At 42.4% G+C, this 57,671-nt stretch carries 54 protein-coding genes and 1 pseudogene (2 of these 55 running past the window's edge); 21 read left to right on the forward strand and 34 right to left on the reverse strand.

Features of this window, described 5'->3' with window-relative positions; translation table 11 throughout:
* On the reverse strand, nucleotides 1-343 hold the 5' portion of the coding sequence (pnuC, locus tag ACHKAR_RS17030; RefSeq protein WP_395418633.1) for a nicotinamide riboside transporter PnuC. It extends 257 nt beyond the left edge of the window; 343 of the gene's 600 nt are visible here — the first part of the coding sequence; its start codon is at nucleotides 341-343; its stop codon lies beyond the left edge, outside the window.
* 87 nt (nucleotides 344-430) lie between these two features.
* On the opposite strand from pnuC, the gene guaB reads away from it, so the two are divergent.
* From guaB to ACHKAR_RS17065, 7 genes are all read left to right on the forward strand, one after another.
* The gene (gene guaB, locus ACHKAR_RS17035) at nucleotides 431-1,900 is read left to right on the forward strand and encodes an IMP dehydrogenase (protein ID WP_159582791.1); all 1,470 of its coding nucleotides are present in this window, start codon (nucleotides 431-433) and stop codon (nucleotides 1,898-1,900) included.
* 96 nt (nucleotides 1,901-1,996) lie between these two features.
* Entirely contained in the window at nucleotides 1,997-4,042 is a 2,046-nt protein-coding gene (locus tag ACHKAR_RS17040) for a GAF domain-containing SpoIIE family protein phosphatase (protein WP_395418634.1), read from the forward strand.
* A gap of 5 nt (nucleotides 4,043-4,047) precedes the next feature.
* Nucleotides 4,048-4,389 carry an STAS domain-containing protein gene (locus ACHKAR_RS17045; RefSeq protein ID WP_395418636.1) on the forward strand — a complete coding sequence of 114 codons (342 nt, stop codon included), beginning with the start codon at nucleotides 4,048-4,050 and terminating at the stop codon, nucleotides 4,387-4,389.
* Nucleotides 4,379-4,795 (forward strand): ATP-binding protein, encoded by a 417-nt coding sequence (locus tag ACHKAR_RS17050; protein WP_159582785.1) that lies wholly within the window; start codon nucleotides 4,379-4,381, stop codon nucleotides 4,793-4,795. Before ACHKAR_RS17045 ends, ACHKAR_RS17050 begins: the two co-directional genes overlap by 11 nt.
* Nucleotides 4,792-5,646, forward strand: a complete 855-nt coding sequence (locus ACHKAR_RS17055; RefSeq protein WP_159582784.1) for a peptidyl-prolyl cis-trans isomerase — start codon at nucleotides 4,792-4,794, stop codon at nucleotides 5,644-5,646. Before ACHKAR_RS17050 ends, ACHKAR_RS17055 begins: the two co-directional genes overlap by 4 nt.
* On the forward strand, nucleotides 5,600-6,952 hold the full coding sequence (locus tag ACHKAR_RS17060; RefSeq protein WP_395418637.1) for a peptidylprolyl isomerase: 1,353 nt from the start codon (nucleotides 5,600-5,602) through the stop codon (nucleotides 6,950-6,952). Before ACHKAR_RS17055 ends, ACHKAR_RS17060 begins: the two co-directional genes overlap by 47 nt.
* Nucleotides 6,953-6,967: 15 nt before the next feature.
* Complete coding sequence (locus ACHKAR_RS17065) at nucleotides 6,968-7,933, forward strand: AAA family ATPase (protein WP_159582783.1); 966 nt, start codon at nucleotides 6,968-6,970, stop codon at nucleotides 7,931-7,933.
* Between the two features lie 12 nt (nucleotides 7,934-7,945).
* Here ACHKAR_RS17065 and pheS read toward each other — a convergent pair whose 3' ends face one another.
* From pheS to ACHKAR_RS17080, 3 genes are all read right to left on the reverse strand, one after another.
* Entirely contained in the window at nucleotides 7,946-8,959 is a 1,014-nt protein-coding gene (gene pheS / locus ACHKAR_RS17070; RefSeq protein WP_395418639.1) for a phenylalanine--tRNA ligase subunit alpha, read from the reverse strand.
* Between the two features lie 40 nt (nucleotides 8,960-8,999).
* Entirely contained in the window at nucleotides 9,000-10,103 is a 1,104-nt protein-coding gene (locus ACHKAR_RS17075; RefSeq protein WP_159582781.1) for an MraY family glycosyltransferase, read from the reverse strand.
* A 106-nt stretch (nucleotides 10,104-10,209) separates the two neighbouring features.
* Nucleotides 10,210-11,595 carry an undecaprenyl-phosphate glucose phosphotransferase gene (locus ACHKAR_RS17080; RefSeq protein ID WP_395418640.1) on the reverse strand — a complete coding sequence of 462 codons (1,386 nt, stop codon included), beginning with the start codon at nucleotides 11,593-11,595 and terminating at the stop codon, nucleotides 10,210-10,212.
* Nucleotides 11,596-11,946: 351 nt separating this feature from the next.
* Between ACHKAR_RS17080 and glmS the strand changes: the two genes are divergently transcribed.
* Nucleotides 11,947-13,791: a glutamine--fructose-6-phosphate transaminase (isomerizing) gene (glmS, locus tag ACHKAR_RS17085; RefSeq protein ID WP_395418642.1), complete on the forward strand. Its 1,845-nt coding sequence runs from the start codon at nucleotides 11,947-11,949 to the stop codon at nucleotides 13,789-13,791.
* Between the two features lie 41 nt (nucleotides 13,792-13,832).
* Here the strand turns inward: glmS and ACHKAR_RS17090 are convergent, their stop codons facing one another.
* The 30 genes and pseudogenes from ACHKAR_RS17090 to ACHKAR_RS17235 all read right to left on the reverse strand — a co-directional run bounded on the left by ACHKAR_RS17090 (nucleotide 13,833) and on the right by ACHKAR_RS17235 (nucleotide 45,423).
* Complete coding sequence (locus tag ACHKAR_RS17090) at nucleotides 13,833-14,762, reverse strand: GDP-L-fucose synthase family protein (protein ID WP_395418644.1); 930 nt, start codon at nucleotides 14,760-14,762, stop codon at nucleotides 13,833-13,835.
* 48 nt (nucleotides 14,763-14,810) lie between these two features.
* The gene (gene gmd, locus ACHKAR_RS17095) at nucleotides 14,811-15,923 is read right to left on the reverse strand and encodes a GDP-mannose 4,6-dehydratase (protein WP_395418645.1); all 1,113 of its coding nucleotides are present in this window, start codon (nucleotides 15,921-15,923) and stop codon (nucleotides 14,811-14,813) included.
* 109 nt (nucleotides 15,924-16,032) lie between these two features.
* On the reverse strand, nucleotides 16,033-17,007 hold the full coding sequence (locus ACHKAR_RS17100; protein WP_395418646.1) for an NAD-dependent epimerase/dehydratase family protein: 975 nt from the start codon (nucleotides 17,005-17,007) through the stop codon (nucleotides 16,033-16,035).
* Entirely contained in the window at nucleotides 17,004-17,789 is a 786-nt protein-coding gene (locus ACHKAR_RS17105) for a glycosyltransferase family 2 protein (RefSeq protein ID WP_395418647.1), read from the reverse strand. Before ACHKAR_RS17105 ends, ACHKAR_RS17100 begins: the two co-directional genes overlap by 4 nt.
* Nucleotides 17,790-17,989: 200 nt before the next feature.
* A pseudogene (locus tag ACHKAR_RS17110) lies at nucleotides 17,990-19,070 on the reverse strand (IS3 family transposase).
* A gap of 253 nt (nucleotides 19,071-19,323) precedes the next feature.
* Nucleotides 19,324-20,088, reverse strand: coding sequence for a phytanoyl-CoA dioxygenase family protein (locus tag ACHKAR_RS17115; protein WP_395418648.1), 765 nt, complete (start codon nucleotides 20,086-20,088; stop codon nucleotides 19,324-19,326).
* The gene (locus ACHKAR_RS17120) at nucleotides 20,078-21,328 is read right to left on the reverse strand and encodes a hypothetical protein (protein ID WP_395418649.1); all 1,251 of its coding nucleotides are present in this window, start codon (nucleotides 21,326-21,328) and stop codon (nucleotides 20,078-20,080) included. The genes ACHKAR_RS17115 and ACHKAR_RS17120 overlap by 11 nt, the downstream gene beginning before the upstream one ends.
* Nucleotides 21,329-21,337: 9 nt before the next feature.
* Nucleotides 21,338-22,576, reverse strand: a complete 1,239-nt coding sequence (locus ACHKAR_RS17125; RefSeq protein ID WP_395418651.1) for a hypothetical protein — start codon at nucleotides 22,574-22,576, stop codon at nucleotides 21,338-21,340.
* Nucleotides 22,577-22,588: 12 nt separating this feature from the next.
* Entirely contained in the window at nucleotides 22,589-23,734 is a 1,146-nt protein-coding gene (locus ACHKAR_RS17130; RefSeq protein WP_395418653.1) for a hypothetical protein, read from the reverse strand.
* 38 nt (nucleotides 23,735-23,772) lie between these two features.
* The gene (locus ACHKAR_RS17135; RefSeq protein WP_395418654.1) at nucleotides 23,773-25,188 is read right to left on the reverse strand and encodes a BNR-4 repeat-containing protein; all 1,416 of its coding nucleotides are present in this window, start codon (nucleotides 25,186-25,188) and stop codon (nucleotides 23,773-23,775) included.
* Complete coding sequence (gene pseI, locus ACHKAR_RS17140) at nucleotides 25,172-26,209, reverse strand: pseudaminic acid synthase (RefSeq protein ID WP_395418656.1); 1,038 nt, start codon at nucleotides 26,207-26,209, stop codon at nucleotides 25,172-25,174. The genes ACHKAR_RS17135 and pseI overlap by 17 nt, the downstream gene beginning before the upstream one ends.
* The gene (locus ACHKAR_RS17145) at nucleotides 26,206-27,147 is read right to left on the reverse strand and encodes a GNAT family N-acetyltransferase (protein ID WP_395418658.1); all 942 of its coding nucleotides are present in this window, start codon (nucleotides 27,145-27,147) and stop codon (nucleotides 26,206-26,208) included. The genes pseI and ACHKAR_RS17145 overlap by 4 nt, the downstream gene beginning before the upstream one ends.
* 156 nt (nucleotides 27,148-27,303) lie before the next feature.
* Complete coding sequence (locus ACHKAR_RS17150; RefSeq protein WP_395418659.1) at nucleotides 27,304-28,041, reverse strand: cytidylyltransferase domain-containing protein; 738 nt, start codon at nucleotides 28,039-28,041, stop codon at nucleotides 27,304-27,306.
* Nucleotides 28,016-28,807 (reverse strand): SDR family oxidoreductase, encoded by a 792-nt coding sequence (locus ACHKAR_RS17155; protein WP_395418660.1) that lies wholly within the window; start codon nucleotides 28,805-28,807, stop codon nucleotides 28,016-28,018. Before ACHKAR_RS17155 ends, ACHKAR_RS17150 begins: the two co-directional genes overlap by 26 nt.
* Entirely contained in the window at nucleotides 28,776-29,645 is an 870-nt protein-coding gene (locus tag ACHKAR_RS17160; RefSeq protein ID WP_395418661.1) for an aldo/keto reductase, read from the reverse strand. The genes ACHKAR_RS17155 and ACHKAR_RS17160 overlap by 32 nt, the downstream gene beginning before the upstream one ends.
* A gap of 6 nt (nucleotides 29,646-29,651) precedes the next feature.
* Nucleotides 29,652-30,860 carry a UDP-4-amino-4,6-dideoxy-N-acetyl-beta-L-altrosamine transaminase gene (gene pseC / locus ACHKAR_RS17165; RefSeq protein ID WP_395418662.1) on the reverse strand — a complete coding sequence of 403 codons (1,209 nt, stop codon included), beginning with the start codon at nucleotides 30,858-30,860 and terminating at the stop codon, nucleotides 29,652-29,654.
* On the reverse strand, nucleotides 30,857-31,867 hold the full coding sequence (gene pseB / locus ACHKAR_RS17170; RefSeq protein WP_395418663.1) for a UDP-N-acetylglucosamine 4,6-dehydratase (inverting): 1,011 nt from the start codon (nucleotides 31,865-31,867) through the stop codon (nucleotides 30,857-30,859). Before pseB ends, pseC begins: the two co-directional genes overlap by 4 nt.
* Nucleotides 31,861-32,919 carry a Wzz/FepE/Etk N-terminal domain-containing protein gene (locus ACHKAR_RS17175; RefSeq protein ID WP_395418664.1) on the reverse strand — a complete coding sequence of 353 codons (1,059 nt, stop codon included), beginning with the start codon at nucleotides 32,917-32,919 and terminating at the stop codon, nucleotides 31,861-31,863. Before ACHKAR_RS17175 ends, pseB begins: the two co-directional genes overlap by 7 nt.
* Before the next feature lie 122 nt (nucleotides 32,920-33,041).
* Nucleotides 33,042-35,525 (reverse strand): SLBB domain-containing protein, encoded by a 2,484-nt coding sequence (locus ACHKAR_RS17180; protein ID WP_395418665.1) that lies wholly within the window; start codon nucleotides 35,523-35,525, stop codon nucleotides 33,042-33,044.
* A gap of 75 nt (nucleotides 35,526-35,600) precedes the next feature.
* Nucleotides 35,601-36,362, reverse strand: coding sequence for a 3'(2'),5'-bisphosphate nucleotidase CysQ (gene cysQ / locus ACHKAR_RS17185; RefSeq protein ID WP_395418666.1), 762 nt, complete (start codon nucleotides 36,360-36,362; stop codon nucleotides 35,601-35,603).
* A 73-nt stretch (nucleotides 36,363-36,435) separates the two neighbouring features.
* The gene (gene cysN, locus ACHKAR_RS17190; RefSeq protein WP_159582761.1) at nucleotides 36,436-37,728 is read right to left on the reverse strand and encodes a sulfate adenylyltransferase subunit CysN; all 1,293 of its coding nucleotides are present in this window, start codon (nucleotides 37,726-37,728) and stop codon (nucleotides 36,436-36,438) included.
* 1 nt (nucleotide 37,729) lies between these two features.
* The gene (locus ACHKAR_RS17195; protein ID WP_159582760.1) at nucleotides 37,730-38,080 is read right to left on the reverse strand and encodes a four helix bundle protein; all 351 of its coding nucleotides are present in this window, start codon (nucleotides 38,078-38,080) and stop codon (nucleotides 37,730-37,732) included.
* 94 nt (nucleotides 38,081-38,174) lie between these two features.
* On the reverse strand, nucleotides 38,175-39,080 hold the full coding sequence (gene cysD, locus ACHKAR_RS17200; RefSeq protein ID WP_159582759.1) for a sulfate adenylyltransferase subunit CysD: 906 nt from the start codon (nucleotides 39,078-39,080) through the stop codon (nucleotides 38,175-38,177).
* A 3-nt stretch (nucleotides 39,081-39,083) separates the two neighbouring features.
* Nucleotides 39,084-39,680 (reverse strand): adenylyl-sulfate kinase, encoded by a 597-nt coding sequence (cysC, locus tag ACHKAR_RS17205; RefSeq protein ID WP_221413341.1) that lies wholly within the window; start codon nucleotides 39,678-39,680, stop codon nucleotides 39,084-39,086.
* Nucleotides 39,681-39,744: 64 nt separating this feature from the next.
* The gene (locus ACHKAR_RS17210) at nucleotides 39,745-40,998 is read right to left on the reverse strand and encodes a nucleotide sugar dehydrogenase (protein WP_395418668.1); all 1,254 of its coding nucleotides are present in this window, start codon (nucleotides 40,996-40,998) and stop codon (nucleotides 39,745-39,747) included.
* Nucleotides 40,999-41,006: 8 nt separating this feature from the next.
* Nucleotides 41,007-41,951 (reverse strand): UDP-glucuronic acid decarboxylase family protein, encoded by a 945-nt coding sequence (locus tag ACHKAR_RS17215; protein ID WP_159582757.1) that lies wholly within the window; start codon nucleotides 41,949-41,951, stop codon nucleotides 41,007-41,009.
* 1 nt (nucleotide 41,952) lies between these two features.
* The gene (gene rfbC, locus ACHKAR_RS17220; RefSeq protein ID WP_395418670.1) at nucleotides 41,953-42,495 is read right to left on the reverse strand and encodes a dTDP-4-dehydrorhamnose 3,5-epimerase; all 543 of its coding nucleotides are present in this window, start codon (nucleotides 42,493-42,495) and stop codon (nucleotides 41,953-41,955) included.
* Nucleotides 42,486-43,352: a glucose-1-phosphate thymidylyltransferase RfbA gene (gene rfbA / locus ACHKAR_RS17225; protein ID WP_395418672.1), complete on the reverse strand. Its 867-nt coding sequence runs from the start codon at nucleotides 43,350-43,352 to the stop codon at nucleotides 42,486-42,488. The genes rfbC and rfbA overlap by 10 nt, the downstream gene beginning before the upstream one ends.
* Nucleotides 43,349-44,395 carry a dTDP-glucose 4,6-dehydratase gene (gene rfbB / locus ACHKAR_RS17230; RefSeq protein ID WP_395418673.1) on the reverse strand — a complete coding sequence of 349 codons (1,047 nt, stop codon included), beginning with the start codon at nucleotides 44,393-44,395 and terminating at the stop codon, nucleotides 43,349-43,351. The genes rfbA and rfbB overlap by 4 nt, the downstream gene beginning before the upstream one ends.
* A gap of 8 nt (nucleotides 44,396-44,403) precedes the next feature.
* The gene (locus ACHKAR_RS17235; RefSeq protein ID WP_255465386.1) at nucleotides 44,404-45,423 is read right to left on the reverse strand and encodes an NAD-dependent epimerase; all 1,020 of its coding nucleotides are present in this window, start codon (nucleotides 45,421-45,423) and stop codon (nucleotides 44,404-44,406) included.
* A gap of 90 nt (nucleotides 45,424-45,513) precedes the next feature.
* On the opposite strand from ACHKAR_RS17235, the gene ACHKAR_RS17240 reads away from it, so the two are divergent.
* The 13 genes from ACHKAR_RS17240 to ACHKAR_RS17300 all read left to right on the forward strand — a co-directional run.
* Nucleotides 45,514-46,167 (forward strand): heme exporter protein CcmB, encoded by a 654-nt coding sequence (locus ACHKAR_RS17240; RefSeq protein ID WP_395418674.1) that lies wholly within the window; start codon nucleotides 45,514-45,516, stop codon nucleotides 46,165-46,167.
* Between the two features lie 14 nt (nucleotides 46,168-46,181).
* Nucleotides 46,182-46,841 (forward strand): cytochrome c biogenesis protein CcsA, encoded by a 660-nt coding sequence (gene ccsA / locus ACHKAR_RS17245; protein WP_395418818.1) that lies wholly within the window; start codon nucleotides 46,182-46,184, stop codon nucleotides 46,839-46,841.
* A gap of 4 nt (nucleotides 46,842-46,845) precedes the next feature.
* Nucleotides 46,846-47,055 (forward strand): CcmD family protein, encoded by a 210-nt coding sequence (locus ACHKAR_RS17250; RefSeq protein WP_221413340.1) that lies wholly within the window; start codon nucleotides 46,846-46,848, stop codon nucleotides 47,053-47,055.
* Between the two features lie 3 nt (nucleotides 47,056-47,058).
* Nucleotides 47,059-47,463, forward strand: a complete 405-nt coding sequence (locus tag ACHKAR_RS17255) for a cytochrome c maturation protein CcmE domain-containing protein (protein WP_159582750.1) — start codon at nucleotides 47,059-47,061, stop codon at nucleotides 47,461-47,463.
* A 3-nt stretch (nucleotides 47,464-47,466) separates the two neighbouring features.
* Nucleotides 47,467-49,986, forward strand: coding sequence for a cytochrome c biogenesis protein CcsA (ccsA, locus tag ACHKAR_RS17260; protein ID WP_395418675.1), 2,520 nt, complete (start codon nucleotides 47,467-47,469; stop codon nucleotides 49,984-49,986).
* 11 nt (nucleotides 49,987-49,997) lie between these two features.
* The gene (locus ACHKAR_RS17265; RefSeq protein WP_395418676.1) at nucleotides 49,998-50,777 is read left to right on the forward strand and encodes a Rossmann-like and DUF2520 domain-containing protein; all 780 of its coding nucleotides are present in this window, start codon (nucleotides 49,998-50,000) and stop codon (nucleotides 50,775-50,777) included.
* On the forward strand, nucleotides 50,774-51,649 hold the full coding sequence (locus ACHKAR_RS17270) for a geranylgeranylglycerol-phosphate geranylgeranyltransferase (RefSeq protein ID WP_395418677.1): 876 nt from the start codon (nucleotides 50,774-50,776) through the stop codon (nucleotides 51,647-51,649). Before ACHKAR_RS17265 ends, ACHKAR_RS17270 begins: the two co-directional genes overlap by 4 nt.
* On the forward strand, nucleotides 51,640-52,221 hold the full coding sequence (gene purN, locus ACHKAR_RS17275; protein WP_395418678.1) for a phosphoribosylglycinamide formyltransferase: 582 nt from the start codon (nucleotides 51,640-51,642) through the stop codon (nucleotides 52,219-52,221). The genes ACHKAR_RS17270 and purN overlap by 10 nt, the downstream gene beginning before the upstream one ends.
* Nucleotides 52,222-52,255: 34 nt before the next feature.
* Nucleotides 52,256-53,782: a bifunctional phosphoribosylaminoimidazolecarboxamide formyltransferase/IMP cyclohydrolase gene (gene purH, locus ACHKAR_RS17280; protein ID WP_395418680.1), complete on the forward strand. Its 1,527-nt coding sequence runs from the start codon at nucleotides 52,256-52,258 to the stop codon at nucleotides 53,780-53,782.
* Nucleotides 53,783-53,844: 62 nt separating this feature from the next.
* Complete coding sequence (locus ACHKAR_RS17285; protein ID WP_159582744.1) at nucleotides 53,845-54,873, forward strand: rod shape-determining protein; 1,029 nt, start codon at nucleotides 53,845-53,847, stop codon at nucleotides 54,871-54,873.
* A gap of 7 nt (nucleotides 54,874-54,880) precedes the next feature.
* Nucleotides 54,881-55,696, forward strand: a complete 816-nt coding sequence (mreC, locus tag ACHKAR_RS17290) for a rod shape-determining protein MreC (protein WP_395418682.1) — start codon at nucleotides 54,881-54,883, stop codon at nucleotides 55,694-55,696.
* Nucleotides 55,693-56,208: a hypothetical protein gene (locus ACHKAR_RS17295; protein ID WP_395418683.1), complete on the forward strand. Its 516-nt coding sequence runs from the start codon at nucleotides 55,693-55,695 to the stop codon at nucleotides 56,206-56,208. Before mreC ends, ACHKAR_RS17295 begins: the two co-directional genes overlap by 4 nt.
* Nucleotides 56,205-57,671 carry the 5' portion of a penicillin-binding transpeptidase domain-containing protein gene (locus tag ACHKAR_RS17300; protein ID WP_395418684.1) on the forward strand. The gene runs 375 nt beyond the window's last position, so 1,467 of the gene's 1,842 nt are visible here — the first part of the coding sequence; its start codon is at nucleotides 56,205-56,207; its stop codon lies off the right edge, out of view. The genes ACHKAR_RS17295 and ACHKAR_RS17300 overlap by 4 nt, the downstream gene beginning before the upstream one ends.

The following is a 57,671-nucleotide window of genomic DNA, read 5'->3' on the forward strand; positions in this document are numbered from 1 at the left end:
TGATCACAATGAAAGACACAATGAAGAACAAAATACTGATCACATTTTGCTTTTTGTTATTACTTGTAATAGGAATCTGCGGCTTATTCTCGCTATCGGTCCAATGATACCAGCCATACACACTCATCACAAAATAATATCCATTAATACCCATATCGGCATAGAGCTTATATTCAAGTGTGAGGTAGATATAAATCAGCACGGACACGATACCGGTGGGGTACACCAAAATATTTTCCTGCTTGGAATACCACACACTCAACAACCCAAAAAACACCGCTACAGCTTCCAGCCATGTAGTCTGATACATCTGTTCCAGTAGCTGCGAGAAGAATTCATTCATGCCTGTAAATTATAAATCACATTAAGTTTCGCAATCTCTATAAGACCAGTTAATTTTGCCCGGCAAATAATAACAAATATTGTTTGCATGAATCTCGACGATAAATTCCTCTTTGAAGCACTAACCTATGATGATGTGCTTCTCCTTCCAGGTTACTCTGAAATCCTCCCCAGAGATACCGACACTTCCACCAGAATTACCCGCAATATTAGGCTGAATATCCCACTTGTGTCCGCTGCTATGGATACAGTGACCGAAGCTGAGCTGGCTATTGCTATGGCGCTGGAAGGCGGTCTGGGTTTTATTCATAAGAACATGCCTGCCGACCAGCAAGCCGCGCAGGTGCGCAAAGTGAAGCGGTCTCAAAGTGGAATGATTCTCGATCCCATCACCCTCTCTCACGATAGTGTGGCCGGAGATGCAGAAAAGATCATGCGCGAAAATAAAATTGGAGGAATACCTGTCATCGACCAAAATAAGAAATTGATCGGGATCATTACCAACCGTGATTTGAGGTTTCAGAAAAACATGAAGCGCCCGATCCGGGAGATCATGACCACCGAAAATCTCGTCACAGCAGAAGTGGAAGTGGGTCTGAAGGAGGCCGAGCAGATTCTGCAAGAATATAAGATAGAAAAGTTGCCGATCATCGATAAAGACGGCAAACTCACAGGGCTTATCACCTACAAGGATATCCTGAAAAACAAAGACCGCCCTAATGCCTGCAAGGACGAATACGGCCGACTGAGAGTAGGCGCAGCTGTGGGTGTGACTCCAGACATGGTAGATCGGATCAAAGCACTGGTGAATGCGGGTGTGGACGTGGTGAGCATAGACACTGCTCACGGTCACTCCAAAGGCGTAATTGACGCAGCTAAAAACGTCAAGAAAGCTTTTCCGGATCTGGAACTCATCGTGGGCAACATCGCGACTTATGAAGCCGCAGAGGCGCTGGCCGCTGCCGGAGCTGATGCAGTGAAGGTAGGTGTAGGTCCTGGAAGTATCTGTACCACCCGTGTGGTAGCGGGCGTAGGCGTACCACAGTTATCAGCTGTGTATGAGGCTGCCAAAGCCCTGAAAGGAAAAGACCTGCCCATCATAGCCGATGGAGGTATACGTTTCTCCGGCGACCTGGTGAAGGCCCTTGCTGGCGGAGCCAGCAGTGTGATGATTGGCTCTCTTTTAGCAGGAACCGAAGAAGCTCCAGGGGAGATGATCATCTACGAGGGACGAAAATTCAAAACTTACCGTGGAATGGGCTCAGTGGAAGCCATGGAGGACGGCTCGAAAGACCGATATTTTCAGGATGCGGAGGACGACATCAAAAAACTGGTACCAGAAGGCATAGTAGGCCGGGTGCCTTACAAAGGTATGGTCTCCGAAGTGCTCTATCAGCTTACCGGAGGCCTGAAAGCAGGTATGGGCTACTGTGGGGCCGGGACTATTGAGCAGTTACACAATGCTAAGTTTGTGAAGATCTCTGCAGCCGGAGTGGCAGAAAGCCACCCGCATGACATCACCATTACCAGAGAAGCTCCTAACTATAGCAGGAGATAGAGCTTCGAGAATTCGTTAAAAAAAGTGAAAGCCGTCCATACATTATATGGATGGCTTTTTTATTAAGGGTCACCCCCGTATTTTTGCGGCACGCCGATGCTCTCCGAAAAACTCAAAATACGACTTAGCTTTTTAGCAGGCATCCTGTCATGGCTACTGTTTACATTTTTTGATCTCTACCTCCTTTTTGTAGACCAGTACCAGCTGAATGTAGACTTGTCGGCCATTTTGCCGCAGATTTTCCTGACGACCCTGGTGCTTTCCACCCTGTCTTACTATCGGTACACCATCACCAAAGCCGATAGCATCAACTTCATCGATCTGTTGTGGCGGGTGTTCATTACTGGCCTGGTCACCACCATCGGCTCGCTTTTCATCCGGCTGTTTTTCTATATTTTCGGTAACAGCACCATCAGTGAAAATCCATTCACGGTAAATTTCCTCTACAACATCCTGGTCGGGTTAGTGGTCGTCTATCTGGTGTCCACATTTGTGGTTTGGAAACGACTAATTCTTTACCAAAAATCCAAAAACCTCATTCAGCTCTGGGGATTCTTCGAGTATGCCTTGCTGGGAAGCCTGATCTTTGATCTCTTTGGCAACAAATTTCTCAGCGTCAACTTCAATACGGCACTGATCTTTTTAGGTGGCCTGGGCATTATCCTTGCTTTTAACCTCAAGTGGATTGCCTACCTCAATTTCAAACAGAAGTGGAAAAGCATTCTTTTCATTATTCTCTCAGGCATCTATCTGTACCATTTCCTGCTGAACCTGATGAATTTTTCGGAGACCGGCGCCCTCAATCTGGATCTGCTGGATCGGGCCTACTTCGTTTCGCTGTTTATCTTCATCATTTTGTATGCGGGCATTTCCATCCTGGTTACCCTCTTCAACCTACCCACTTCTTCTGTTTTTGAGCGGAAGCTCCAGGAGGCTATTGACTTTCAAAAGCTGAGCCAATCCATACCGGCAGGGCAAAGTGCCGAGCAGACCTACGACATCCTGTTGGAGAGCTCTATGAGTGCCGTATTTGCGGATGCGGCCTGGCTGGAGATCAGTGGAGAAGAGCCCATCCTGCTCACCCGTGGCGTCACTACCCTCACTGTGAAAGATATTAAGCAGAGTGTGCGACAGGACTTTATCAAAAAAATACTGAGTCAGCAGGTCTCCAATGAATTTGCCCCCAGCAAGGTCATTGGCACCCTCAATCATCCTGACTTCAAATCCATCATCGCCGTGCCGGTCATGGTACAAAACGAACAAATAGGTTCTCTGGCTTTACTGCAGGAGGTAGGTGACGCCTTCAACCGGGAGATGGTGGACATCATCACCACGTTTGTAAATCAGGCCAGCATTTCTATTGAAAACTTCCACCTCATCAGGGAGGCACTTGACAATGAGCGTTACAAGGAGCAATTGAAGATTGCTAAAAGTGTGCAAAAGAGCCTGTTGCCTTCGGTACTCGAACGCAACGACTGTTTTGAAATAGAAGCCTATAGCATGGCTGCCGATGAAGTGGGGGGAGACTATTATGATATTATTGAGCCTTCTAAGGACATCTTTAACCTGATCATCGGTGATGTGTCTGGCAAAGGCACGTCCGCTGCGTTCAATATGGCTCAGATGAGGGGTATTTTTCACAGCCTGGCCCAGGATGTAAGTACCCCAAAGGAATTTATCACCAAAGCCAACTCCGCCATAGGCCGTTGCCTGGAGAAAAACTCCTTCATTACCGCCATTTACTTCGTGATCAACACCCGGGAAAAAAAATTCTGCTATGCAAGAGCGGGGCACTGCCCGGCCATGTATTATTCAGCTTCAACCGGAAATATCACCCTTTTAGAGAAAGAAGGACTGGGACTGGGTATCCTGAGAAACTCGCAGTACAACGAATACGTTCAAGAAGAAACCATAAACTACCAGCCAGGTGACTTATTGCTCCTGTATACAGATGGTATTTCAGAAGCTAAAAATGAATACAAGAAGCAATATGGCGCGGATGGCCTGAAATCCTCACTGCAAAACCACATTAATGCGCCTTTGAGTAAACTGAAAGATATGCTCATTAACGATCTGCTGAAATTTTTGAATGGAAACAAATTGGACGATGATTATACACTGACCATCGTCAGGTTTAAATAATAACTATGGTAGAAATAAACATACAGGCTGAGTCGGATTACCAACTCATAGAGGTCAGGGGAGAAGTGGATGCCAGCTCATCGATAGAACTGGACAATGCCTTGAAATCGGCAGCTGAAAACTATACTAAAATACTGATCAACCTCAGCAAGCTAGAGTACATCTCTTCCGCCGGGTTGGGGGTGTTTATTTCCTATCTGGAGGAGCTCAAGACCAATGACATCAAATTGGTTATTTTCGGTCTTCAGGAAAAAGTCAGAGAGGTTTTTGACATTCTGGGGCTACAGCATTTGATGAATATTACCAATAACAAGGAAGAAGCCCAGGCGCTTTTGAATGGAAAATAAGCTGACCATATCGTGTAGCAAGCAGAATCTTGCCAAGATCAGACAGTTTGTTGCTGACATCCTACATCGTCAGGCCATCAAAGAAGTGGAAGCACACAAGCTCGTACTTGCTGTGGATGAAATCTGTGCCAACCTGATCATTCACTCCAATCATTGTAATCCTACACAAACCATTGAAGTCTACGTTGATTTTCAGCCAGCAGAGCAAGTCACTTTTGTCATCAGAGACCAGGGGATCAGCTTCAATCTGAGCACTTATGCCGAACCCTCGCTGGATGAGATCGTCTCTTCCAGAAGGAAAGGTGGCGTAGGGCTGATGCTGGTCAAGAGAATAATGGACAAAATAGAGTTCTCTACCGAGAAGAATTACAATATTTGCAAGCTGACTAAAAAGCTGAGTGAATGAAATATGGCTGGATCATAATTTTGGCATTTTCCTACGGATGCGAGTTTTTCAAACCGAAAGAAACAGCCACCGAAGCGCCCATTGCCAGGAGCATGGAGAGCTACCTCTACCCTTCCGATCTGGATGGACTTTTTCCCGCCAATATTTCCTCTGATGACAGCACCAAGCTGGCGGAGAAATACATAGAAGACTGGATCAAGAAGCAGCTGATGATTTCACGATCTTCCCAAGCGGTAGATTTCAACGAGGCAGAAATCGAGCGTAAAGTGTTGGATTATCGCTATGCCCTCATGGTTCATTCTTTCGAGAAAAAATACATCACACAAAACCTGGACCGGGAGGTAAGCACCGAGCAGGTCACCAACTACTACAACGGCAAAGCCGATAATTTTTTACTCAAGCAAAACATCGTGAAATGCATCTTTGCGCAAGTTCCCAAAAACGCACCCAACCTTGCACAGTTTCGGCGTAACTTCCGGGCACATCCCGAAGGAAATCTGGAAGACCTGAAATCATACGTTTCTCAATTTGCCACTAAATCATACCTGGAGGATACTACCTGGATTATTTTCGATGAACTCATCCTGGGAACTCCGCTGGAAACGCTGGAAAACAAAAACCAGTTTCTTTCGAAAAACAAGTACTCCGAAACGACAAATGAGGAATACATCTATTTTCTAAATATCTTCGATTTTAAAATTTCAGATGAGATTTCACCGTTAGAGTTTATCAGAGAAGACATTAAAAACATAATCATCAATAAGAGGAAAATTGCGCTGAAGAAGGAGCTAGAAGAAAAAATTTATGATGAATCAAAGGAACAACATCTGTTTGAAATATATCGCGATTAGCATCGCTCTCATCTTACCTCTTATTACCAATGCCCAAACAGAGGGCGTGGTGGTAGATAAGATTATTGCTAAAGTGGACAATTACATCATCCTCAAATCTGACCTGGAAAAGGCTTATTTGGATTACTTGTCTCGTGGAGAGTTCAGAGGAAGCACTGCCAAATGCAACATACTGGAACAGCTGGTGGTGAACAAAATGCTGGTAGCCAAAGCCGAAATAGACTCTGTGGAGGTAGCCGATGAAGAGGTACGAAGCAACCTCGGCAGGAGAATGGAGTACATGATCTCTCAGATAGGCTCCCGGGAGGAAATAGAGGCCTACTATAAGAAGTCAATGGATCAGATAGAAGCGGATCTTTTTGACGACATCAAGGAACAAATGGTCATCCAGCGGATGCAGCAAGAGATTACTGCTGATCTGAAGGTGTCGCCGGCAGAGGTGAAGCGATTCTTTGGCAAAATCCCTCAGGATAGCCTTCCATTCTTCTCCACCGAGGTGACAGTAGGGCAGATCGTAAAGCAACCCAAAGCTGGTACCAAGCAGAAGGAAGATGTAAAGAAGCTCATGTATGAAATCCGGGGAAGGGTTCTCCAGGGAGAGTCTTTTGCTGCTTTGGCGAGGCAATATTCTGAAGATCCGGGCTCAGCAGCCAGAGGTGGGGAGCTCCCCTTTTACAAGCGGGGAGATTTGGCTCCCGAGTTTGAGGCTACAGCCATGACTTTGAAGGAAGGCGAGCTTTCTATGCCCATAGAAACTCAGTTTGGTTATCACCTGATAGAACTCCAGCAAAAACGTGGTAATACGTTCAAAACACGGCACATACTCATCTCTCCCAAACCTTCGTCTGAGGATGTGATCAAGGCCCGGACTTATCTGGACAGTCTCAGAACCGCCATTGTGAATGACAGCATTACATTTCAGGCGGCAGCTAAGGAATACTCTGATGATCAGCTCACCTCATCCAATGGTGGCTTTCTTCTGGATGATAATGAGTCCAACAGGGTCTCAGTAGAGCAATTGGACCCTACCATATTTTTCACATTGGATACCATGAAGATCGGGAGCATCACCAAACCACTGGAATTTCAGCAACCAGATGGCTCCACCGCGTTCAGGATTCTTTATTATAAGAATAGATTGGCCCCTCATCAGGCCAACCTGAAAGATGACTATCAAAAAATAGCAGCAGCTACCCTCAATAATAAAAGAAATAAAATTTTATCCGAATGGTTTGATGATGCCAGGGATGAAGTTTACATTGATATCGATCCAGAATTTGATCACTGTAACCTACTGGAACAATAACCGAAAAGTCTGAATATGTCTGAAATGGAGAATGAAGTAGAAGTGGCGAATGAGTTACATGCCGCTTATCAGAAACTGGAACAAGAAATCGGTAAAGTAGTAATCGGTCAAAAAGAAGTGGTCAGATTGCTCATCACTTCCATTTTCTGTGGCGGACATGCACTGCTGGTGGGTGTTCCCGGCCTGGCGAAAACCCTCCTGGTTCATACCATGGCTCAGTCTCTTGGGCTTAATTTCAGCAGGATTCAATTTACTCCTGACCTTATGCCCTCTGATGTACTAGGCGCCGAAACTTTAGATCAGGAGCGTAATTTCCGCTTCATCAAGGGACCTATTTTCTCCAATGTCATCCTGGCAGATGAGATTAACAGAACACCTCCTAAGACCCAGTCTGCACTACTGGAAGCCATGCAGGAAGGCGCGGTAACTACCGGAGGTAATAACTACATACTTGACAAGCCGTTTTTCGTGCTGGCCACGCAAAACCCCATTGAGCAGGAAGGTACTTACCCGCTCCCTGAAGCCCAGCTGGACCGCTTCATGTTTATGATCAAGCTCAATTACCCATCACTTCAGGAGGAGTTGAGTATTATCAAGCAAACTACTTCGGGTGACGACTATGCTGCAGGTGAAATTCTCACTAAGGAGCAAATTATTAAGTTTCAGAAACTTGTGAGAAAAGTACCTGTAGCTGATAATGTCTTTGAATATGTGGTCAATCTGGTCCATAAGACCAGGCCATTTACTGAAAATGCAGACCCAATTAGCAATGAGTACCTGGAATGGGGAGCAGGGCCTCGGGCCAGTCAGTTTTTAATCCTGGCAGCCAAATGCAATGCGCTCCTCAAAGGAAAATACTCACCAGATATCGAAGACGTGCGGGAAGTCGCTAAGCCAGTCCTCGTTCACAGAATCGTAAAAAACTTCAAAGCCGAAGCTGAAGGCAAAACCGAGGAAACCATTATTGATCAGCTGTTATAAGCAAGTAATTCCCTAAAACTGCTTCAAAAACCTAAGGTCATTTTCTGAAAAGAGTCTGATATCATCAATCTGATACTTCAGCATGGTGATTCGCTCAATACCCATACCGAAAGCAAATCCGCTATACTCCTTCGGATCTATACCACAGCTTTCCAGTACATTGGGATCTACCATTCCGGAACCACCAATTTCCACCCAACCTGTGTGCTTACAGATTTTGCAGCCATCGCCCTTGCAGATGAAACAGCTAATGTCGATCTCCGCACTGGGTTCTGTAAAAGGGAAAAATGAAGGCCGAAAACGAATCTGAGTATCTTCTCCAAACAGCTCCTTGGCAAAATGATAAAGCGTCTGTTTCAAATCTTTAAAAGACACGTCCTTGTCTACATACAGGCCTTCCACCTGATTGAAAAAGCAATGGGCACGTGCTGAAATGGCTTCATTTCGAAACACCCTGCCCGGCATGATAGACCGGAATGGGGGCTTACCTTGCTCCATTAGCCTGATTTGCACATTGGACGTGTGGGTCCTTAGCAAAACATCCGGGTTCTTTGAGATAAAATAAGTGTCCTGCATTTCGCGCGCAGGATGGTTTTCGGGAAAGTTGAGTGCCGTGAAATTATGAAAGTCGTCCTCGATTTCAGGCCCTTCTTTGACACTGAACCCTTGCCGCTCAAAGATTTGGATGATCCTGTTTTTAACTTTGGAAAGGGGATGTACAGAGCCCTCTTCCACTATAGGGGGCAGCGTCACGTCCAGGTCTTGTGCACCGGCATCACTCATGGAGGCGCCATTTACGTGATCGATTAGCTCCTGAAATTTCTCCTGAGCCTTCTGCTTGAGTACATTCAGCTCCCCGCCGATCTCCCTTTTTTGCTCATTCGGGACTTTCTTAAACTCTTCAAAAAGCTCAGTCAATACACCTTTCCGGCTGATAAATCTCAACCTGAATTGTTCGAGCTCTTCCTTATTTTTGGCAATGGCTTTGTCTATGGCCTCTATATATGTCCCGATCTTCTCTTTCATCTTTTCTAGCTATCGGGCAAAAATAATAAACAGAAGCTTCTTAAGCAGACTTAGAAATATAAAGATCAGATGATTTAGTGGCCACCGGAGTAATCTTACCAAGATGCCCCTTTCGTTTGAGTTTGTAACCCAATGTCATAGTCACTCCCACACACATGGCGGTAATGATCAGCATAAGCGAGCCATTTCCCAAATAAGGGTCGAGCAGCAGAGCCATTGACAGAATTAGTAAATTGAACAACCCGAGAAAGATTGTAGCCTGAGCGTGATTCAAGCCTAGCTTTAGTAATCCATGATGTAGGTGATTCCGATCTGGATCCAAAGGATTCTTTCCGTTGCTAAAGCGAATGGTAAAAACACGCACTGTATCAAATATGGGAAGAATCAATGCTGCAATGCAAACCGATACGCTGGAAGTAATTTCAAAGTACCCAAGGGTCATCCCTGGAGCTACGTTGATAAACAAGATAGCCAGTGATGAAATAATAAAACCAAGAATCATGGAGCCTGTATCGCCCATAAACACGCGAGATGGATTCCAGTTGTAGAGCAGGAAAGCAAACAATGACCCTACCACAGAAAGGCAGAGTACAGAATATGCATAGTACCCTCCAGTAAGAAACACCCACCCGAAAAAGGATAATATCAGTATACCAATGGTACCCGCCAGACCGTCAATACCATCTATGAGATTAAAGCTATTGGTCAGCCCAACTAATACAAAAATTGTAAACGGAATGCTAAACCATTCTGGCATCTCCCCTATTCCAAACATGCCATAAAAGCCTGTGAGCCGTATGTCCGAAAAGTAGACAACCAAAAAGGCCGCAAATACCTGTGCCAAAAGCTTGTGCTTAGCCATGAGACTCGAGATATCATCCCGGATTCCCATAAAGAATATGATGATCAGTCCAAATAAGAAAAACTTGAGAGTTGCCAATTCAGCCAAAGGAACGGCCATGAAAACAGCGACCATAAAGCCCACGAATATCCCAATACCCCCAAGCGCGGGAGTGGATACCCTGTGAATCTTTCTTCTGTCAGGTGCATCTAACAAATCCACAGACCTGCTTACCTTAATAATGATGGGTAGCAGGATAAAGGTGACAATGAAGGCGGCGATAATAGAAATGATGATAGACATTTAACCAGCTTTAAACCTAGCATCTAAAGTATAAAAATAAATAGATTTAATATTCTTATTTCGATAAAGTAAGAAATAAACTAGTTGGGGCTGTTAATACTAACGTTTAGTAGGCGTTCTCACTGCCCTTCATAATGGAGATCACAGTGAGTAAAATAATTTTAAAGTCCAGCACAAGAGACCAGTTTTTCACATAAAACCGATCCAAACGGACCCGGCCACTCATATCACTAAATACGGAGGTCTCCCCTCTGAAGCCTTTGGCCTGAGCCAATCCGGTAATGCCAGGCTTCACCGCATGACGCTGGATAAAGCGATCGATCTTAGGTTGAAATTGCTCATTGAGCTTGATAGGGTGAGGCCTTGGTCCCACCACAGACATATCTCCCAAAAAGACATTGATAAACTGGGGAAGCTCGTCAATACTCGTCTTTCTCAAAATAGCCCCAATCTTGGTGATTCTGGGATCATTTTTGGTGGCTTGCTTAGAGTCAGCTTCATTGTTCACCACCATCGTTCTGAATTTCCAGCACAAGAATGGGTGATTGTCCCTTCCGTTTCTGTGTTGTTTGAAAAACACCGGACCCGGAGACTCCATTTTAATCAGCAAAGAGATGATAGGAATGAGCCATGAAAAGATAAATATCATCACCAATGAGCTGAAAATAATATCGAAGGCACGCTTTATAACCTGATTGGCCATACTGTCAAGTGGAATTGCCCCCACATTAATGACAGGAATATCGCCATACTTCTGGATACTCAGGCTCTTATTTCCCAATCGGCTAAACTGCGAGATGATTTTTATTTTGATCAGATTATTCTCCGCAAAATCAATCAGTTTCTTGATCTCTTTGTCATACAACCTAGGCAAACAGCAAAAAATAACGTCCACGGAATGCTTCCCAACATAACTCTTCACCTCATTGACCATCCCTAAATATCTTCCACGGGCCTCCTCTGGATTGTTATCAAAATAACCCAAAAACTTATAACCTATCCCGGGATTATAGCGAAAGTAACGTTCTAGATCAGTAGCGAGCTCTCCATAACCCACAATCACCACATTCCTTAGGTTATATCCCTTCCTTCTGTAATAGCGAATAAAATAATGCCAAACTGATCTCCAGAAAATCAGCAGTAGGGTGAAAACCAGGTAGGTAATGAACAGATGCTGTCGAGAATAATAAAAAGGTTTGGCTACAAACCACAGGGCAAAAACCACAGAAAGATTGATCACCAGCCCTGTCAAAACCTTATTGAGGTGATCTATCAGCCGAAATTCACGACTGATTTCATGAAGCTTGGTAGAGAAGAAAATCATCAACCAGGCAAGGTTCAATACCACCTGTAGGGTCAGATAGCTCTCATTGGTATAGAGTAATCCTCCAAACCGCTCGTAGTTAGCCGAAAATATACCCAGATTCAGACAAGCCAGATCCGCGAGTAAAAAAAGAACAGGGAAATATTTGGAAAAACGATGCTCTGACATATTTTAAAAATATGAACGGCAAATATAAATATTATTACAGAAGTGGTAGCAAAATTTTACCAAAGTGATTTATCCACATCAGCATATACTTATCGGATACCGTCAGAAAGTGATATTTTGGGCATCCAACCCAACGCCCTTAGCTTCGAACAATCATTTTGTTCCTTCTACCGCCTAAAGAAATACTGCTTAACATCACAACTAAAAAAGGAATTTCAAATTCTCATACAATAATCCTTTTGAGTCAAAGATGAGCATGGTAAGTATAGCTATGAAATGCACACTCCATGATGGACACATTAATTACTTTTGCCGAGCATTTGATAAAGGTTAATACAAAAATAGACTGATATGTGTGGCATTGTTGCTTATAAAGGATCCCAAGACTCTATTGAAGTAATTCTTAAAGGTCTAAAACGGTTAGAATATAGAGGCTATGATAGTGCTGGAATAGCTGGGTTTGAATATGGGAAATTGGTATGTTGTAAGAAGCAGGGTAAAGTTTCTGAGCTTGAAAACAAGATATTGGAGGATCAATTCTCTTTTGACCATGGCGTTGGGATTGGGCATACACGCTGGGCAACTCACGGTGAACCTAATGACAAAAATGCACATCCCCACTTATCTCAGGATGGAAGTTTAGCTATCATTCATAATGGAATCATAGAAAATTATGGTTCATTAAAAAAAGAATTGGAGATCCACGGGTATGAATTCGCAAGTCAAACTGATACAGAAGTACTTGTAAATTTCATTCATTTTATAAGAGAATCAGAAAACCTATCAACCGAGGAGGCCTTTAGGCTCGCCCTTAAAAGAGTAATTGGTGCTTACGCAGTTGTTATGCTTTCTAACACTGAGCCAGACTATCTGTTTGCGGCACGGAAAGGTAGTCCAATGGTAATAGGCATCAATCAAGGTGAATATTTCATAGCATCAGATGCAACCCCCATTGTTGAATACACCAATGAGGTTATTTACCTTAAAGAGTCTGAGATAGCAATCATTTCATCCGAGAGTTACACCATCAAGAATCTGGACAATGCCGTTCAAGACCCTCGTATTCAAACCATCGATATGGAACTAGAGGCCATAGAAAAAGGTGGATATGATCACTTCATGCAAAAAGAAGTTTTCGAACAGCCGGAATCGATTGCCAATTGTATGCGGGGGCGGCTTGTTTTGGAAAAAGGCGAATTAGTGCTTGGTGGAATAAATGAATATAGCCAGTCGCTTATTCATGCCAAAAAAATAACGTTGCTTGGTTGTGGAACCTCCTGGCATGCTGGTTTAGTAGCTGAGTATCTATTTGAAGATATATGTAGGATCCCAGTGGAGGTGGAGTACGCTTCTGAATTCAGGTACAGAAATCCAATCATAAACGAGGGAGACGTCTTTATAGCCATTTCTCAATCCGGGGAAACCGCTGACACCTTGGCTGCAATAGAGTTGGCTAAATCTAAAGGGGCCATCGTTTTCGGAGTGGTTAATGTTGTAGGTTCTTCAATAGCCAGAGAAACTCATGAAGGTGCTTACCTACATGCGGGTCCTGAAATTGGTGTTGCTTCAACAAAAGCCTTCACGGCTCAGGTAACTGTTTTATCTATGATTGCCATTAAAATGGGCCTCCTGAGAGGAACTATCTCCCAATCTCAATTTCAACTCTTAATTTCAGAATTAAATCAAATTCCCAAAAAAGTAGCTACCGCTCTCAAAAACAATGACCAAATAGAAGCCTTAGCAGAAATTTACAAAGACGCTCAAAATTTCCTTTACTTGGGCAGGGGCAACAATTTCCCTGTTGCACTGGAAGGTGCACTTAAGCTCAAAGAAATCTCCTATATCCACGCTGAAGGATACCCCGCTGCTGAAATGAAGCATGGGCCCATTGCATTGATTGATGAAGACATGCCGGTCGTTTTCATAGCAACCCAAGATGACTCCTATGAAAAGATTGTTTCCAATATTCAGGAAGTTAAATCCAGAAAAGGTAAAGTAATTGCTATAGTTACCGAAGGTGATATATTGGCTTCTTCGATGGCAGATTATAGCATTGAAATACCAAAATCACACTATGTAGTTACTCCATTGCTCTCAGTTATTCCACTTCAGTTACTTTCATATCATATTGCACTCAAGAGAGGATGTAATGTGGATCAGCCTAGGAATCTGGCTAAAAGTGTAACTGTAGAATGAAAGCACGAAATCGGTGATTCCTTCAACTCTTGATAATGATACTACCAATGTGACTTATCCACATCAGCATATACTTTTCGGATACCGTCAGAAAGTGATATTTTGGGCATCCAACCCAACGCCCTTAGCTTCGAACTATCCATTAGTTTTCTTGGAGTTCCATCTGGCTTGGATGAATCAAACACCAAGGCTCCGCTAAAGCCTACGACACCCTTCACCATAAGTGCCAAATCTTTTATAGACAAGTCTTCACCAAAGCCCACATTAATGGTCTTTTCACTGCTATAATTCTTCATCAGAAAAAGACACGCCTCCGCTAAATCATCTACATGAAGAAATTCACGAAGGGGTGATCCTGTACCCCAAATGGATATTTCCTGAGCATCGGTCGCCTTTGCGTTGTGGAATTTACGAATGAGTGCTGGCAGAACGTGAGAGTTAGCCAGATCATAGTTATCGTTGGGCCCATAAAGATTGGTGGGCATGGCGCTAATAAAGTCAACACCATACTGTGCCCGGTAAGTCTCACAAAGTTTGATCCCAGCTATCTTAGCAATGGCATAGGGTTCATTGGTCTCTTCTAACGGACCAGCCAACAGGCTATCCTCCTGTATGGGCTGGCTAGCCATTTTAGGATAAATACAGGAACTGCCTAAGAAAAGAAGCTTTTTGACTCCAGCCACATAGGACTGATGAATCACATTCGCCTCAATCATAAGGTTTTCGTATAGAAACTGGCCACGGTATATATTATTCGCATTGATACCACCCACTTTGGCTGCCGCCAGAAAAACGTAATCCGGCTTTTCCAGAGCGAAAAACTTCTCCACAGCTGATTGATTGGTCAGATCAAGTTCTGATGAAGTCTTACAAACCAGATTAGTGAATCCTAAGTGCTCCAGTTTCCTTACAATGGCAGATCCTACCATACCCCGATGCCCGGCGATGTATATTTTAGCGTCTTTTTCCATAATTAAGGGAATAATTATTCCTTTAGAAGAGAATAGTAATGAGGTCGGTTATTCTGCCTGCTTCAAAATATCGTGACCACCTTCCAGCAGGTACTTATCTTTCTCGAAAAGTTTCAGGTCGCTTTCCATCATTTCCTGTACGAGTGCCTTAAGGTCATATTCCGGCTTCCAACCTAACTTCTCATTGGCTTTTGTAGGATCGCCAACGAGTAAATCCACCTCTGTAGGGCGGAAATATTTTGGATCGATTCGGATCACCTCCTGACCTGCCTTGAAAGCATAGCCCGCATTGGACACGGTCTTGACATAACCTATTTCATTGACTCCTTCTCCTTTGAAGGCAATCTCCACCCCTACTTCGGAGAATGCCATGCGCAGAAAATCGCGGATGGTTGTGGTCACGCCTGTAGCCAGCACAAAGTCTTCAGGCTTGTCTTGCTGAAGCATCAGCCACATGCCTCGCACATAGTCTTTGGCATGGCCCCAGTCCCTTTTAGAATCAATATTACCCATAAACACCTGATCCTGAAGCCCCAAAGCCATTTTGGCAATAGCCCGGGAAATCTTCCGGGTCACAAAAGTCTCCCCTCTCAACGGTGATTCGTGATTGAAGAGAATCCCATTACACGCGTACATATTGTACGCCTCCCGGTAGTTTACCGTGATCCAGTAAGCATAAAGCTTAGCAACCCCATATGGAGATCTCGGATAAAAAGGAGTGGTTTCTTTTTGTGGAACTTCCTGAACCAGACCGTAAAGCTCGGAAGTGGAAGCTTGATAGATTTTTGTTTTTTGATTCAGCCCAAGTAACCTAACAGCTTCCAACAACCGAAGCGTTCCAATTCCATCAACATCAGCTACATATTCCGGCGTTTCAAAACTCACACGCACATGCGACATGGCCCCCAGATTGTAGATCTCATCCGGCTGGATCTCCTGGATCAATCGCGTCAGGTTCATCGAATCAGTCAAATCCCCGTAATGCAAAAACAACCTTGTCTCGGAGCTGTGGGGATCCTGATACAAATGATCAATCCGATCTGTATTAAAAGATGAGGCTCTCCGTTTAATCCCATGAACTTCGTATCCTTTTTCCAATAACAGCTCGGATAGGTAAGCTCCGTCTTGGCCTGTAATTCCAGTGATTAGGGCTTTTTTCATTGAAATATATTATGCGTTTCATAAAACTACTAAAGCTCGATAACATTATGGTTAGCGCGAGTGTAGATAGGGACAGACTAAAGGACTTGTTGCATGGCTCTGATCTCTCTCAATAAAGGCCCTGTGATCCACAATCTTCCTTCCAGTCCTCTAGAGCACTCTCAAGATCGTATTTGAACTTGTACCCCTCTTTCATAGCATTTTCAGGGTAAATATCTGTAGAATAGTAAAGCTTTTGAATACGACGATGGTGTACAGAATTCTTTAAACCTATTACGTTTAAAAACTCAAACCAATAGGCTACAAACAACATCAATTTGTAAGGCAACACAGGAGTAAGGGGCTTGAGCCCAAAAACCGATTTGAAATAACCTACAATTCGCCCGATGCTATATTTTATAGGAAAGGAAAAGTTGAAAATATCAGATTTTGTTTTGTGCTCCAATAGATATTCCATGAACATTACTAACTCTTTCACATAAATATTGGACTTGACCGTAGACCTCTTGCCAATATAAGGAAAGAGGCCACGGTTCAAAGTATGGTAAAGACGAGTAAAATTCCCGTTTTCATTCGCTCCAAAAACCACCGCTGGCCGAATGACCTTAAGGGATCTTCCAGGCTTCCGATCCCTCCAGGCTTCCAGTTCTTTCTCTGCCAAAAGCTTCGAAATTCCGTAAGCCGTATCCGGCGCGGTAATAGAATTTTCAGTTCGCTGCATCTCTCCAGCCTTATACACCATCATTGTACTAGTGAATATGATGCTTTCGATGCCCAATTCCTCACATAGTCGAATCGTGTTGACGGTACCTATGTGGTTTGTCTCAAAGTATTCTTCCCAGTTGTAGCCTGGCTCCTTGCAAAGTGCTGCCAAGTGTATGCAAGCATCAAAATTCTCTTTTAAAGAAATCGATTTAAGATCTTCACCCCTAATATCAAAAATGAAGGTCTTTAGCCTTCCATCCAAAATAAGAGATTCCTGAGAATCAATATTGAGAATTTCAACAGCTGCATTATTCATCAGCAAAAACTCAATCAAATGCGTGCCAATAAAGCCAGAACCACCTGTAATTAATAATTTCAATGGGGCATTCTTTTTTTGTTAAAAATCTTATTGTGAAAATAAAATGGTAAGAAAATAATGAAATGGAATATGGCTCTTGTCTTATTGCCTTTATAAAAATAAGACTTAAAAAAATCAAAATTCGGTTTAATAAGATTCCATTTATTCGAACTTAAAGAGGTTTTAGTTTTTCGATACTTAACCAGGATTTCAGGAAGGGCATAGGCATAGGGTGTTTTTTTTAATAAATCTAAAAAGAAAACCCAATCCTGTCTTCTTCTCATCAATGGAAACCTTAAACCCCCGATAAAAGACCTAGGGCAAATCACAGTAGATGTTAAGATATAGTTATTGTATTTCAATAAGTTGAAGGAAATTTTACCCGGTGTTGAAAAAAAACATATAACATGCTCATTTGAATCAATTACGGAGTACCAAGAACAATAAAATTCGACCGATGGATTGCTCTGAAAAAAAGACATTTGAACCTCCAATTTCTTTGGAACCCAAATATCATCACTATCAAGAAATGCAATATACTCTCCATTGGCATTATCTAATCCAATATTTCGGCTATATCCAGCTCCTCTGTTTTCAGGAAGGTAAAACCCCTTAATTCTTGAATCCTCCGTTTCATACTCTCTAATAATATCAGCAGAATGATCCGTGGATTTGTCATCAATCAATAACAACTCCCAGTTCCTATATGATTGAGCCAAAACCGAATCGATAGTCTCTTCCAATAACTCGGCAATATTATATACAGGAGTCACGATGGAAACAAGTCGCCCTTCTGATAGCATCTTTCAAAATTAAATAGAACACTTTGCTAATGTAATTTAAAATGGAATCATCAGAATCTATTACTGAAAGAATTTATCAAAAAGAGACACTTTCATTTCCAGGCCTTAGAATCTCATATATCATCGCTATCTATCTAAATATTTACAAAACTCTGTAAGCTTCCCCGAATTTTGGTCCATTCAAAACCAGAGCTTCAAACCTAATAAAATTCTTCATAAACCTGTTTGGGGGTCTTGTTTCCAAGCGCCTGGTGAGGTCGATTTTGATTGTAATCTTGCTTCCAATTTCTGTAAGTAATCGTACCTGTCTGATATTTTTGAAAACATATGCGTTAAGCAGTTCGGATCTTAGCGAACCGTTGAACCTTCCAACATATCCATTTTGCATGGGTCTTCCAGGCTGAATAAAAGCCAGTTCTACTTTGTTTTCCTTGCTCCATGTGTCAAGTTGCCTGGATATAAACTCAGGACCATTATCAATACGTATCATATCAGGTAAGCCACGAAAAGTCTTCAATCTGTCCAGAACCTTGACCACTCTGAGTGAAGGCAAACTGGTGTCGGCTTCAATATCGAGTACCTCACGATTAAAATCATCGATTACATTGAGTAGCCTAAACCGGGTACCATCCCAAAGGCTATCTGTAATGAAATCAAGTGACCATACCTGATTGGGTCTCTGTGGTTGAAACAACGCCTGCTTGATCCGTGCGGGCAACCGTCTTTTGGCCCTACGTCTAATGTTAAGCTTCAACTGGGTATAGACCCGGTAAACACGCTTATGATTCCATTTAAAGCCTTTTATCCTCAGCCTGTGAAAGCACTTCCAAAACCCAATCGATGGGTGCTTATCAATCAGCTCTTTCAATTCCTCGATCACCTTGTCATCATCCAATGGACGAGAAATGTAACTATAACTGCTCTTCGAAATATTCACAGCCTGACATGCCTTGCGTATGCTTATCTCGTAGTGGAGTAGCATATGATGAACCAAAACCCTCTTTATGTCAGCTGTTAAAGCTTTTTTTCTACTGCATCCTTAAATGCCTCATGGACTAAACTTAAATCAGCATACATCCTTTTGAGCCTGCCGTTTTCAGTCTCCAACTCCTTTAGCCTCTTCAATTGACTGGTGTCCATGCCTCCATATTTGGCCTTCCAGTTGTAGAATGTTGCCTCGCTAATGCCGTGCTTTCTGGCCACTTCCGAGGCTTTCATCCCTGCCTCATTTTGCTTGATTGCAGAGATGATCTGTTGTTCGGTGAATCTCGTCTTTTTCATTATTGTATCATTTAAAGTTAGCAATCGCTTCGCTTTTCAGCTCAGCCAACTCTAATTTTAAATGGACGAATTCTTGGGAAGCTTACATCAACATCTACCTCGTCTTGCTCCTGTGTTTTCCCTGATCCATCAAATGCTGAAGAGGCGTCTTCCAAAAAGTCCTTCTTCCATTTGTAATCTTAAACTCTTATCTAATGTTAGAATAGATCTCCCTATTTCAATTAACGGGCCTATTAATGAACTAGAAGCGATTTCATTTTATGAAAAACTTATTTTCATCAACTTTATGGTTATAATGATAGTGCGTAATGGCATATCTTTCTCCTTCAGTTAACGGTTTACCACGATGTAAGCCACGAGTATCTGCGAACAATAACGTTCCAGCAGGAGCAGTAAAGGTAGTAGGTTCTTCCAAAACACCAGAACTAGTCAGTTTTTCAACCTCTTCTTCAGAAAAACGATAGTCTGCAATACTCTTGTTAAGAAATTTATTGGCATTCAAAAACTCTTTATACCTGTTAGATTTCCTAATGTACTGAAAAGGGCCGTTCTCTTCTAAAACATCTGTTAAATACAATATGGTTTTAAACTGATGCATAAAGGGGGCATCCCTATGCCATCCTCCACCAGATCCAAGATTATCTTCAGAGGCAGTTATTTTTCCCAACAGTTTGAATCCATCATGGATATTATGAACCACAAATCTTCGGAAGATTTCCATTGAAAGATTATCTACTTTAGGTATATCAAAATCACTTACAATTCTCTCAACACCATATGCCCTAACATCGGAATCATTTGATTCTCTTTTTAATAAATTTGGATGGTTGATTATAAAATTATCCGCAGCTTCAACAAGAACCCGACACTGTTCTTCTGATAGAAACCTCTCGATTTTAAAACATCCTTCATTTTTTAGACCACTTAATACATCCGCATGAGCTTCCTTTGCATTTATACTAGCATAATTCAACTTATAAAGGGTCTCAGAGAGGTACAATTTCAAACTATTTTTCATAACTCATTCGATGTTTAATGAAGAAAATCCAACCTAAGCTGATAATAAAATATATGAACGATTTACCAATTAAATTAATTTGTTCAATGGGAGACTCAAAGAATACTCCTAGAAATAATACCAATAAGGGGTAGGATACTAAGCTTAAATTTGCACGACTATATTTTAAGAGATCCCCAAAATTTCTAAGAATAAAAATGATGTAAAGAGAAACAACTACTATCCCACTAGGGAAAAATGGAATGTAAAATATTGTAGCAAATAGACCAGGAGAAGAACCCGCATGAGATGTTATTACGGGATATACTATTGTATGATTCATTCTATTAATCCCCCATATTTCAGGTTTGTCAGCCGGTTGGCCCAATATAATTGAAAATCTCCTAAAAATGTCTTGAAGTAACCCAACATTGGCCTCCATAGAAATGCTCAAATCATTTAGAATAGATTCCCCTGCAATTTGAAGCGATACATACCACATGGAAATTCTTCTGATCACCAGAAAGAAAAACTCTCCAGAAAATAATAGCTGAGTTGATGTTTCAACTCCATATTTGTTAGCCACTCCCATAAATAATGCAAGAAATCCGAAAACACCTACAAATAGGTATTTAAAGTTGGTTTTAATAAAACCAACCACTCCATTCGACTTCTTTGTCATGAAAATGGGCTTTTCCAGCTTGATGCAAAACAGTAAGATTATCAATATGAACAATACGTCATATGAGGATGTAGCAGTCAAAACCATAGAGATTAATACGAGTACATTGATCAGTCTTTGAAATTTAGTTATGTAAAATCCGTTTAAGGTCATTAACAATAAACCAAACACCATGCTCGAAAAATAGGCTTTGATCCCAAATACTAGCATCACTAGTTTCCCTGCTTCTTGAAACCGGACATGATGCCTAAAACTGTAGGAATACTGAGAAGAGAAAATCAAAGCCAATACTAAAAAACCAAGGGCCAATACAAAATTTAAAGATTCATTAGATGCCAACCGGCCAACAGCAACCAACAGCGTTTTGTTAAAATTCACTCGTGGCAGTAGTATATCTAAGATGAGAACGAGTAAAAAAACCGCAGGTACCCACAGAACAAAAAACAAGTGATTAGGCATATTAAAATAATATTCAAACCGCCCCGGGAATACCATTTGGGTAAGGAAAGGTAACCCATAGTATATTACTATAAATATTGTAAATACGATGATCGCCGGTCTACTAATCTCTGCTCTCATAATCCTAATCTATTGATTACAGTAGTAACTTCGACTGAGCACTATGAGAATAACTAACCTTATTACATGTGTACATAACAAAGTTATGATTATTGCCTCAACAGCGGAAAATTTTACTTCTAGCAATAAGAATATGATAATTGTCATTACATAGTAGCACAAATCCACAAGTAAAGTTACTTTCCTCTTAACTCTCCAAAAAGAATAATTGGCAAAATGCTGAGATACGGCAAAAATACAGAAGTACACACCTATTAGACCGATCAAACTTAAACTGAGATCAATTTGAAGCAATCTGTCAACGTAATTTAATAAAAGGATAATCGAACCGAAAATCGCTAAACTCATTAAACCATATAGTACTAACTTCGTTGGTGAAACTACTTCGTTAATTTTCTTTTTACTTTCAAGATATTCCTTTCTTTTTGTTGATATTAAAAACATATCAATAAAAAGAACTGGTATTGTACCTATTTGAGCTAGAAAGGAATATTGAGCGAGCAACTCTGGTTTAAAAAACCTTATTAACATACGATCAGTTAAAGGAATATTCCTTGTCGAAACAGCTTGTATTTGATTGAATATTAGCTTTCTGCGATAATCATTAAAATATCGTTTAAGTGTTACAATGTTTAAGTTTAAAAAGAGCCGATAAATTCTTCTAAGTTGATTATGTGTTAGAGAAAGTAAGATCACAACAAGGTTGATCATTAAAGATGAACTCAAAAAAATCCAAAAAAGAGTTGTTTGGGGGGATTGCAATGAAAATATCGGAACAAACAATATTAAAAAAGGACCGACTGATTTGGAGAGCATTACCAAACTCCACTTTTCAAAATCCTTCTTAAATAGTAATATTCGCTGAATTTCATCTATAACTTTCTCCAATGAAATGGCTCCCAAAAATGCTAAACTGTAAAAGATGTCATCAACATAAAGATAAATAAGACCAAATAGGATCATTATGAACACAATAAATTGATATATAAGTCTCTGATAATAAACTATCTCCGATCTTGCCTTTGAGACCCATATGATTTTTTGATCACTAAAGATATTTTTGTAAAAATCAAAATGAGCCTCATTATTCAAGATTATCATGAGCGACGCATAAGCTAGGAAATAGATTGACAACAGATTGGCTAGTTCTGTTAAACCAAAATCCAGCAATATGTAAAGAGTAACTGGCTTAACCCCAACTGAGGCTCCTCTTGCAACATAAAATAAAAATTTTCTGTTTAGACGCAAGTTTCTTGGGGTTTATAGTCCTAATAGTACTCGCTTAAACTTGTTGACTATTTTGTTTCGATTTTGAATGGCACCAATAAAGTAGTCTAACTTTTGTCTATTGTAACATTTTTCCAGATTCATTAACGAATCAAGTAAAGATTCAGGATTCTCAAATTCCCTAATTACTAATCCTTTAGCTAAAAATCCATAATTATCTCGTACATCTTTACTCAAAAAAGCAGCCTTATAGGTTGGTTTATTTTGAAATATAGAGTCTAAAATAACGGCAGACTCATTTGTAATCATAGCAATACATGAAGCAATATCGTTTTGCGGATTCCTATCAATACTACACCTTAGTTTTGCATACTTAAAATTTAACTCACGGGTATCTCTCGGGTGTGGTCTGTATAAAACACTATACCCTGAATGAATTAGTAACACTATCAATTTTTTGATTTCTTCTAAGGAATCTAAAGGATTCGTACAGATTAGTACTTTATTTTCTTCAGGTCGTTTATGCCCTTCCATTTCTGTGAAATGGAAGTCGAAGAGTTCAAATATCTTTCGATTATTTGGGTTTCTGTACTTATCAATACTATCCTGACTAAAAAGCACATTTAAATCATGAAACAAAGGTGGGAAATGAATAGAAACTGGTGCGTGTTGTATATACACCACTTTCTTATTGTTTAGTTTCCCATAGTCATAGTATAAGATGTTTGCTGGTGAGTGATCATTAAAATTGAATAATAACTGGGCAAAGTCAACCTTTTGTAGAATCAAATCAATCCCTGATAATTTGACTAATCTCATAAAGTTATCACGGTATAAACCGTCTCGGAAAGATTTAAAAACGTGTCTTAACAACACAGTACTATTACACAGAGCAAGCAACATTAACTGACGGTGATTGATATGATTGTACGGTGATTTAAATTGACCAATTGAAATTACACTAAGTTCAATTCCTACAGTTTCACACCATTCCGCAACTCTTAGCTGATTTGGTGAAAAAACGATACAAGAATATTTGAGACATAGTTTGAACCGTTTGGAAAAGAGTCTCTCAAAAATAAATCCAAACCATTTATAGGTGATGGCAACAATAAATAATGTTATAATCCTTGTAAATATTGAAGCTCCATTATCAAACCGACTAAGTATAGACCGCATCTGTAGGTAATATCTGAAGGCATTATCAATCATAGCTATCAATCTGTAATTGCAATAAAATATACATTATTTGCAACCTTCTCATCATTGCCCGCAGCTCGCCCTCCACTTAAGAACATGAAGGCTGGGTCAACCGCATTGTAAGTATTTGAAGCTATTGGAAGCCATGCAGGAGATGTTTGTTCTTTCGAAGTATATTCATAAATGATCTCGCTTAATTCAGAATACCTTACCACCATAACAGTGTTTGTCTGATTGCCCCATGTATCAGTGCATAAGCAGTATGCGTCCTTATCAATCAACGTAAAAATCACATATGCATTCCCATTTGCATCAATGGACAGGCCAGAAGGAGAAATTGGAAGTTTGTCACCAATATTTAAACTTTCAGATAATGAGGTATAATTCCAATCACCTTCAACATTTCTTTCCGCTAAAATAAGCTCGGTATTACTCTCATAATTTCGCGAATAGATTACTACTGGCAGTCCATTTGTAGTTACAGACATGGATCCCATTTCCAGGTGACATTCTGAAAGCAGAGGATCTGAACTTCCATCGATCACTTCTACATCGGATGGTGATGCTGGTATCCTTACTTGCTGGCCTTGAGATAACCAAGTCTGACCATAGTCATCAGAATACATATAACCAATCACATAAAAAGCCATCTCATTTTCATACTGAGAAAGAGAACTCATAGATTCCGGCAAGTATTCTGCCACCTTAAAACTGAGATGCATTCTTTGCTTAGAATCCAATACGAATGATTTGCTGTACCTAGTATATCCATTGGTTCGCCCTGAAGAAAAGGCATATCCCTTATCCACCCAAGATTTGTAAAAACCATTCAATAACTCCTCACCTCCATGCCAATTGCCATCTGGGCTTTTTTGATAGAAAACCAATGGCCAATGATCGTTCCAGTTTGATTGCCGAGCAATTAGATATAAATTGTCATTACTGTCAATTACCATTGAGGGATAGGTTAACCGATCACCGAAGAATTCTACTTCTGACCAACTGGCAATGTCTCCAGGTTTTAGACTTTGCTTATATCTCATTTGAGAAGCATGAGGTCCGTATGCTATGTGAATCAAACCTTTACTGTCCAATAACATTGAGGCTCCACCATGATTATCGTCTACATCTTTATCAATGGCTATCGACTGAGTCACCTTTCTAGTTAGTTTATTATAGGAGCTAACGTAAACGATAAAATCGTCATCATCATTCCCTAACCATGTGAATAGAATTGTAGAATCAGTTTCTATAAACTTTCCAGAATCTGAATATCCAGTAGCTCTTGATGACCCATAATTTGACACATTAATCACTACCGAATCTGTTTGTTGGATCTTTGGGACATTCAAAAAGTCATCTTTCAGATCAAAACACCTCACTAATAGAAGTGCTAAGAAGCTATATGAAATAGCATTAATGGTATACGTCATCTTTCAATCTACTTCCTTTCTCCAAGTCAACAGTGAAAGTTCGACCAATTATTTCAGGTAAGAATCTAGGATGCATGCCATAACCAGGCCTAATGCTTCTTACATTATTCTCCGTAATTAACTCTCCTTTTTTGATATCTTCAACAACATAAAGGGAGCGAGAAAAATCTTTTCCTTTCTTTTGCTTCTCGGTAAGTGTGTAATCTACTTTACCAATTGCTTTTTCAGCTTCTCGCACTGCCTTCACCATTTCGGTAAACTCCTTTTCATCTAAAGAAAAAGAAGCATCAGGCCCTCCCACTGAATGATCCAATATAAAATGTTTTTCAATGATTTTTGCTCCAAAGCATGTAGCCACCACGGGCACTGTGCTTCCCATTGTGTGGTCGGACAGTCCGGAGATAACACCATAGCGTTCTGCCAAATCTTTTACCATTACCATATTAGCCTCTTCAATAGGTGCCGGGTAACTTGATGTACATTTTAGCAAGGCAATATTATCATTCCCCATTCTCCTGCAGGCATCCAAAGCTCGTTCTATGTCTTTGTGTTCGGCAATACCAGTAGATATAATAATAGGTTTCCCTTGTGAAGCTACATATTCTATTAGAGGAATATCAGTAATCTCAAAGGAGGCAATTTTATAGGCAGGGGTGTTCAGATTTTTCAAAAAATCTACTGCAGTTTTATCAAAGGGGGAAGAAAAACAAATGAGCCCTTCCTCTGCTGCTGCCATAAATAAAGCCTCATGCCATTCCCAAGGGGTATAGGCTTCTTTGTACAAATCGTACAGGTTCTTACCTTCCCAGATAGTTCCCTTTATCAGAAAATCGTCCTTGCGAGAATCAATGGTGATGGTATCTGCCGTATAGGTCTGCAATTTTATACAGTCTGCCCCTGCCCTTTTAGCTGCTTTAATGGTTTCCAAGGCAGTTTCTAAGCTCCCATTATGGTTCGCTGAAAGCTCTGCGATGATAAATACGGCCTGATTCTCTCCTATTTCTCTATTTTGAATTTTCACTTTAATCTCCTTTCAAATTTTAACTCAGTTTCACTCTCAAAAGTGATTTCGTATTTTGCCTTCTTAAATATTTTGATAGACGCCTTATTATCTTTCAATACAAAGCCATAAACTGTTGCTAGGTCTGGCTTATCATTCAGTAGCTTAGCTACGCCCCTCTCAAGTAAGTACGTGCCAAAACCTTTTCCGGTCGATTGCGAATCAATCAAATAACTAATCTTTGCAGTTCGCTGGTTTTCTTCTATATCGAAACGGATGGAGCCGGCCTTTTTGTTATTTGCTTCAAGTATATAATAGGCGCAAGCATTGGATCGCAATTTTTCCTTAAACCACTCCGTATGTGCTTCTTTCGCTATTTCTATTTGATTATAGGCAAAGGCTCTTACTGTTTTATCATTTGCCCATTGATAGGTGACATCCAAGTCCTCTGATGTTGCCTCTCTCAATATGAATTGATAATAAATTTTCGCATGAATCACTACGTCAATATACTTGCCATCAAAAAAACTATGTTCTCTAAGTACAGCTTCCTGTTTAAACCCGCTCTTTGCCATTGCGCTATACAACCTAGGCCTTAGATCGAAAGCATAAGTGAAGATTTTATGAAAGTTAAGTTCCTCAAAAGCTAGCTGTTCTATTAATCCCAAATAAGTAGTCCAGTGAAACTCAAAATGCTCTTTTTCCAATGCGGTATCCATTATAAAGGATATTTCTGCGTTCTTGTCTACCCAATTAATATGAACTAAGCCTCCGTAGCCAATGCATTTAGAATCCTTTAGATAAGTAAACAGGATTTGATTGGGCTGCTCTTGGTCAAATAGTTTCAAGACTACATTACTAAAATACTGATCCTGCGCTTCTTTCGTGAGTGGCTTATCTTGCCTGAGGTGATAAATCTGCTCATTGCGCCATTTCATGATATCATAACGATCTTCCATTCTGATGGGTATAATAGAATACTCATCCGATACAAATTTTTGCCGATTTAAAATCTTATAGGAGCTCATATTTAATTTCCGCCAATTTACAATCAGTCAATTCATCAATATCCTACACCGCTAAAGGGCTCAACCCCACAGTAGAACTTACCCAAATCAATCAATTTTTTTTTGTGTCATTCCCAGATTAATCTCCTTCATCCAATTATGCTGAGCCAATTCCAACGTAATTTGATCTAAATCAAAGGAACTTTTTGTCAAATGACAAAGTAAAGAAACCATCGCATAATCCTGAGGATAATCCACAGTAAATCGAACATCCATATTAGGCAAATTGAATTCAATGATGTTCTTTTTAATCAAATCTGTGTTTGCTATGAAATACGTTACATGTTCCTTTTCAGCATTTGTTCTGATCTTACCTATCCTGTCAAGCAAACACGCAGACTTTATTACTTCAAAATTTGAACCTAATGGTAGTCCTTGTGTTTTCGTATAATCACAATCTGAATCAATATGATATCTAATCGCCTCCGTCAGATACTTGGGATCTATCATTGGGTTATCTCCCGTTAGCCTTATTACATGATCAAAATTATATGTTTGGGTAAGATCAAAGAACCTACTTTGCACATCATTTTCATCTCCTCTGAATATTGAAATATTCCTTTTTTTGGCGAAGACCTCAATTGGATCATTCTCTTCATTCCTGGAAGTCGCGATAATAATTTGATCAATCAATTCCACCTTCCTAAGAGCCTCTGCTATTCGTCCCAGAATTGGTGGCCCGTCAGGAAAAGGCATGGGCATAAGTACTTTACCAGGTAGTCGAGTTGACTGAAATCTAGCTTGTATAATAGCACCAATTTTAAGATTTGATTGTCCACCCACCATCTACTATGAAATTTTGACCTGTGACAAAACTTGATGCATCAGATACAAGAAATGTAAAAATACCTCCTATTTCTTCAGGAAGCCCGATGCGATGTAAAGCTGTTTTCTTTTCTAACCTTTTAATAAATTCTTTATTCTGTTGTACGGTGTATGAGGGAAATGGGCCTGGAGAAATACAATTCACTCTAATTCCCTCCTTACCCAAATAACTCGCATAATACTTCGTTAGTTGGATCACTCCAGCTTTACCAGCTCCATAATGTGGAGGGCTTAAGAGTTGAGATAAACCATCATAAACATCAAAATCTGGCGCCACTAATCCATACATGGAGGATACATTAATAATGCTACCTCCTTTCATTTTTCTAAAAACAGGAACTATGGCCCTAATTGATCTAAATAGCGTATTTAGTGTACCATCAATACTAATATTCCATTGAGTGTTGTCCAACTCCTCTGGGTTATTACCTTCCACATAGAACGCATTATTAATAATGGCATCAATCCTCTTTTCTTTGTCTAAAACGCTTTCAATTGCCTTCAGCATTGAATCGCCATCCTTAATATCACAGAAAACAAAGTGGATCTGATCAAAGTTACTTTGCTGGAACTTCTCCATAAATTTTGCTTCCGATCTCCCCAAAACATACACCGTTGCTCCATGATAAGATAAATTATCCACTATGCCCTTACCCAGATGACCATAGCCCCCAGTAATCAAAACAACTTTATCTTTAGTGGTGATACTTAATGGTTTCGCGCTCAATCTTTGGCCAATTAAAGGGTAATAAAATTTGTTCAGAGACAGGTGTTTCAGGGCTTGCAAGCTGTTCATGAACAGCTCCAACTAAATTGACATTTTGCCTCAACTGTTGAAGGCTATCTATTCCAATTACAACTTTGTCTATGTAACTATTATAAAGAACATAATTTAATAAAACATTGACTTTACTATCAGCTGAAAGATACATTTCCTGAAACTGTTTCATCCAATGTTTGATAGGATCAAAAAAAGAAGGCAAATTTTCTGGTTTTAGAAAAAAAAGTCCCTGTAAAAAGCAAGAACGTGCATGAACTTCAATATTCTCTTTTCTTAATGTCGAAAAGTGGCCTTCAAATCTATTATCTAATATATTATATGGGATTTGGATAATATCCGGAACCATCCCCATGTCCAAAAGCCTTAAAAGTTCTTCCGGTCTATATAATGAAAACCCAATTTTCTTGATAATTCCCTCTTCCTTATACCCCATCAATCTCTGCCAGATTGATGGGTTTTTAATCAAACAATTGACATTATGAGCCATATATCCGTATAGTTTGTTAACAGCTAATCTTGACAAGCTCTGTCGTAAGTATTCGGATAGTTGAATTTCATCCGTATCAGGGAATTTGGTCACTAGCTTAAAATCCCCTATCCTCTGCTCCCCAAGCTTTTCTTCGCTATTGCCATAACCATAGGCTGTATCAATCGTATCAATTCCTACCTCCCTACAATAATCTAAAATAGCTCTTACTTCATTATTCGCTACTATTCCAGATTCATTGCTGATACCATAATCCAAGCCAAATTGAACGGAACCAATTGCTAATTTATTAATCAAAATATTTCAACTTTCTGTTTGATAGAACTTCAATATTGTTTCAATGACAAAGGTAAGATCCCCTTTGGTAAGAGAAGGATACAAAGGCAAACTAATGCAGTTTTGATAGTAGTTCTCGGCATTTGGCAAGTCACCTTCTTTCCAGCCAAATTGACGATAATATGGCATTAAGTGACATGGAATATAGTGGATCTGAGCATAGATATTGCTGTCTCGTAAACGATTGTAAAGCCCAAAGCGATTCTCTACTTCCAATATATACAGGTGATAAGCATGACCCTCTACAAACCCTGATTGACTCTTGACAAATGGCTTACCAATAAATGCTTCATTGTAGTCTGATGCTATTTCTCTTCTCCTTTTGATCCCGCCATCAGCTCTTCCTAACTGACTTAATCCAAGAGCACACTGAAGGTCAGTCAAGCGATAGTTATATCCCAACTCCTGCATCTCCATATACCAACCTGGCCATCCACTATTGGAGATTTGTTGTTCACTGGAAGCAAACTCATGAGAATTTTGAAATTCTCCTGAGTCTTTGGTTATTCCGTGTGTACGAAGCTTCAGTAGTTTTTTATATAATGCTTCATCATTTGTTGTGATCATTCCCCCTTCACCTGCGGCAATATGCTTTACCGGATGAAAAGAAAAAATGGCAAGACCTGCAAACTGTCCATTACCACACTTTTGCTCCTGACCCTGGCTGTCGACAAAATAACCACCCGGAGCATGACAGGCATCTTCAATGATCCATAAACCGAATTCATTTGCGAGTTCTCTGAATCTTTCCAGATCCACAGCTCTGCCAGCAAAATCAACTGGAATTATTCCTTTGTAGGTTCCCTTTGGCGATGCTTCCAACAGTTCTCGCACCCTATTGATATCCAGAAGGTAGGTTTTCGGGTCTATATCAGCAAACACCACTTCTCCTCCACAGTACCTTACACAATTTGCCGAAGCTGCGAAGGTGATCGGTGTAGTAATTACCTTATCTCCCTCCTTAACTCCCAAAGCTAAGGCGCAAAGATGTAGAGCTGCCGTACCATTAGCAACCGCTACCGCATATTTTGAGCCAACATAATTAGCAAAAGCCACTTCAAATTCTTCGATTCGAGGACCTTGAGTCAGGTAGTCAGACCTTAAAGCATCAACTACAGCCTGAACATCCTCATCCGTTATATTTTGCTTTCCATATGGGATAATCCGCTGCCTCATACCTTAAAGTTAGGGTCAACATGCTCAATTATCAGACTTCTTAGCGAATCTATACTTTCCCATTCCGTATTCTCTCCGGAATTGTATCGAAAGCCTTGTATTACTTTGGTGGCATTAAATTCTTTGATGTAATCCTGCAAACTCCACTGATGTGTTGCTGGAAGTATGGCATAGTACTTACCCAGATCATACGTATAAAATGAATCTGAAGCAGTAATCATTTCTTCATGTACCTTTTCCCCGGGACGAATCCCAACTACTGGCTTATCACATTCTGGGCCAATCGCTTCGGCTACATCCATTATCTTATAGGAAGGTATTTTTGGGACAAATAGCTCCCCACCCCATGCGTGTTCCAAAGCATGCATCACCATATTCACACCACCCTGAAGGGAAATATTAAAGCGTGTCATTTCAGGATCTGTAATGGGTAAGACCCCATCCTTTTTCTTATTAATAAAAAAAGGGATTACGGAACCATTAGAGCCCATTACATTACCGTACCTTACTACCGAAAACTTAATGGGGTTATTCCCACGAATGTTGTTGGCCGCTATAAATAGTTTATCGGAAGTCAGTTTGGTTGCTCCGTATAGATTGATTGGAGCACATGCTTTGTCTGTAGATAAAGCCACTACCCGCTCTACCTTTGTCTTCAGACTGGCATCCACCACATTTTGTGCTCCTCCAATATTCGTTTTGATACACTCTTCCGGATTGTATTCAGCAATGGGTACATGCTTCATGGCAGCAGCATGAATTACATAGTCAATGCCCTGAAAAGCCCTTACCAACCGACTCTTATCACGCACATCCCCAATAAAAAACCTGACCTGGGGGAATTTATCATACGGATACTCCTGAGCCATCTGAAACTGCTTTTGTTCATCCCTTGAGAAGATGACTAATCTCTTTACATTGGGATATTTGGTTAAAACATGTTGGGTAAGTGCTTTACCCAGAGAACCAGTACCTCCAGTAATAAGAATTGATTTATTGTTTAACATCTCGAAATACTATAATTAATAATTACATATAAACAAACTCCAATTAACCCACTGAATAAAAAGCTCGCTAAAATCAATACTCGCTTGGGTTTACTTTTTTCCACAGGAACCTTCACCGGCTCCAGCACCGTAAAAACAGGTGTCTCCTCTTTGACTTTAATCTTTGCCTGTTCCATCTGAGAAGCTAAACCTTTATAAACTTCAAAGGCAATGTTCATCTCATTTTGCAGGCGCTGATACTCTGTCTGTACCATCGAGCTAGTGATGTTCTTGTTTTGATCCGCAAAACGTGCGACTTGCCTTTGCTTTACCTCATACTCCTTTTCAGCCTCAGCATACCGTTCACGGATAAATTCGAGGTTTACTTTGGCTTTTCCTATTTTGTATTCTGTCACTTCCACAGTGAGTTTTTTTACCAAGAGGTCTGTCAACCGGGCAGCGGCATAAGGGTCAGGCATCTCGGTGGTTACAATAATTACTCCCGTCTTGGTGTCTACGGATACATTTACCCTTTCCCGGTACTTTTCCAGTAGCTTCCAGTCGCCTTTGGTCAGGTGGATCAGGTCATCCGGAGGGTTGGTGGGGGCCACTTCCTCAGCCCTAAAGAGTCCTTTGGCCTTCCCCGGCAGGCCGATGGTATATTCAGCTAAGAAGCCAAAGAGCGATGGCCTATCGATCTCGGTAAAGTAGGTGTAACTACTCAACAGTGAGTCGAGTTTTTCGAAGCGGATGGGGGTGTGAATGAGTTCTAACTGGAAAGGGATGCTTTTCACGATCTCCGGGTAGAGTTCGGGTGTGAGTGATCCGGTGGCTCCCATACCTCCCAAGTCAATCCCAGCCAGACCAGCCAAACCACCCAACCCACCGAAATTTCCTTTCATCCCCTCTTGATTTTCCGGCATCAGTTTACATGAAGCTTCGTATTCTACTTTGGAGGTGAAAGCGATGAGCAGGCCAACCGCCATGAAGGTGCCCGTTACTTTCAGGATAAAGCGACGTTTGGACCAGATGACCCGAGCAAGCTCAAGGAGATCAATTACATCTTCTTGCATGACTTTGTTTGGTTCTTTCATACTAATCCGATCGCAAAGATAAGTTTAAAAAATGAGGATTTCGGTAAAGGTTCATACTGTCATGAAGTGGTAATCTGAAATAAACCAAGGGTAACCCAGCATCATCTTGTCAAATTATTAATAATAAGTGCCAAAGTGCCTATACCCGTGGTTATGCTAATAATCTCTCCGGGACTCAGTTTCCTTTTTGCAGGTCTCCTGGGAATAATCACTTCAGCCCCGGGTTCCACTTTAGGATAATCCCTAAACCACAGAAAACTTCTGGTGCGTTCGGCGCTACCATTGGCATAAACCACGTAAGACTTGTTTCTCTTGGCGTTGTCTGCAAACCCCCCCGCCTTCGAAATAAATTGATTGAAGGAATTCGACTTATCAAACCGCACGGTACTTGGGTAGAGTACCTCGCCACGTATTCTTACAGTTTGCAACTCCCTCGGCACACTAATCACATCCCCCTCCTTGAGGATTAGATCAAAACCAGAGCCGGGGTTTTCAAGAATTTCAACTAAACGAATTCCTATGGATTCTTGTGCTTTAAATGCTTGTTGACTTTTGTCTATGAGCGTATCTCTTTCCAGTAGGCTTGTTAGTTCCTCTCTCCTAATCTTTGCCGCTTCATCGCCCTCATCTTCCGACACATAATACTCCGTTCGGCGGATTAAAGAGGCTCCCTTGGCATAGGCGAAAGCAGTCAATCCCCCAGCCCGCTTCAACACATCAGAGATACGTTCGTTTTTGGTTTGAAGAGCATATTTCCCCGGATATTGTACTTCCCCTTCAATCTCTATAATACTTTGTTTTTCATAGAAAGGTGACTTACGGATCACCACCAGATCAAAGGGTTTCAACTCAAATTGCGAACCAGTTGCATTCAACGACAAATTCTGATCAATTGGAAAATTGAAAATCTCAGATGCATTGCTCCCGTCTCCCATGTCCTCTGTAACCCTACGAGCCACCTCCACAAAAGACTTAGCTGCAGTTTCCTTAAAACCATTCGCCAGATAAATGAGATTCTCCACGGTCATCCCTTTTGCAAACGGATAATTGCCAGGGATCAACACCTCACCCTGAATAGACACCGTATAGTTCTCTTTCATGTCGAAAAGCGATTGAACCCTAATCAGATCTTCTGATTTCAATGCCAAATCAAAGGTTCCATTCAGTACTTCTTGAGGAGAAAAAGCCAAATTTGAAAGGGTTAAATCATCATTCTGCCTGATCACTATCGCTCTTGGCAAGAAGACATCTGCTCGGAATCCATCTGAAACAGCTATTAGATCAGACAACATCATGCCTTCTTTGAGTTCAAACTCACCGGGATGATTCACTGCTCCCTCTATCCGAACCCTTCCGATAAACTGATCCTGAATGGCCCCGATCTCAATGTAATCCCCCCCCTGTAACTTAAATCCTGCAAAGTCGTCAGGTGATATGGTCTGGACGGTTTTTCGGTTTCCCAAATTTCTTCTTAGTGAAATGCTTGCCTGGTATGCCCTGTCAGTGAATCCCCCTGAGAACTCCAGAAGCTTTGATAAAGATTCCTCAGCCTTTATTTCATATATGGCCGGACGCTTCACCTCTCCATCAATGGAAATCCGATTGAGATAAGGCTTTACCAACAGTACATCCTGATCCTGAAGCATGATATTCTGACCCTCGCCGTAAATCAAAAAACTATAAGCATCCAGAGTAGCCACTTTTTGCCCGCCCCTGAATACCTGAATATCCCTAAGCGAACCCTTGTTATTCGGACCCCCTGCAAAATACAAGGCATTGAAAGCAGTCCCAAACGAGGACATCTGATAGGTTCCTGGTCGGTCTACTTCACCAATCACATTAACATTAATGGTTCTTGTTTGACCAAGGCTCACCTGAGCATGAGTATTGTCCCCCAGGGTGCTATAAATGGCCTTCAACTTGGACAAAATTCTTGATTCAGCCCGCTCCATAGAAAGTCCATTCAGATAAATAGGCCCCAAACTTGGAATAATGATAGACCCCTCCGGTGATACTTCTAATTGATAGGTCTGTTCTGAAGCGCCCCACACATCAATAATGATTTGGTCTCCAGCACCAATCTGATACCCTTTTGGAGTGGCAATACTTAAACTCGGCTCGAAGGTGAGGTTCTGATTCTTAAAAAAAGAAAGTCCAAAAATTTTTAATTCTGAATCATCCTTTAAGGTATCTAGTGGGAAAATGGATGCAAAGGGATCAAATGTTGACGACCGGTTTTCATCATTGGCCTGTCTATTGTAATCGATCGTTGAGGTTCTACCTCTCGATATTTCCTTACTTCCTCCTCCACTGCTTCCTGATTGAAGCTTTGCGATTCTTTGTCTAAGCTTGGACATCTGAGCAGAGGACATGCCACGGGCTCTGGCAAGGACTTCAAGCTGTTGTTCGGAATACCCACTGGCCTCCATTTGATCGATGAACTTCTGAACCTGCTGATCGCTCAGTTCATCTACATTGACATTCTGCAGGTTCTGTATGCTGGAAGCGTCCTGCGCTTGGGCAATCGCAACATGTGCAACCGTAATGATACAAACCAGAAAAATTCTGATAATGACTTTACTCATTCTATTTTCAAATTTCGGATGCAAAGGTAGTAAAACGATTGATGAATCTGATTGGTATGAAAAAAACCTGATGAGCTAGCTTTTCAAGCCGCCAGCCACCAAAAAATGTGGATTCAACAGGTCCTTCTTATTGTAAGCCACCGGTCTCTTGGTTCCCTTCACTGTAACTGTGCCGCCAGCTTCCTCAACGATAATTTGGGCCGCAGCGGTATCCCATTCCATGGTGGGTGCATATCGTGGATAGAGATCTGCCACCCCCTCCGCAATCATTAGTAATTTCAAGGAACTTCCCTTGGATAGCGTCTGAGGCTCATTCAACCCGTCCAGATAGGCCTGCGTTTCGTCATTCAAATGAGACCTGGAAGCCACCACATTGAGGCCTTTGTCGCTCAGGCTGAAGTGGTTTGAACTTATGCGGTCACCATTTTTAAAGGAACCTTCTCCTTTGACCGCCCAAAAAAGATCATTCAACACTGGTGTAAAAACCACCCCAAGTATGGCTCGATTCTCATGAATCAACGCAATGTTTACCGTGAACTCTCCATTTTTTTTGATAAACTCCTTGGTTCCGTCCAATGGATCAATCATCCAGAAGTAGTCCCACTGGCTTCTCGTTTCATAGGGAATCGAATTTCCTTCTTCACTCAGAATGGGAATTCCCGTCGGCTCCAACTCCTTAACAATGGCCTGGTGTGATGCCTTATCTGCCAGGGTCAGAGGTGAGTGGTCAGATTTTGCCTCAATAGAAAAATCACCCGAGTCGTAAATACGAAGAATTTCCACACTCGCCTTCTGAGCGGCGATTTTGGCTATCTCTAAAAGGTTCTTGAAGTCCATATGCGTAAAGAAAAGTCACCTGCACTCTATAATAGAATGCAGGTGACTGTTAGGTTATTGTTTTTGAATAAAATCAGATAATCATACCTGCTGCCACAGTCTCGTTGGTAGCATCGTCAACCAATATGATACTCCCTGTCTGTCTGTTTTTTCTGTAAGAATCTGCCAGAACTGGCTTGGTAGTCCTCAGCTGTACCCTACAAATATCATTCATCCCTACATTCTTGTCCTCCTCATTCCGGTGAAGGGTATTGATATCCAGCTTATACCTCACCTCTTTGATCATGGCTTTCATGTCAGCAGTGGTATGACGCAGCGTATACTTAGTCCTTGGCATGGGGCCTTTCTGATTCAACCAACAAAGCATCACTTCCAAATCCTGTTTTGCTTCAGGCTGATTATTAGTTCTTACGAGCATGTCTCCTCTGCTCACGTCCACATCATCCTCTAGTGTGATCGTCACCGACATGGGCGCATACGCCTCCTCGATAGGGCCATCAAAGGTTTCAATTGATTTGATTTTAGAACTAAATCCTGATGGCAGCACGGTCACTTCATCTCCAGGCTTGAAAATTCCTCCGGCTATGCGGCCGGCATACCCTCTATAGTCATGATACTTATCAGATTTAGGCCTGATAACCGTCTGTACAGGAAACCTGCAATCGATGTGGTTGTGATCGCTACCGATGTGCATATGTTCTAGGGTATAGAGCAAAGTAGAGCCTTCAAACCAGGACATATTCTCACTTCTGTTCACCACATTGTCCCCCTTCAGTGCGCTGATGGGTATAAACCTCACATCCTTTACTTCCAATTTCGAAGCAAAATTCTCAAAGCTCTCTACGATATTGTCATAAACTTCCTGGCTATAATCCACCAGATCCATCTTATTGACACAAACCACGAGGTGTGGAATCTGAAGCAATGAAGCAATGATGGAGTGACGACAAGTCTGATCTACAACGCCATTTCTGGCATCTATAAGGATCAAAGCAACATTGGCCGTAGACGCCCCTGTGACCATGTTTCTGGTATACTGTATATGGCCCGGTGTATCCGCAATAATAAACTTCCGCTTGGGTGTAGCAAAGTATCGGTAGGCCACGTCAATGGTAATTCCTTGCTCACGCTCATCCTTTAGCCCGTCTGTCAGCAAAGCCAAATCTGCCCCTTCGAGTCCCTTTCGCTCACTTGACTGACGCACCTGCTCCATCTGATCCTCAAAAATCGATTTGGAATCAAATAACAGTCTTCCAATGAGGGTGCTCTTTCCATCATCCACACTGCCTGCGGTGGTGAATCGAAGTAGCTCCATGTCCAGGTAGCTATTCGCTTTGGCTGTTGGCTGTTCGCCTGTTTTGCTCATTTTAATTCAATTTATTCCTAAAAGAATTTAGTTGTTTTGCAATAATATCAAGATCATCAATTACAGATGAAAAATCTCTCTCTGATAAATGTCCCAACTTATTGGAAATAACCAGCTGGGTTTTAAGCTCAAAAGCCGACCCAATCGCAATTTCAATGAATCTCTTGAAATCCTTTTCTGATGATCGACTACATCCTTCGGCAAAATTAGAAGGCACTGAAACCGAAGCCCTTCTCAACTGGCTAACGAGTCCATATTTTTCTTCACCCGGATAGTTGGCTGTGAGGGAATAAATCTTCACTGATAAGCTGATTGCGTTATTCCAAACATCATACTTCGTAAAGTCCCTCATCTAGTTAGTTCAAAAGTCAAATAGCTTACAGCTATAGGCCAATACCTATACCTAGCCGCCAAAGCCTAATACCCAACAGCTAATGGCTAATCCACTAAAAATACCCCTGCCGCTTTCTGTCTTCCATAGCCGTCTCAGAGCGCTTGTCATCTTCCCTGTCTCCTCGTTCCGTGTTCCTTGCCGCGGCTACCTCTTCCACGATTTTTTCAAGGGTATCAGCATCTGACTCCACCCCGCCTGTAATGGTAATATCTCCCAGCGTTCGGAATCTTATGATCTTTTCCACCACTTCTTCTTTTGGATCAATCTGTATGAAATCCGAAACAGGAAGCCAGGTATTGCTTCGTCTGATCACCTTCCGCTTATGCGCGAAATACAATGAAGGGATGTCGATGTTCTCAGCCAAAATGTATTGCCAAACATCCATTTCCGTCCAATTGCTCAATGGAAACACCCTAAAGTGTTCACCATGGTGCTGCTTCCCATTGAAGATATTCCAAAGCTCAGGCCTTTGATTTTTAGGATCCCACTGACCAAATTCATCTCTGTGAGAAAAAAACCGTTCTTTGGCTCGTGCCTTCTCCTCATCCCGTCTTGCTCCACCTATGGCCGCATCGAATTGATTTTCCTCGATTGTATCCAGTAGTGTCACTGTCTGAATGGCATTTCTGGTGGCATTTTTACCTCGCTCCTCGGCCGCTCTGCCATCATTAATGGACTTTTGAACAGACCCTACTACCAGTTTTGCTCCGAGGGTCTCCACTAACTTATCCCGGAAATCGATGGTTTCAGGAAAATTGTGACCAGTATCGATATGCACCAATGGAAATGGAATCTTTGCAGGATGAAAGGCCTTTCTGGCAAGGTGGGTAACTACAATAGAATCTTTACCCCCAGAAAATAAAATGGCGGGATTTTCAAATTGCGCAAAAACCTCTCTCAAGACGTATATCGACTCTGCTTCTAACTCCTTAAGGTGCGTCAAATTATAGCTCTTCATTTGCTATTTTAATTTTGGTACTATTTGTTCGATCAATTCTTTAAGGGACTCCTCCACTGATTGGCCGGCAGTCCGTATGTGTACATCAGGATGTTCCGGGGTCTCAAAAGGAGAATCTATCCCTGTAAAATTCGGAATTTTTCCCGCTCTCGCCTTGGCATATAGGCCCTTCACATCTCTTTGTTCACACACCTCAATAGGTGTATCCACAAACACCTCAATGAAATTTTCTCCTCCCACTAAATCCCTGGCTTGCGCCCTATCTGCCCTAAACGGTGAGATAAAAGCCGTTAACACCACTACTCCGGCATCCACGAAAAGTTTAGACACTTCAGCAATCCGACGAATGTTCTCCACTCGGCTGGAATCAGAAAAATCCAGATCCTTATTCAAACCCGAACGCACATTATCTCCATCCAGAATATACGTACCATATCCCTGATTGAACAGGTAGACTTCAAAAGCACTTGCCAATGTTGATTTTCCAGATCCTGAAAGACCTGTAAACCAGATCAGTTTAGGTGCATAGCCGTTCTTCCGGACTCTGTCTTCCAGTTTAATGGCATGATCGTGCGGTATGATGTTTTCCTGGATACTCAATGTTTTGTTATTGAAACTGATTATTTATTCAGTTTTTTGTCGAATTGTTGAAAAAAACAAACCATTAAAGGCGCGAATCTACGAATTCTTTAGGTAAAAGCCCCTTTACATCAAAAATTACTGATATATTATTTCGTATTGATGACCAATCCAATTCCAGAAACTGACCGTGAGCGACTGCCAGTATAATCGCCTCGTAACTGCTGTAAACTGGCTCATTAAGCATATTTATACCATATTCTACTGACACTTCTACCTGATCCGCATTGGGGTCAAACACATCCGTATCCACCCCAAAGTCAACCAGTTCTCTGTAAATATCAATGACGCGTGAGTTTCGGATATCCGGACAGTTCTCTTTGAAGGTGATTCCCAGAATCAGAACTTTTGTTTGCTGACTTAGCTTCTTCTTCTGTGAAAGCAACTTGATCGTACGCTGTGCCACATAAGCTCCCATGTTGTCATTGATCTTCCTTCCCGAAAGAATCACCTGCGGATGATAGCCCAACTCTTCCGCTTTATAGGTAAGGTAAAAGGGATCAACCCCGATACAATGCCCCCCTACAAGCCCGGGTGTGAATTTCAGAAAATTCCACTTGGTACCAGCAGCTTCCAAAACCTCCTGGGTATCAATTCCCACCCTATCAAAGATCAAACTCAGCTCATTGACGAAGGCAATGTTAATGTCGCGCTGGGAATTTTCAATCACTTTCGCTGCCTCAGCCACTTTAATAGAAGAGGCTTTGTAGGTACCCGCAGTGACGATAGACTTATAAAAATGATCCACTGTTTCTGCAGTTTCGGGATTGCTGCCACTCGTAACCTTTAAGATAGTCGTCAGCCGGTGAACTTTATCTCCAGGATTGATCCTTTCCGGTGAATAGCCGCAGAAAAAGTCTTCATTGAATACCAGTCCACTCTTCTCGAGCTCTGGCACACACATCTCCTCTGTACAACCAGGATAAACTGTGGATTCATAAACCACAATATCACCTTTTTTCAAAAAGGAAGAGATCATCCTAGATGCACTAATTATCGGGCTCAGATCTGGCTTTTTGTGCTGGTCCACAGGAGTGGGCACTGTAACAATGTAAAAATTGCAACCTGAAAGATCTGACGGCTCTGAAGAAAACGTGAGATGCTTTGCGCCCAACAAATCCTCTTTATCCACCTCCTGAGTTCTATCGGTGCCTTCCCTCAGCTCCGATATTCTTGTGGTATTAATATCAAACCCGATTGTTTTGTATGTCCTCCCTGATTCCACTGCAAGTGGTAGTCCTACATATCCCAGACCTATGACAGCAACTTTGAATTCCATTTCTATTCTTAGCCCAATACTTTCTTTTTGAAATACTCAAGAGTTGGCTTTAAACCTTCGGACCGCGTGTACTTCGGCTCCCACCCCAGTAGTTCTTTCGCCAGGGTAATATCCGGCTTGCGCTGCTTCGGATCATCTTTGGGCAGCGGGTTATAGCTGATCTTGGACTTGCTTCCTGTCAACCGGATGATCTCCTCGCCGAACTCGTTAATGGTGATCTCTTCCGGATTACCAATATTCACGGGGCTGGCATAATCGCTTTTCAATAATCGATAAATCCCTTCCACCAAATCATCTACATAGGTAAATGACCTGGTCTGAGAACCATCCCCAAAAGCCGTCAGATCTTCACCTTTAAGGGCTTGAGAAATAAATGCAGGTAGCACCCTGCCATCGTCCAACCTCATTCTGGGGCCAAACGTGTTGAAGATTCGCACAATTCTCGTCTCCAAGCCATGAAAAGTATGATAAGCCATAGTCAGAGCCTCTTGAAATCGCTTGGCTTCATCATAAACTCCTCGGGGGCCCACTGGATTGACATTACCCCAATAATCCTCTGTCTGAGGATGCACCAACGGATCCCCATATACCTCAGAGGTAGAAGCGATAAGCATCCGAGCTCCTTTATCCTTAGCCAGGCCCAGGCAATTTAATGTACCAAGGGAGCCTACCTTCATGGTCTGAATGGGCATCTTCAGGTAATCAATTGGACTAGCCGGAGAAGCAAAGTGGAGAATGTACTCAAGGTCTCCTGCCACGTGTACAAACTTAGACACATCATGGTGTTGGAACTCAAAATCCTTGTGTCCCATCAAATGCTCTATATTGGAAATGTCGCCGGTAAGTAAATTATCCATGGCTACTACAGCGTAACCTTCAGCAATAAAGCGATCACATAAATGCGAACCCAAAAAACCTGCTCCTCCTGTTATTAATACTTTCTTCTTTGTCATTCTAATCAAATAATTCAGCTTTTGACATCAGGGACTGATGTTGATCTTTTGTGGAAATCTTTGGCGTTCCATTTATGCCCCAATCAATATTTAAATCGGGATCAGTATATATGATTCCCCGTTCACTTTCGGGTGAATAAGAATTGTCCACCGCATAATAGAAAATGGTTTCATCCGCTAAGGTATAATAGCCATGGGCAAATCCTTTTGGGATCAGTAAAAAAGTGTCCTGTGTACTGATCTCGATTTTGAGAGACTGACCAAATGTAGGCGAGGATTTTCTGATATCGACCACCACATCAACTACTGCTCCCGAAATCACCCCCACCAGCTTGGTTTGTCCAAAAGGTGCTATCTGATAATGGAGGCCACGCAAAACATTTTTCTCAGATTTGGCAAAGTTAATCTGCTTTACGTCAAAATGAATGCCTTGCTCGGCCAGTCCTTTCTGGTTGAATGATTCCAGAAAAAATCCTCGTTCATCACCAAAAACCTTCGTTTTTATGATAAAGCAATCCTTCAATGCTGTCTCAATCACTTCCATCTTGGCACCTGCAATAAGTATTCCCCATATCCGCTTTTCAATAGTGGTTCGGCTAGTGCTTCCAGCTGTTTCCGGGTGATAAACCCCATTTTGAATGCAACTTCTTCAATACAGCCTATTTTCAACCCTTGACGCTCCTCGATCGCTCTAACAAATTCCCCTGCCTGCATGAGTGATTTGAAAGTGCCGGTATCAAGCCAGGCCGTTCCCCTGTCCAACTTCTCCACCCTTAACTTTCCTGCCTTTAGGTATTGATTGTTGACCTCCGTGATTTCAAGCTCGCCCCTTGCGCTGGGCTTGATACTCTTGGCTATGCCCACCACTTCATTGTCATAGAAATACAACCCGGGCACGGCGTAGTTTGATTTTGGGTTGGCGGGCTTTTCCTCTATTGAGAGCACCCGGCCATGCTCGTCAAAGTCAACCACTCCGTAGCGTTGTGGGTCTGTCACATGATAGGCAAAAACGATTCCCCCCGTGGGATCAGCACATGCCTGTAACTTTTTGGAGAATCCTGAAGCATAAAATATGTTATCCCCAAGCACAAGGGCAACAGTGTCAGTACCAATGAACTGCTCACCAATGATAAATGCCTGTGCCAGACCTTCAGGTTTTTCCTGAACCGCGTAGGAAAACTTACAGCCCAGATTTTCTCCATTGCCTAAGAGTTCCTCAAATACGGGTAAATCTCTTGGGGTAGAAATGATCAATATCTCCCGGATACCAGCCAGCATGAGCACTGAAAGAGGATAATAGATCATCGGCTTGTCATAAACAGGCAGAATCTGCTTACTAATGGCATGTGTCAAAGGGTGCAGTCTCGTACCTGAGCCGCCGGCTAGTATGATTCCTTTCATTGCTGGTAGTGTGCGTTGTAATAATTTTGATACTCCCCCGAAGTGACATCTGACAACCAATCCTGATTTTCCAGATACCAGTCGACCGTTTTCTCCAGCCCTTCTTCAAACTGTAGGGATGGCTCCCAACCGAGTTCATTTTTAAGTTTGGATGCATCAATGGCATACCTCAAATCATGACCAGCCCTGTCGGTGACGAATGTGATCAGTCGATCAGAAGTGCCAGGCACATGTCCAAGTTTCCGGTCCATAATCTTGCAGAGCAGTCTCACTAAATCAATATTGGTCCATTCGTTGAAACCACCAATATTATAGGTCTCGCCAGTTTTCCCTTTGTGGTAGATCACGTCAATGGCGATCGCATGATCCTCCACAAACAACCAATCCCGGATGTTCTCGCCTTTTCCATATACGGGGATTGACTTCCCTTGCTGAATATTATGTATGGTAAGTGGGATCAACTTTTCCGGAAAATGAAAAGACCCATAGTTGTTAGAGCAATTGGAGATAATGACAGGTAGTTGGTAGGTATTGTGATACGCCCGCACAAAATGATCCGATGCAGCCTTGGAAGCCGAATAGGGCGATTTTGGATCGTATGGTGTAGCCTCGGTAAAGTAACCTTCCGCTCCTAGAGAACCATATACCTCATCCGTTGAGACATGATAAAAACGCTTGCCTGGTTTTCCTTTCCAATTAGCCTTCGCTGCGTTGAGAAGGGTTACCGTTCCCAAGACATTAGTTTCCACAAAGGCCATCGGATTACTGATGGATCGGTCCACATGTGATTCTGCAGCCAGGTGAATGACCCCATCAAAATCATTTTTTTTGAAAAGCTCCTCCAACAGAGAAGCATCGCAAATATCTCCCTTAATAAAGGTATAATTAGGAGCAGCCTCGACATCACGAAGGTTCTCAAGATTCCCTGCGTAGGTCAATTTGTCCAGATTGAAAACATGGTACTCAGGGTATTTTTTTACGAACAATCGGACCACATGAGATCCTATGAAGCCTGCTCCCCCTGTGATAAGCACTTTTTTCATTCCTCAATTTATAGATTATAGTACTCCCTGTACCAGTCCATGAAGTTATTAATTCCTGTCTCAATACTTGTCGAAGGCTTATAGCCCACGGCTTCCTCAAGCGCTGAAACATCCGACACGCTTGATGGTACATCCCCGGTCTGGAGAGGTAAGAAATTGATTTTAGCCTTTTTCCCAATCTTCTTCTCAATCGCCTCAATAAAATCCATCAATTTGACAGGCGAATTGTTTCCAATATTGAATATCCGGTAGGGTCCAAAACTTGTACTGGGATTAGGATCATTGGAGTCCCATGCCGGATCAGGAAGGCTTGGCTGGGGCAATAACCTGCAAATGCCCTCAAGTATATCATCTACATAAGTGAAATCCCGGAGCATCTGCCCATTGTTATAAACATCTATGGGTTCATCTTTGAGCATTTTGGTAGCGAATATGAACATGGCCATATCGGGCCTGCCCCAGGTACCGTAGGCCGAGAAAAACCTCAATCCAGTAGTAGGAATGTTATAATTCACCGAATAAGCATGAGCCATGAGCTCATTGGCCTTCTTTGTCACGGCATATAGAGAGACCGGGTGGTCAATATTGTGTTTTTCGGAAAAAGGCAAATTGGTATTTGCGCCGTACACCGAACTGGAGGACGCATATACAAGGTGCTTAATTCCGAACTTTTTACAAGCTTCAAGAATATTCAGGAAAGCAGTGAGATTGTAATCAATATAATCCTGCGGGTGTGTCAGTGAATGCCTCACGCCAGCCTGCGCCGCTAGATTCACGGCATATTGAAAGCCATGCTTCTCAAAACATTCGAACACCTTAGGTTTGTCCATCAGGTTGAAGCGGTAAAAGGTAAATCCCTCGAACGCTTCGAGTATTTTAAGCCGATCTTCCTTGAGCTGAAGATCATAGTAGTCATTGACCATATCTATGCCTACAACCTGATAACCTTCGTTCAATAATCGGCGGGCTAAATGAAATCCTATAAAACCGGCTGTACCGGTGACCAAAATGGGTGTCTGCTTCTCCAAGGGATTTTTTTTATGCAATGCTAAAATCATTGTGCCCTTTTTACAAGTAATCATGAGCATTGTAAGGTTTTTAACTCTTAATTTTGCCACATGCTCAAGCAACTGAGATGGTTGATTTACAAAGATTTACAAATAGACTGGCGCTCGAAATACCCGCTGGCGGGCATTCTGCTGTATATCACCTCACTGATCATCACCAGTTACCTGTCCTTCACGGGCTTTATTGAGCCCAAAACCTGGAACGCTCTTTTTTGGCTCATTTTACTCTTTATCTCCATCAATGCCGTGGCAAAGAGCTTCTCGCAGGAGGAAGACCGAACGCTTTACTATTTTCATCTGATCAGACCGGAGCGCATCATTCTGGCCAAGCTCATCTATTATAGCCTCTACCAATGGCTTCTCATCGGAGGAGCATTGTTGGTGTATACTATTTTTCTGGGCTTTCCGGTAAAAGAAATGGCGCCTTTTGTGGTCAACCTACTGGTGGGTTCATTTGGTTTATCCTCTGCATTTACTATGGTTTCATCCATTGCCAGCAAAACCAACAACAACGCTGTGATGATGGCCATTTTAGGATTCCCAGTCATCATACCTATTCTGATACTAGCCATTTCCAATTCCAAGACGATTGTTTTGGGTGGATCTTGGAGTGACATAAACGACAACCTGATTACACTCCTGAGCGTGAATGTTATTATCATTGCGCTCTCTTATATACTGTTTCCTTTTACCTGGAAATCCTAGCTATGAATTATCTTTTGAAGACGGACTGGTGGAAGTGGCTGGCAATGATTTTACTAGCCTATATAGTAGTGGGTGGCCTTCTTTTTACGGTCCCACGTCTTCCTATTCTGAATGAAACCATCCGCGTGCTTCACTTCCATGTACCGATGTGGTTTGGCATGCTTTTTTTGTTTTTGGCTTCCGTGATCCACTCCATTCGGTATTTATCAAATGGTGAACACAAGCACGACATTATCAGTAGCCAACTGGCCACTGTCGGCATTCTATTTGGAGTATTGGGGATGGTCACCGGCATGTTCTGGGCCACTTTCACCTGGGGCGAACCGTGGAGTAGTGATCCCAAGCAGAACGCTTCAGCCATTGGGCTACTCATCTACTTTGCATACTTCATTTTGCGAGGATCTCTTCAGGATGAACAGCAAAAAGCCCGGATTTCAGCAGTATATAACATTTTCGCATTTGCAGCCTTGATCCCATTGCTCTTTATCCTACCCAGGATGACAGACAGCCTGCATCCTGGCAACGGTGGAAACCCGGGATTTAATGCCTATGACCTGGACAGCAACCTCAGAATGGTTTTTTACCCAGCCGTGATTGGCTGGACACTCCTCGGCTTTTGGGTGGCTACCATTAAAATCCGATATGCGCTTTTAATTCAAAAAACAGATGATTAACCTCATGTACTTACTACCGAACTTATTGAACAGCCTGGGGGTTGTTTTGAGCACCATCCTCTTGCAGATTCCTATGGCGGACACTTTCCGAAGTGAAGGGAAAATATATGTGGTCCTGGCGGTGGTCCTGATCATATTGGGCGGTTTATTTTATTACCTGCTGAGGATCGACAGGAAACTGAAGAAATTGGAAGAAGACATCAATAAAAAATAACCCATGAAAAAGAGTCACATTTTTGGAATCATCATCATCGCTATTGCCATAGTGGTCATCATGACCACCGCAGGTGACGCCAGTGCCTATGTCACTTTCGAGGACGCCAAAGCACTGGCCGAAAAGGGTAACAACAACAAAATCCACGTGGTAGGCAAGCTCAAAAAAACTTCAGAAGGAGAAGTAGTTGGGATCGAAAGCAGCCCGGATATGCTTTCCTTCAAATTTGAAATGCTGGATGAGAACAATGTTTCTCAAGTCGTGTATTACCCTAACCCCATGCCCACGGACTTTCTTCGATCTGAGCAGGTAGTGGTGGTGGGAGCCTACCAAAATGGAAATTTTGTAGCAGACAAAATATTACTCAAATGCCCTTCTAAATACCAGGAAGAAGGCGTCAATGTATAATCTATGATTCACTACTTCCCGGGCAACTTGGGCCACCTCCTGGTTATATTGGCGTTCGTATCAGCCATAGTTGCCACTTACGCTTTTGCCAAAAATATCAATGACCATGAGCAGAAATGGACCCGGTTTGCCAAAGGGGCCTTTTATGTACATGCCATAGCTATATTCAGCATAGTGATCACCCTCTTCGTGATGATCTCCGGTCACATGTTTGAGTACCATTATGTTTACAACTACACCTCCAAATTCCTGCCACCATACTATCAGGTGTCCAGCTTTTGGAATGGTCAGGAAGGATCCTTCCTACTCTGGATGTTTTGGAATGCGGTGCTAGGCCTCATCCTAATTCACACCAACAAATCCTGGAGGCCCTCCCTCATGGCGGTATTTACCTTTACTCAGGTATTTCTGGTTTCCATGATTATGGGGGTAGTGATTTTCGATGTGAAGATCGGGAGCTCCCCTTTCATCCTGCTAAGAGATGTTGTGAGCGATGCCATATTCCGGATTCAACCAGACTTTATCCCGGAGGATGGACGAGGATTGAACCCTCTGCTTCAAAATTATTGGATGGTCATTCACCCTCCTACCCTATTCCTTGGTTTTGCCACCACGGTCATCCCCTTTGCTTATGCCATAGCAGGATTGATCACGGGCAAATACAAAGAATGGATCAGGCCAGCCCTTCCGTGGGCTCAGTTCTCAGCAGCAGTGCTTGGTGTGGGCATTTTGATGGGAGCCTACTGGGCCTACGAGACCTTGAACTTTGGAGGCTACTGGAACTGGGATCCTGTGGAAAATGCCATTTACGTACCATGGCTTGTCATGGTGGCAGGCATTCATACCATGATAGCTTTCAAGAAAAGTGATGCCGCGCTTAAGGCTTCCATTATCTTGATTCTGTCTACCTATGTACTCATCGTCTATTCCACCTTCCTCACGAGAAGTGGAGTATTGGGCAACGCCTCTGTACACTCTTTTACTGACCTGGGGCTCTCAGGGCAGTTGCTCATCTACTTGTTTGTGTTCACTGGCCTGTCCATATTTCTGGCTGTCAGGGCCTGGAAAAATATTCCAGAAAGTAAAGAGGAAACCTCCGCCTATTCACGTGAATTTTGGATTTTCATGGGAGCCACAGTGCTATCCCTGATGGCATTTCAGGTCATCATCCCCACCTCCATTCCAGTCTGGAATGAAATCGTGGAAGCCTTCGGAGGTACCTCTAATATGGCACCTCCTGCAGACCAAGTGGGCTTTTATACGCAGTTTCAACTTTACTTTGCCATACTATTGGCCGTACTTTCTGGTACCGGCCAGTTTTTTTGGTGGAAAAAGATCGATAGCAAAAAACTCAAACAAGAGCTCACTGTACCAGTGATGCTTTCATTAATGGTAACCGCCCTGATTTTCATCTTGGCCAAAGTTCAGAATATCTGGTATCTTTTATTACTGACCGCTTCCGTATATTCTATTTTTGCCAATGGGAAAATCCTCATCTCCGTAGCCAGATCCAACATAAAGCTCTCCGGCGGGTCCATTGCCCACATCGGGGTGGCCATGATGCTGATTGGTATTCTGTTCAGCTCGGGGTATTCCAAAATACTTTCGAAAAACAATACGGGTCTGCTCTGGAGTAAAGAATTTCCGGATGAGGTCAACCAAAACAATCTCCTCTTATTTCTGAATGAGCCAAGGCAGATGGCAGGCTATTCCCTCAACTACAAGGGACTGAGAAAGCTGACCAAAAACTCGGGTTATGTAGACATCAACGACATTGCAGGAGCCATCAGCCCACTACAGCTGGTAATGGGTAATGACAGCCGATCGAGCACCGATGTAGCCATCAAAAAAGGAGATACCATAGCCATCATCAACCCTGAAAACAGCTACTTCGAAATAGAATATAGCAAGTTGGATGGGAGCAAATTCACACTTTTCCCAAGGGTGCAAATCAATGAAACAATGGACATGATTGTGTACTCACCTGATATCAGCCGTACCCTCAAAGCTGATCTCTATACGCATGTGAGAACCTTTCCCGACCCGGAACAAACTGTGGAGTGGAGTGAAATTCAAGAAATCACCGTGACTCCCGGAGATCAGTTTTTCATCAATGACTATGTGGCAAGGTTTATCGACATGGTGCCCGTATCGCGCATAGAAGGAGTGGAAATGGGGCCCTCTGACGTAGCAGTGAAAGCGATCATTGAAATAGAAGGTGAACAAAAAACGTATACTGCCGAGCCTATTTATATCATCAAGGACAAAATGGCCGGCCGTATTCCCGATGTGGTCAGTGATCTTGCCTCCAGAATCACAATTCAGTCCATCAGACCAGAAGAGAATAGCTTTGTTTTTGGTTTGAGTACCACGCAAAAAGACTGGATCATCATAGAGGCAGTGGAAAAGCCATGGATCAATATCCTCTGGTCGGGCACGTTACTACTCGTTATCGGTTTTGGTATCGCTATCAACAGACGCTACACTGAGTTTAAAAAGATGCGTGACAAAGGAATGGAGTAATTTGCATGGTCATGCCGTTTAAAATTGCAATTCTTGGAACCGGAAATGTGGGTTATCATTTGGCCAGAAGGCTGAAAGAAGTGAACCATGAGGCCAGCATGGTCATAGGACGGGATGCTGAGAAGGCTCGTTCGATGGTCGAGACTTTAAGCCTCAATTCAGCGTATACTTCAGAAACAAACTTCTCTGAAACGCCATTTGACTTTGTGCTCCTGGCAGTACCGGATAAGGCCATTGAAGAGGTCATCCACCATTACCGATTTCATAAAAACACCGTGATCATCCACACATCTGGCGCTCAGCCTTTGGATTTATTGAAAGGAGTGGCTCACTGTGGTGTGCTCTATCCGTTTCAGACTTTTACCAAAAACAAGCCCGTAGATTTTGAGCAAATCCCCTTGTTAATCGAGGGAAATAGTGAGCAGAGCGTATCCAAAATCCTTGAACTGGCTACCCTGTTCGGACACGACATCCACCAGGTAAATTCAGCAAAAAGACTTAAAATCCATCTGGCAGCAGTTTTTGCCAGTAACTTCACCAATTACCTTTACACCATAGCCGATGATATTTTGAAAGACACCGGCCTTCAGCTCAGTGACCTCAACCATCTCATGCAGGAAACCGTAGAAAAAGCTATTGAATTAAATCCGAGAATGGCACAAACCGGACCGGCTATACGCCACGACGAAGAAGTAATTCAAAAACACCTGAATTTGCTGGAGCGTCACCCGGACTATAAAACCATCTACACAATAATCAGTGAGCAGATTGGTTTACTAAACAAAAAATGAAAAGACTGATCCGATACGATTTTGTAGGGTTTCTAATTGCGAGTCGCATTCCTAACCTGATCGTGATTGGAGCTACTCAGTACCTCACTGCCTTTTTTCTGGTAAGCAACTACCCCTATAAAAATGAGCAAATTGCCGGTCTAGGTTTTTTTGCAATGGTGGTCAGCACCATGATGATAGCAGCCGGCGGTTATATCATCAACGACTACTACGATCAGAAAATAGACATGATCAACCGGCCACAAAAAGTGGTGGTGGGCACCATATTTAGAAGGCGACTGGCTATGCTAGCTCATTTTCTCCTGACACTAGGTGGGATAGGTCTGGGATTTTATCTGGACATCAAAATAGGCGTACTTCATATTGTTTCTTCCTTTTTCCTTTGGTACTACTCCAACTACCTCCGCAGAATCACGCTGATTGGCAATGTAGTCATCGCCATGCTGACAGGACTTACACTTCTTGTGGTGATCGTATACCTACAGCGCAGTGAAGTACTGGTTTACATCTATTCGCTTTTCGCCATGGCGATTATCCTGATAAGGGAAGTGCTCAAAGACATAGAAGATGTGAAAGGAGACGCCACCTTTGGCTGTCAAAGCATTCCCGTGATCTTCGGTATTCGGGGAGCCAAACTCTTCATCTATCTGGTCTGCCTGGGGAGTGCTGGTCTTCTGGTCTCCTTTCTGATCACCGTAGACATTTGGTTGGTCCGATATTACTTTTTGGGACTCGTTCCCGTTTTTCTCTGGTTTATCTATCGGCTGGTGATGGCAGATCGACAGAAAGAATACAATTCACTGGTTAAATTTACCAACCTCATTATCCTATCGGGGTTAGTGAGTATGATACTCATAAAAACATGGATTTGAACATTGCCATTTTTGCATCGGGAAGCGGCACCAATGCCGAACAGCTAGTCAAACATTTTAGTCAGGTAGACGGAATCAATATCACTGTCATACTGTCCAATAAGCCCGAGGCATACGTACTCGAACGAGCCAAAAAATTAGGAATTCCGGCCATCACCTTTTCCAAAACAGAATTTATCACACCTGATTTTCTGAAAGTACTGGAGCGCCATGAGGTTGATTACATTGTATTGGCGGGCTTCCTCTGGAAGATCCCAGACTACCTGATCCAGGCTTTTGAAAATAAAATCATCAACATTCATCCGTCGCTTTTACCCAAATATGGAGGAAAGGGGATGTACGGAAGTCACGTACATGAAGCCGTCATTGCTCAAAAAGAGAAAACCTCAGGGATCACCATCCACCTGGTCAACGAGAAATATGATGATGGCCGCATACTTTTTCAGGCGAGTTGTGACATTTCTCCTGAAGACACACCAGATGCCCTTGCTTCGAGAATCCACGCTTTGGAACATCAGTATTTTCCGCAAATAGTGGAGGATTACATCAGGGATAGCACCTTAAAAACATGATAAATCTTTAGCTTTGCAGCTTATTTTCAGATAGATGAGCGAAGTAAAGATCAAATCAGCACTAATTTCAGTTTTTTACAAGGATGGATTGGCTCCAATCGTTGAAAAACTCGACGAATTGGGGGTAAAACTCTACTCCACAGGAGGGACTCAAAAATTCATTGAGGACATGAATGTGGCCGTCACACCGGTGGAAGATATCACCGAGTATCCTTCTATTTTTGGCGGCAGGGTGAAAACCTTACATCCGAAAATCTTCGGAGGGATTCTGCACCGTAGAGACCACGAGGGGGATCAAAAAGAAAAAGAGCAATTTGAAATACCGGCCATCGATCTGGTAATCGTGGACCTCTATCCTTTTGAGGAAACCGTAGCCAGCGGTGCCAGCGAAGAGGATATCATCGAAAAAATAGATATTGGTGGCATTGCACTCATCAGAGGTGCAGCTAAAAACTTTCAGGATGTGCTGATTGTAAGCTCTCGTAACTACTACGGAGATCTGCTGGACCTTCTGAATAACAAAAACGGAAATACCGAACTGGCAGATAGAAAGCTGTTTGCTACCCGGGCCTTTGACACCTCCTCCCATTACGACTCTGCCATTTTTACCTACATGAACAGAGATAATTCTGTTCCTTCATTCAAGGTAAGCGGCGCTAATGGAAAAGTACTTAGATATGGTGAAAACCCCCACCAGCAGGGAGTGTTTTACGAAGAGTCTGAATCTTATTTTGATCAGATTCATGGCAAGGAAATCTCTTATAACAACCTTGTGGACATAGAGGCTGCCATACAGCTCATTGGAGAATTCAAAGAAGAGACAGCCTTTGCGATACTGAAGCATAACAATGCATGCGGCGTAGCCACTGGCAATGATGTCAAAACTGCTTACCAAAAAGCGTTTGCTGCTGACACCATTTCAGCCTTTGGCGGGGTGCTCATTTGCAATCAGGAAATCACCAAGGAAGCGGCCGAAGAGATGCACAGCCTGTTCTTTGAAATATTGATTGCCCCTGCATTCAGCGATGAGGCGCTCACCGTATTACAACAAAAGAAAAACAGAATCCTTTTGGTCCAGAAGAAAAGCTGGAACAGGGAAAAGATCCATAAGAGCATGCTCAACGGCACCTTGGTGCAAGACTATGACAACATCACTGACAGTGAGGAACATTTGAAAGTAGTGACCAAAGTAGCTCCATCGACTGAGGACGTAAAGAGCCTCTTGTTTGCTTCAAAAATTTGTAAACAGTCTAAATCCAACACCATCATTCTGGCAAAAGACGGGCAACTGTACGCCAGTGGTGTAGGGCAAACTTCGCGCGTAGATGCCCTGGAGCAGGCCATTGCCAAGGCTCAGAAGTTTGGTTTTGATCTTCAGGGAGCTGTCATGGCCTCAGATGCTTTCTTCCCATTTCCCGATTGCGTGGAAATAGCCGATAAAGCAGGGATAAAAGCGGTGATCCAGCCAGGAGGCTCAGTGAAAGACCAGCTTTCTATCGACTATTGTGATCAAAATGGCATGTCTATGGTCTTTACAGGAACCCGTCATTTTAAACATTAGTAAAACAGTACAATACATATTAAATTCGTAGCTTTCCCTACCAATAATACAGCGAGCAGAACATGGGTTTTTTTGATTTCTTCAACAGTGACATAGCGATAGACTTAGGCACAGCCAATACCTTAATCATTAGCAAGGACAAAATTGTGGTGGATGAGCCTTCTATCATTGCCATCGACAAAAACAGCAATAAAGTTTTAGCGATAGGTCGTGAGGCGATGCAGATGCATGAAAAAACCCACGAAAATATCAAGACCATCCGTCCTCTTAAAGACGGTGTGATTGCCGACTTCCATGCTGCAGAGCACATGATCAGAGGAATGATCAAAATGATCGACAATGGCAACAAAAAATGGTTGCCCTCTTCTCACAGAATGGTCATCTGCATACCGTCGGGAATCACCGAAGTGGAAAAACGAGCGGTACGTGACTCTGCAGAGCATGCAGGAGCCAAGGAGGTCTACATGATCCATGAACCAATAGCCGCTGCCATCGGTATCGGCATCAACATTGAGCAGCCTATAGGCTCCATGATCGTGGATATCGGGGGAGGTACCACAGAGATCGCTGTTATTGCTTTGAGCGGTATAGTGTGTGACCAGTCCATTCGTGTGGCCGGTGACTCATTCAACAAAGACATTCTCGACTACATGAGACGTCAGCACAACCTGCTGATTGGTGAGCGAACCGCCGAGCGGGTGAAAATTGAGGTAGGATCAGCCCTTACCGAACTGGATGACGGACCGGAAGATTATGAGATCAGAGGTCGTGATTTGATGACGGGTATTCCAAAAGTGATCAAGATTTCTTACTCCGAAATCGCTTTTGCCATTGACAAGTCAGTCTCCAAAATAGAAGAAGCTGTACTTAAAGCATTGGAGATCTCTCCGCCGGAGCTTTCTGCAGATATCTACGACAATGGTATCTACCTCACAGGGGGTGGTGCATTGCTCAGGGGCCTTGACAAGAGGCTCTCTATGAAAACAAAACTACCAATACATATCGCTGAGGATCCATTGAGAGCAGTGGTAAGAGGCACCGGACTGGCACTAAAAAACCTGAACCAGTTCAAGCCTGTTTTAATGACGTAATTTCTGAATGCAAAATTTACTCTACTTCCTCTATCGGTTTAGAACCTTTGGGTTATTTCTGCTATTGGAAGGGATATGTGCCTGGCTGATTATCGGTTACAACAATCAGCCAAATGCTGCATTCCTTAACTCATCTAACAGGCTGGTAGCCGGCATCAACACCCTCACCAGCAACACCGGAGATTACTTCCAGCTAAAAACGATCAACGATCAACTGATCCGTGAAAACTTGCTTCTGCGTGAGCAACTGGCCAATGTGAGTCTGGGACTTGTGGAAATAGATTCTTCGGTCAGAAAATATAATCTGTTCAAGGCCAAGGTGATCAACAACACATTCCAGCGATCTATGAATTACCTCACTCTGGATGTAGGATCAAAAGATCAGGTGCTACCGGGTATGGGTGTAATAGGTGGGGAAGGAGTTGTTGGTCAGGTGAAGTCTGTATCCGGCAATTTTGCTACGGTCACCTCACTACTTCATAGAAATCTGATGGTTTCCAGTTCGGTAAAACGCACCCGCACCCTCTGTACTGTTCAGTGGGATGGAAACAGCCCGTTGGAAGCTTCATTAAAATACATCCCAAGGCACATCCCCATCAATATTGGGGACACCATTGTCACGTCGGGGTTCAATGCGGTATTCCCTGAAAACATACCAATCGGCACCATCAGCGAGTATCAGTTGGAAGACAACGACGTTTTTTATGAAGCCAAGATCAATCTGGCAGTGGATTTCAGCTCGCTGGAATATGTGTACCTGGTACAAAATGTAATGAAAGCTGAGCAGGATAGTCTGGAAACCGAAACCCAAATGGTGCAATGATCCGAGTCAACATACAACAGCAGGTTTTGCATTTTATCGTCTTTCTGGTGATTCAGATACCTTTTTTGTATAAGCTTATTTTGTTCAATAGTGCTTTTGGTTTTTTCTACATCGGTTTTATCCTGTTTTTGCCTTATGCTTTGAACAGGAGCCTGACCATGGTCATCGCCTTTCTGACAGGCCTCATCATTGATGCCTTTTCCAACACCCCGGGTATCCATGCCTCAGCATGCATTCTGGTAGCTTTTGTAAAGGATGGCTGGTTTAACCTCATGATGGGCACCTCCGATGATGATGTTTACCTCGACTGGAATGAATTGAAAGTCTGGGGATCTATCAAATATCTCCTACCCCTCATATTCATTCATCACATCATCATTTTTACAGTAGAAAATGGTGGATTTAATTCGTTCGGATTTTTGTTCAGTAAAATACTATACAGCACTCTGTATAGTTTCATCATTGTATTTGGGCTCAGCTTCCTGATGGCCCCGAAAGCAAGAAGAATATGAACACCAGAGCAATCATCATACAAGGTTTTATTTTGTTGGTGGCGCTCATCTTTTCTATCCGCCTGTTCTCGATACAGGTGATAGATGATGAGTATAAGCTAGCTGCTGAGAACAATATTGTTCAGAAAATAGTGGATTACCCTTTCCGCGGGTTGATGTACGATCGGTTTGGCGAACTGATGGTTTACAACACGCCTGTGTATGACCTCATGATTGTGCCCAAGGAAGTGAACCTGAGCGATTCCTCCGATTTAATAAAGCTTTTAGAAATTGACCATCAGACCTTCGTGTCCAGGTATCAGAAGGCCCGAAAGTATTCCTCTATTCTGGCATCCAAGTTTATGGAGCAGATACCCAATGATTTTTTCGCCAAAATACAAGATCGATTGGTCGCCTATGATGGCTTCTATGTGCTACCCCGAACAGTAAGGGGCTATCAGCACGACATGCTCTCTAATACACTGGGATATGTGGGTGAGATCAACAGAAGTCAGATTATCCGGGACACCAGCAACTACTACAAGTCCGGTGACTACATTGGGATTTCCGGGGTAGAAAAGCAATATGAAGAAAAGCTCAGGGGCAAAAGAGGACTGAGGTATAAGATTGTCAACGTTCAGGGCGTGGAGAAAGGAAAGTTTAGGGACGGAGCCTTCGATACGGTGTCTATTCCTGGCAAGAGCATTCACCTCACCATCAATACGGAACTTCAGGAGTATGCCGAAAAATTACTGAAAGGTAAAGTGGCGGGTTTAGTAGCCATTGATCCGAGAACCGGTGAAATACTGGCCATGGTCTCCACCCCTTCCTATGACCCGGCGCTACTCAGTGGGCGGGATCTGGGTAAAAATTTCCAGAAGATCAGAGAAGACTCTCTTACTCCACTTTTCAACCGGCCTTTGCAGGCCATGTATCCTCCGGGATCAATGTTTAAGACCCTCCAGGCGCTCATCGCCATGGAGGAAGGTGTATTGAGGCCCAGAGAACAGATCTACTGTGAAGGCAACCTCATCGGTGATCTCGCTCCCATCGGGAGTTATGATGTAGTAAAAGCCATCACCTATTCGTCGAATAATTACTTCTACAAGGTATTCAAGAGGGTAATCGAACAAGGTGAGCACGAAAGCAGGTTTATTGATTCGCGAATAGGATTGGAAAAATGGAACGGGTATGTCAATCAATTTGGACTGGGCCGCAGACTGGGCGTGGACATTCCCAATGAACAAGCCGGGTTGGTCCCCAATATTCAATATTATGACCGATACATTGGCACCAACCGGTGGGCATTCAGTAATATCTACTCCCTCAGCATCGGACAGGGTGAGCTGCTGGTTACGCCACTACAGATGGCTAATCTGGGAGCCATATTAGCCAATAAAGGATACTATTATACGCCCCACATTGTAAAATCAGTGGAAGGTGAACCCGCCCTGAAAATTGAAAAAAACAGCATTGATATTAAG

This window comes from Marinoscillum luteum (assembly GCF_044005705.1).
Taxonomy (GTDB): Bacteria; Bacteroidota; Bacteroidia; order Cytophagales; family Cyclobacteriaceae; genus Marinoscillum; species Marinoscillum luteum.

What these genes read in the sequence shown, in the direction of transcription:
- guaB (WP_159582791.1), top strand. Translation starts at nt 431, where the DNA reads ATGAATCTCGACGATAAATTCCTCTTTGAAGCACTAACCTATGATGAT.
- ACHKAR_RS17040 (WP_395418634.1), top strand. Translation starts at nt 1,997, where the DNA reads ATGCTCTCCGAAAAACTCAAAATACGACTTAGCTTTTTAGCAGGCATC.
- ACHKAR_RS17045 (WP_395418636.1), top strand. Translation starts at nt 4,048, where the DNA reads ATGGTAGAAATAAACATACAGGCTGAGTCGGATTACCAACTCATAGAG.
- ACHKAR_RS17050 (WP_159582785.1), top strand. Translation starts at nt 4,379, where the DNA reads ATGGAAAATAAGCTGACCATATCGTGTAGCAAGCAGAATCTTGCCAAG.
- ACHKAR_RS17055 (WP_159582784.1), top strand. Translation starts at nt 4,792, where the DNA reads ATGAAATATGGCTGGATCATAATTTTGGCATTTTCCTACGGATGCGAG.
- ACHKAR_RS17060 (WP_395418637.1), top strand. Translation starts at nt 5,600, where the DNA reads ATGATGAATCAAAGGAACAACATCTGTTTGAAATATATCGCGATTAGC.
- ACHKAR_RS17065 (WP_159582783.1), top strand. Translation starts at nt 6,968, where the DNA reads ATGTCTGAAATGGAGAATGAAGTAGAAGTGGCGAATGAGTTACATGCC.
- pheS (WP_395418639.1), bottom strand. Translation starts at nt 8,959, where the DNA reads ATGAAAGAGAAGATCGGGACATATATAGAGGCCATAGACAAAGCCATT.
- ACHKAR_RS17075 (WP_159582781.1), bottom strand. Translation starts at nt 10,103, where the DNA reads ATGTCTATCATCATTTCTATTATCGCCGCCTTCATTGTCACCTTTATC.
- ACHKAR_RS17080 (WP_395418640.1), bottom strand. Translation starts at nt 11,595, where the DNA reads ATGTCAGAGCATCGTTTTTCCAAATATTTCCCTGTTCTTTTTTTACTC.
- glmS (WP_395418642.1), top strand. Translation starts at nt 11,947, where the DNA reads ATGTGTGGCATTGTTGCTTATAAAGGATCCCAAGACTCTATTGAAGTA.
- ACHKAR_RS17090 (WP_395418644.1), bottom strand. Translation starts at nt 14,762, where the DNA reads ATGGAAAAAGACGCTAAAATATACATCGCCGGGCATCGGGGTATGGTA.
- gmd (WP_395418645.1), bottom strand. Translation starts at nt 15,923, where the DNA reads ATGAAAAAAGCCCTAATCACTGGAATTACAGGCCAAGACGGAGCTTAC.
- ACHKAR_RS17105 (WP_395418647.1), bottom strand. Translation starts at nt 17,789, where the DNA reads ATGCTATCAGAAGGGCGACTTGTTTCCATCGTGACTCCTGTATATAAT.
- ACHKAR_RS17115 (WP_395418648.1), bottom strand. Translation starts at nt 20,088, where the DNA reads ATGAAAAATAGTTTGAAATTGTACCTCTCTGAGACCCTTTATAAGTTG.
- ACHKAR_RS17120 (WP_395418649.1), bottom strand. Translation starts at nt 21,328, where the DNA reads ATGAGAGCAGAGATTAGTAGACCGGCGATCATCGTATTTACAATATTT.
- ACHKAR_RS17130 (WP_395418653.1), bottom strand. Translation starts at nt 23,734, where the DNA reads ATGCGGTCTATACTTAGTCGGTTTGATAATGGAGCTTCAATATTTACA.
- ACHKAR_RS17135 (WP_395418654.1), bottom strand. Translation starts at nt 25,188, where the DNA reads ATGACGTATACCATTAATGCTATTTCATATAGCTTCTTAGCACTTCTA.
- ACHKAR_RS17145 (WP_395418658.1), bottom strand. Translation starts at nt 27,147, where the DNA reads ATGGAAGATCGTTATGATATCATGAAATGGCGCAATGAGCAGATTTAT.
- ACHKAR_RS17150 (WP_395418659.1), bottom strand. Translation starts at nt 28,041, where the DNA reads ATGGTGGGTGGACAATCAAATCTTAAAATTGGTGCTATTATACAAGCT.
- pseC (WP_395418662.1), bottom strand. Translation starts at nt 30,860, where the DNA reads ATGAGGCAGCGGATTATCCCATATGGAAAGCAAAATATAACGGATGAG.
- pseB (WP_395418663.1), bottom strand. Translation starts at nt 31,867, where the DNA reads ATGTTAAACAATAAATCAATTCTTATTACTGGAGGTACTGGTTCTCTG.
- ACHKAR_RS17175 (WP_395418664.1), bottom strand. Translation starts at nt 32,919, where the DNA reads ATGCAAGAAGATGTAATTGATCTCCTTGAGCTTGCTCGGGTCATCTGG.
- ACHKAR_RS17180 (WP_395418665.1), bottom strand. Translation starts at nt 35,525, where the DNA reads ATGAGTAAAGTCATTATCAGAATTTTTCTGGTTTGTATCATTACGGTT.
- cysQ (WP_395418666.1), bottom strand. Translation starts at nt 36,362, where the DNA reads ATGGACTTCAAGAACCTTTTAGAGATAGCCAAAATCGCCGCTCAGAAG.
- cysN (WP_159582761.1), bottom strand. Translation starts at nt 37,728, where the DNA reads ATGAGCAAAACAGGCGAACAGCCAACAGCCAAAGCGAATAGCTACCTG.
- ACHKAR_RS17195 (WP_159582760.1), bottom strand. Translation starts at nt 38,080, where the DNA reads ATGAGGGACTTTACGAAGTATGATGTTTGGAATAACGCAATCAGCTTA.
- cysD (WP_159582759.1), bottom strand. Translation starts at nt 39,080, where the DNA reads ATGAAGAGCTATAATTTGACGCACCTTAAGGAGTTAGAAGCAGAGTCG.
- ACHKAR_RS17210 (WP_395418668.1), bottom strand. Translation starts at nt 40,998, where the DNA reads ATGGAATTCAAAGTTGCTGTCATAGGTCTGGGATATGTAGGACTACCA.
- ACHKAR_RS17215 (WP_159582757.1), bottom strand. Translation starts at nt 41,951, where the DNA reads ATGACAAAGAAGAAAGTATTAATAACAGGAGGAGCAGGTTTTTTGGGT.
- rfbC (WP_395418670.1), bottom strand. Translation starts at nt 42,495, where the DNA reads ATGGAAGTGATTGAGACAGCATTGAAGGATTGCTTTATCATAAAAACG.
- rfbA (WP_395418672.1), bottom strand. Translation starts at nt 43,352, where the DNA reads ATGAAAGGAATCATACTAGCCGGCGGCTCAGGTACGAGACTGCACCCT.
- rfbB (WP_395418673.1), bottom strand. Translation starts at nt 44,395, where the DNA reads ATGAAAAAAGTGCTTATCACAGGGGGAGCAGGCTTCATAGGATCTCAT.
- ACHKAR_RS17240 (WP_395418674.1), top strand. Translation starts at nt 45,514, where the DNA reads ATGCTCAAGCAACTGAGATGGTTGATTTACAAAGATTTACAAATAGAC.
- ACHKAR_RS17250 (WP_221413340.1), top strand. Translation starts at nt 46,846, where the DNA reads ATGTACTTACTACCGAACTTATTGAACAGCCTGGGGGTTGTTTTGAGC.
- ACHKAR_RS17255 (WP_159582750.1), top strand. Translation starts at nt 47,059, where the DNA reads ATGAAAAAGAGTCACATTTTTGGAATCATCATCATCGCTATTGCCATA.
- ccsA (WP_395418675.1), top strand. Translation starts at nt 47,467, where the DNA reads ATGATTCACTACTTCCCGGGCAACTTGGGCCACCTCCTGGTTATATTG.
- ACHKAR_RS17265 (WP_395418676.1), top strand. Translation starts at nt 49,998, where the DNA reads ATGCCGTTTAAAATTGCAATTCTTGGAACCGGAAATGTGGGTTATCAT.
- ACHKAR_RS17270 (WP_395418677.1), top strand. Translation starts at nt 50,774, where the DNA reads ATGAAAAGACTGATCCGATACGATTTTGTAGGGTTTCTAATTGCGAGT.
- purN (WP_395418678.1), top strand. Translation starts at nt 51,640, where the DNA reads ATGGATTTGAACATTGCCATTTTTGCATCGGGAAGCGGCACCAATGCC.
- purH (WP_395418680.1), top strand. Translation starts at nt 52,256, where the DNA reads ATGAGCGAAGTAAAGATCAAATCAGCACTAATTTCAGTTTTTTACAAG.
- ACHKAR_RS17285 (WP_159582744.1), top strand. Translation starts at nt 53,845, where the DNA reads ATGGGTTTTTTTGATTTCTTCAACAGTGACATAGCGATAGACTTAGGC.
- mreC (WP_395418682.1), top strand. Translation starts at nt 54,881, where the DNA reads ATGCAAAATTTACTCTACTTCCTCTATCGGTTTAGAACCTTTGGGTTA.
- ACHKAR_RS17295 (WP_395418683.1), top strand. Translation starts at nt 55,693, where the DNA reads ATGATCCGAGTCAACATACAACAGCAGGTTTTGCATTTTATCGTCTTT.